Source organism: Geodermatophilus sp. SYSU D01045, from assembly GCF_054050295.1.
In genome coordinates this window covers 1-56,790 of the sequence record NZ_JBJGZB010000023.1, presented here as the reverse complement: position 1 = coordinate 56,790, position 56,790 = coordinate 1, and the positions used below count along the sequence as shown (strand labels likewise).

Sequence of the window (56,790 nt, the reverse complement as noted above, 5' to 3'; positions counted from 1 at the left end):
GGGCCGGCGTCGGCCAGCAGCGCGAGCAGGCCGTAGGCGGCGCCGTCGAGGTCGGGGTGCAGCTCGCGGGCGAGCCGGGCCGAGATGGCCCGCGACCGGCGCAGCAGCAGGCCGATCTCGCGCTCCAGCCGCACGAAGGACTCGTGCTGCCGCTCCGGGCGCGTGCTCGTCACGTCTCCCTGGACGACGCCGCCGCCGCCGGGGTTCCCGCTCACCGCTGCGCCTCCCTCGGGCGCCAGACGACCAGCGCGGAGGTGCTCTGCCGCCGCACCGGCACGAGGTCGGTGCCGACCAGGTCCCGGCCGTAGCCGCTGCGGATCGCCGTCTCCGCGGCGATCCGCCGGTGCTCGGACTCCTCGAGCTCGGCGACCAGCTCGTGCACCCGCTGCTGCAGGGCCTCGACCTGGGACTCCAGGTCGATGATCCGCTTGATGCCGGCCAGGTTGACGCCGTCCTCCTGGGACAGCCGCTGGACCTCGCGCAGCAGCGCGACGTCCCGCGGGCTGTAGCGCCGGCCGCCGCCCGCCGTGCGGCCCGGGGTGACCAGGCCGAGCCGGTCGTACTGGCGGAGCGTCTGGGCGTGCATGCCGGCCAGCTGCGCGGCCACCGAGATGACGAACACCGGAGCGTCGTCGGCGACGGCGCGGCTCGCCTCGGCGCGGTCGCGGTCCTCCGTGCCCGCGGCGCTCACCGGGTGCTCCCGCGGTCGGCGTTGCGCTGCGTGGCCGCGGTGATCTGCGGCCGCGGGTCACCCAGTTCGGCGTCGAGGGTCTTCACCGCCCGCTCGGCCTCGGCCGAGAGCCGCTGCGGGACGGCGACCTCGACGGTCACCAGCAGGTCGCCGGTGCGGCCGCGGCCGGGCACGCCCCGCCCCCGGACCCGCAGCGTGCGGCCGCTCGCCGTGCCGGCGGGCACCTTGAGCGTCACGTTGCCGTCCAGGGTCGGCACGGTCAGCGTCGTGCCGAGGACCGCCTCGGGGAAGGTGACCGGCACGGTGAGCGTGACGTCGTCGCCCTTGCGGCCGAACAGCTCGTGGTCGCTGACGTGCACGACCACGAACAGGTCGCCGGCGGGGCCGCCCCGCCGTCCCGGTGCGCCCTTGCCGGCCAGCCGGATCCGCTGCCCGTCCTTGACGCCGGCCGGGATCCGCACGGTGATCGTGCGGGTCTGGGTGGTGACGCCGTCGCCCTGGCAGGTCGGGCACGGGTCGTCGACCACCTGACCGGTGCCGCGGCAGTTGCGGCACGGCTCGGAGAACGCGAACGCGCCCTGGCTGCGGCTGGTGACGCCGGCGCCGCCGCACACCTCGCAGGTGTGCGGCGCGGTGCCCGGGCGGGCGCCGCTGCCGGCGCAGGTCGGGCAGGTGCCCGGGCTCTGCATCCGCAGCGGCACGGTGACGCCGAGGACGGCCTCCTCGAAGGAGAGGGTGGCCTCGGTCTCGACGTCCTGCCCGCGGGCCGGCCCGGACGCCGCCTGGGAGCGGGCCCGGGCCGACCCCGGCGCGGCACCGCCGAAGAGGTTGCCGAACAGGTCGCCGAGCCCGCCGCCCCCGCTGCGCGTCCCGGTGCCCCCGGCGCCGCCGCCGAAGAGGTCGCCCAGGTCGAACGGCTGTCCGCCGCCGGCCCCGCCGGGGAAGCCCCCGGGGAACCCGGCGCGGGCCCCGGCGCCGCCCGAGCCGAACAGCCGGCGGGCGTCGTCGTACTCCGCCCGCCGCTTGGGGTCCGACAGCACGTCGTAGGCCTCGGAGACCTCCTTGAAGCGCGCCTCGGCCTGCGTGTTGCCCGGGTTCTTGTCCGGGTGCAGGTCGCGGGCGAGCTTGCGGTAGGCCTTCTTGATCTCCGCCGCGTCGGCGCCCTGGGAGACGCCCAGCGCGGCGTAGTAGTCCTTCTCGATGAAGTCCCGGGTGCTCATCGGACGCCTCCTCTCTGCGTCTGGTGGCGGCCGGTCAGCCGGCGGCCGGGGTCTCCCCCGGCACGCCGCCGCCGGTCGCCTCCTGCTCGGGAGCGGCCGCCGCGCCGCCCTCCGGGTCGGTCACGGACACCATGGCCGTGCGCAGCACGCGCTCGCCCCGGCGGAAACCCTGCCGCAGGACCGTCGTCGCGGTGGGCACGGTGACCTGGTCGGACGTGTCGTGCAGGACGGCCTCGTGCAGCGCGGGGTCGAACGGGTCGCCCGCGACGCCGAACGCCTCCACGCCCAGGCCGTCGAGCAGCCCGAGCACGCGGTCGGCGACCACCTTGAAGGCGCCGGTCAGGTCGCCGTGGTCCCGGGCCCGCTCGATGTCGTCGACGATCGGGAACAGCTGGGCGGCGAACCGCTCGGCCGCCTGGTCGACGACGAGCTGCCGGTCCCGGTCGACCCGCCGCCGGTAGTTGGCGTACTCGGCGGTGACCCGCTGCAGGTCCTCGGTGCGCTCGGTCAGCTGGCGCGACAGGTCGCCGTCCGCGGCGCTGTCGCCGACCGGCGCGGCCGGGGCCTCCGGGGCGGCGGTCTGGTTCTCGGTCATCTGCTCCCCTGGCGATGGGTGGGCCGGTGGCTGTGCCGGAGCCGGGCGGGGCGGGACGCCGGCCGGCTGCTCGCCGGCCGGCGTCCGCACCTCACCGCTGACGGGGTCGATCCGCCGCTTGTCCCGGATCACGACCCGCGGCTGCTCGTCCCCCTGGCTCATCGGCGGTCGGTGTCCTCGTCGACGATCTCGGCGTCGACGACGTCGTCGTCGCCGGACGGGGCCGACGCGCCGAACCCGTCACCGGAGGCACCCGCGGCACCCGCGGCACCGGCGCCGTCACCGGCGCCCGCCTGGGCCTGCTGGGCGTAGAGCGCGCCGCCGACCTCCTGCGAGACGCGGGCGACCTTCTCCTGCGCCGACTTGATCGCGGCGATGTCCGAGCCGCCGAGGGCGGAGCGCAGCTCGGTCAGGGCCTCGCCGAGCTCCTCCTTCTTGTCGGCCGGGATGCGCTCGCCGTTCTCCGCGAGGAACTTCTCGGTCTGGTACTGCAGCGACTCGGCGAGGTTGCGGGTCTCGGCCTCCTCGCGGCGGCGCTTGTCCTCCTCGGCGTGGGCCTCGGCGTCGCGCATCATCCGCTCGATGTCCTCCTTGGGGAGGGCCGAGCCGCCGGTGATGGTCATCGACTGCTCCTTGCCCGTGCCGAGGTCCTTGGCGGTGACGTGCACGATGCCGTTGGCGTCGATGTCGAAGCCGACCTCGATCTGCGGGACGCCGCGCGGCGCCGGCGGCAGGCCGGTCAGCTCGAACATGCCGAGCTTCTTGTTGTACATCGCCATCTCGCGCTCGCCCTGGAAGACCTGGATCTGCACGGACGGCTGGTTGTCGTCGGCCGTCGTGAAGATCTCGGAGCGCTTGGTCGGGATCGTGGTGTTGCGCTCGATGAGCTTGGTCATGATCCCGCCCTTGGTCTCGATGCCCAGGGACAGCGGGGTGACGTCGAGCAGCAGGACGTCCTTGACCTCGCCCTTGAGGACGCCGGCCTGCAGCGCGGCACCGACGGCGACGACCTCGTCCGGGTTGACGCCCTTGTTGGGCTCCTTGCCGCCGGTCAGCTCGCGGACCAGCTCCGTGACGGCCGGCATGCGGGTGGAGCCACCGACGAGGACGACGTGGTGGATGTCGCCGACCTTGATCCCGGCGTCGCGGATGACCTGGTTGAACGGCGCCCGGGTGCGGTCCAGCAGGTCCTGGGTGAGCCGCTGGAACTCGGCGCGGGTCATCGTGACGTCGAGGTGCAGCGGGCCCTCGGCGCCGGCGGTGATGTAGGGCAGGTTGACGTTGGTCGACTGCGCGCCGGACAGCTCGATCTTGGCCTTCTCGGCGGCCTCGCGGAGGCGCTGCATGGCCAGCTTGTCCTTGGACAGGTCGATGCCGTTCTGGGCGTTGAACGTCTGCACCAGGTGCTTGACGATCCGCTCGTCCCAGTCGTCACCGCCGAGGTGGTTGTCACCGGCGGTGGCCTTCACCTCGATGACGCCCTCGCCGATCTCGAGGAGGCTCACGTCGAACGTGCCGCCGCCGAGGTCGAAGACGAGGATCGTCTGCTCGGTCTCGCCCTTGTCCAGGCCGTAGGCCAGCGCGGCCGCGGTGGGCTCGTTGACGATGCGCAGGACGTTGAGGCCCGCGATCTCGCCGGCCTCCTTGGTGGCCTGGCGCTGCGCGTCCTCGAAGTAGGCCGGGACGGTGATGACGGCGTCGGTCACCGTCTCGCCCAGGTAGGTCTCGGCGTCCCGCTTGAGCTTCTGCAGGATGCGGGCGCTGATCTCCTGCGGCGTGTACTTCTTGCCGTCGATCTCACCGGTCTGCCAGTTGGTGCCCATGTGGCGCTTCACCGACCGGATGGTGCGGTCGACGTTGGTGACGGCCTGGTTCTTGGCCGACTGGCCGACCAGGACCTCGCCGTTCTTGGCGAAGGCGACGACCGAGGGCGTGGTGCGCGAGCCCTCGCTGTTGGCGATGACCGTCGGCTCGCCGCCCTCCAGGACGGTGACGACGGAGTTCGTGGTGCCGAGGTCGATGCCGACCGCTCGTGCCATGGAGCTGGCTCCTCTTCCGTGTGCTCGGGTGGTGCGGGTGTCGTGGGGGTCGGTCGAGGGAGCTCCCTGCCTTGCGCGGGGTCCGCTCAACTTTCCTGCCCACCGTAACGGCAGACCTCCCGGCGGTGTTCCCGAGGGGTCGAGCTACGCATGATCAGGCGGCCTGATCGTGCTGCGTCCTGGCTCAGCGTCGGCGGTGAGCCAGGACGCACGACGGCGAGCTAGGTCGACGACGCCGCGATCGGCCCAGTCCCCGGGGTGGGCTCGACGGTGCGGACGACGCGATACCGGCGCGGCCCGACCGCCGGGGCCGCCAGCAGCCCACCCACCCGGGCCTCGAGCTCACGCCGCCGCCCGGGCACGAGGTCCTCGTAGGCCAGGCGCACGACCCGGATGCCCAGCGCGCGCAGGAGGTCCTCGCGCCGCTTCTCCCGCCAGAGCACGTCCCCGGGATGCCGGCCGTCGACGGGGTCGAGGTACTTCACCCGCCCGTCGAACTCGATCGCGACGCCGGCGTCGTCGTACCAAGCGTCCACCCGCGCGACGAAGCCCCGCGGACCGTGCACCTCGACCTGCAGCTCCGGACGGGGCAGTCCGGCCTCGATCAACGCGAGCCGACCGCGTGACTCGAGCGGGGACTCCGCCCGGCCGTCCGCGAACCCGAGGGCACGCGCCGCGTCGCCGATGCCGACCCAGTGCACGGCACGGAGGACGGCAGCGCGCAGGTCCTCGCGTCCGACGAGCCGCCCGTGCAGTGCGGCGTCCATCGCCACCACCGAATCCACGAGGTCCCACTCCCGGGCGCAGTCGACGAGCGTCCGCGCCGGCGCGGTCACGCCGAAGCCGGCGAGTCGCCCGAGGTCACCGTCAGAGAGCGAAGCCCGGGCGACGACGTAACCCCGACCGCGTCGCCACTGACCCGGATCGGTCAGCCGCACGGCCCCGTCGACGTCCTCGGGGAGCACGAGGCGGTGCACCCGGGCGGCGGAGGTGTGGCTCAGGGCCGGACCGGGAGCTAGGGCGAGCAGGACGGCGACGCAGTCGAGGAGGTGTCGGAGCCGGTCGTCCGACTCGGCGGCGGCGAGGTCCCGGGCGCGGACGTAGACGCCTCGCCGCAGCCAGCGCCAGTGGCCAGCGCTCAGCTCCGAGCGGATCTCGTCGGGTCGGTAGCCGACGCGCACGGCCTCCCGCGCGGTGAAGACGCCGAGTCGGGCAGCCGCGAGGCGGGCGAGTTCCGGGTGCACGTCGACAGTCTTCGAGGTCGCGGCGACTGCGCCGAGGTCCTCGCGGAACCTGTGGACGACGTCGCGCCGCCGTCCCGGCTCGCTGTGCAGCGTCCTGGCTCACCGTCGGCGCTGCGCCAGGACGCGGCACGATCAGGCGGCCTGATCGCGCGTCGCCCGCGACGCGGTGACCGCAGCGTGACCAGGAGACGTGAGCCCGGTCACCTCCCGCCCGGACGACGCCCGCGCGGAAACACCCAGTCGCGGTGTTCCAGCAGCCTCGGACGCTGGCGAAGCCGCACGTCAACGCGGCGTCGAGTGGGCGGCGGGCACCGTCGGACCGGCCCGGATCGGGGCGCCGCGCCTCGGGTTACTGCCGAGTAACCTGAGCGCAGCCCGGCTATCGTGCTGGGCTGCGCGGGCACCGCCGCCCGCGCGTGATCCGCCCCCCGGTCCCACGGGCCGGAGACGGCGGCGGGACCCTTCTCGTCGTCCGGTGCGGACGGAGTCAACCGACGCCGCGTGGCGTGGGGAGAGGGAATCATGACGGGCCCCCTGCAGATCGTGCTCGGCACGATCAGCGTGCTGTTCCTCATCGTCTCGGTCGTCTTCGCCTACCGGGCCGTCCGCGCCATGGTGCGGATCATCCGCACCGGCCAGCCGGACTCGACCCGCAACGGGCCGGTCGGCCCGCGGCTGAAGACGCTCGTGGTCGAGTCGCTCGGCCACACCCGGATGCTCAAGTGGTCGGCCATCGGCGCCGCCCACTGGTTCGTCTTCGTCGGCTTCTACGGCCTGTTCCTCACGCTGGTCGAGGCCTTCGGTGAGGTGTGGAACCCGGCCTTCCACCTGCCGCTCATCGGCGAGTGGAGCCTGTGGAACCTCTTCGCCGACGTCATCGGCACCGGCACGATCGTCGGGATCCTGTACCTGATCTACCGGCGCCAGAAGGACCACCCGCGCCGACAGGGCCGCACCAGCCGCTTCTCCGGCTCCAACGAGGGCCGCGGCTACTTCGTCGAGGCCGTCGTCCTCACCGTCGGCGTCTGCATCCTGCTGATCCGCGCGCTGAAGATCTCCTCCGACCTCACCGACGCGCCGGCCTGGTCGCACCCGGTCTCCGGCCTGCTGGCCACCGTGCTGCCCGACAGCCCCGACCTGCTCAGCGTCGTCGCCTTCGTGAAGATCGTCGTCTCGCTGACCTGGCTGGTCGTCATCAGCCGGATCCTCAACATGGGCGTCGCGTGGCACCGGTTCAGCGCCTTCTTCAACATCTACTTCAAGCGGAACGACGACGGCTCCGTCGCCCTCGGCCCGCTGCAGCCCATGACCTCGAACGGCAAGCCGATCGACTTCGAGGACCCGGGCGAGGACGACGTCTTCGGTCGCGGCAAGATCGAGGACTTCACCTGGAAGGGGATGCTCGACTTCACCACCTGCACCGAGTGCGGGCGGTGCCAGAGCCAGTGCCCTGCCTGGAACACGGGCAAGCCGCTGTCTCCCAAGATGGTGATCATGGACCTGCGGGACCACCTGTACGCCAAGGCCCCGTACCTCCTGGGTGAGAAGACCGCGTCCGAGACCGCCCCGGACTACGACGTCCTCAAGCCCAGCGACGAGCAGGTCTGGGCCTCGGGCTACGCCCGCATCGAGGGCACCAACGACGCCCAGGCGCACCGCCCGCTGGTCGGCACGCTCGAGGAGGGCGGGGTCATCGACCCCGACGTCCTGTGGAGCTGCACCAACTGCGGCGCCTGCGTCGAGCAGTGCCCGGTGGACATCGAGCACGTCGACCACATCGACGACATGCGCCGCTACCAGGTGCTCATCGAGTCGAACTTCCCGTCCGAGGCCGGCGTGATGCTGCGCAACCTCGAGAACCGCGGCAACCCCTGGGGCGTCAGCCCGAGCACCCGCGAGGACTGGATCAAGGAGGTCGACTTCGAGGTCCGCATGGCCGACGGCCCGCTGCCCTACGACGTCGAGTACCTGTTCTGGGTCGGCTGCGCCGGCGCCATCGACGACCGCGCCAAGCGGGTCACCAAGGCCGTCGCCGAACTGCTGCACACCGCCGGTGTCGAGTTCGCCGTCCTGGGCTCCGGGGAGACCTGCTCGGGCGACCCGGCCCGCCGCATGGGCAACGAGTTCGTGTTCCAGATGATGGCCCAGGAGAACGTCGAGACCCTCAACGGCGTCTTCGAGGGCCGCGTGCCGGGCACCCGCAAGATCGTCACGACCTGCCCGCACTGCTTCAACTCGCTGGGCCGGGAGTACCCGCAGGTCGGCGGCGAGTACGAGGTCGTCCACCACACGCAGCTGCTCAACCAGCTGGTGGAGGAGGGTCGGCTCACGCCGGTCACCCCGGTCGACCGCAAGGTCACCTACCACGACCCGTGCTTCCTCGGCCGGCACAACAAGGTCTACACGCCGCCGCGGGAGATCCTCGACAGCGTGCAGGGCCTCTCCACCCAGGAGATGCACCGCTGCAAGGACCGCGGCTTCTGCTGCGGCGCCGGCGGCGCGCGCATGTGGATGGAGGAGAAGATCGGCAAGCGGATCAACGTGGAGCGCACCGAGGAGGCCCTCGGCCTCGACCCGGACGTCATCTCCACCGCCTGCCCGTTCTGCATCACGATGCTGTCGGACGCCCTGACGGCGAAGAAGCAGAACGGCGAGGCCGCCGAGCACGTCGAGGTCCTCGACGTCAGCCAGATCCTGCTGCGCTCGATGGCGCCGGTCGGCGCCCCGGGCACCGAGCACGGCACCGAGGTCGGCACCGCCGACGACGACGTGGCGGGCACCGGCTCGGCCGCCACCGGCCACGGCCAGGCCTGACGAAGAACCCCGCACCACCCCGACGGACGCCGTCGGCGAGGCATCCCCTCGCCGGCGGCGTCCGTCGTCTCCGGGGGCGGGTCCTCCGGTAGAACACCGCGCGTGCTGCTGCAGCTGCGGGTGACCGTCCCGCCCGACCGGACCGACGCCGTCCGGGACCTGTTCACCCGCTGCCCCGGGACCGCGCACCTGGCCGTGCTGCCCGGCGCCTCGGTCGAACCGCCAGGCGACCTGGTCCTCGCCGACGTCGCCCGGGAGTCCGCCGACGCCCTCGTCGGGGGGCTGCGCGAGCTGCACGTCGACCGCGACGGCGGCATCGCGATCGAGGCCGTGGACACCGCCGTCTCCGCCGTCGCCGAGCGGGCGGAGGAGGCCGCGCCGGGCGACGGCTCGGACGCCGTCGTCTGGGAGCAGGTGGTGCGGACGACGGCCGCGGACTCGTCGCTGTCGGTCTCCTACCTGTCGTTCCTGACCATCGCGACGCTGCTGGCCGGCATCGCGATCGTCAACGACTCGGCGGTCCTGGTGATCGGCGCGATGGTGCTCGGCCCGGAGTTCGCCCCGCTGGCCGGGCTCGCCGTCGCGCTCGTGCACCGGCGGCGCGGGGTCGCCCGTGCGGCGGCCCGCGCGCTGCTCGTCGGCTTCGCGCTGGCCATCGCGGTCACCGCGCTGGCCACGCTCGCCGCCCGCGGGCTGGGCTGGGTCGGCCCCGAGGTCCTGACGGCGGACCGCCCGCAGACCGGGTTCATCACCGCGCCGGACCACTGGTCGCTGGTGGTGGCGGTGCTGGCGGGGATCGCCGGCGTGCTGTCGCTGACGGCGGCGAAGAGCGGGGCGCTGGTCGGCGTCTTCATCTCCGTGACGACGGTGCCCGCCGCCGCGGACATGGCCGTGTCGCTGGCCCTGGGCGGCGGCGCCGAGTTCTGGCGCGCGGCCCTGCAACTGGGGATCAACCTCGCCGGCATCCTGCTGGCCGCCGTGGTCACGCTCCTGCTGCAGCGGGTGCTGTGGCGGCGGGTCCCGCAGGTGCTGCCGCGCTTCGAGGCCATGCCGCGCACGGGTCTGCGCACCTAGACGGTTGGCCTGTGCACCCGCCTCCGGGCGGGCCGGCCGCGCGGGGGACCATCGACGGGTGACCCGCACGGCCGACGACGCTCCCCCGATCCCGACGGCCGGCGAGCGGCGGCGCGGCCTCGCGCTCGTCGCGGTCGCCATCGTGCTGACCGCGGCCAACCTGCGGACGGCGGTGACCACCGTCGGGCCGGTGCTCGAGGAGCTCGAGCGCGGCCTCGGCGTCTCCAGCGCCGCGGCCGGCGTGGTGACGACGCTGCCCGTGCTGTGCTTCGCCGCCATCGGCTTCGCCGGGCCGCCGCTGGCCGCGCGGTTCCGGGACGCCCACGTGCTGGCCGGCGCGCTGCTCACCATGGCCGCCGGGCTGGTGCTGCGGGCGGTCGTCGACTCGTTCCCGCTGTTCGTCGCCGGCACCGTGCTCGCGATGGTCGGCGGCGCGCTGGGCAACGTGCTGCTGCCCGGCCTGGTCAAGCGCTGGTTCCCCGAGCGCACCGGCCTGCTGGTGGGCGCCTACAGCGCGTCCATGGCCATCGGCGGCGCCGTCGCGGCGATCTCCACCGCGCCGATCGCCGCCGCCGTCGGCCCCGGCGGCTGGCGGTGGGCCCTCGGCGTGTGGGCGGTGCTCGCGCTGGTCGCCGCGGTGCCGTGGTTCCTCGCCCCGCGCTCCCCCGGCGCGAGCCGGGGCACCCACCGCGCGGTGCGGATGGCCCCGCTGGCGCGCAGCCCGCTGGCCCTCACCCTGGCCGCCTTCTTCGGCCTGCAGGCGACGCAGGCCTACGTCGTCATGGGCTGGTCGGCGCAGTACCTGCGCGACGCCGGCCTCAGCGCCGCCACCGCCGGGCTGCTGCTGGGGATCAACTCGGTCGTCGTCATCCCGGTCAACGCGGTCACCCCCTCGCTCACCGTCCGCCAGCGCTGGCAGCGGCCGCTGCTGCTGGGCTTCATGGCCTGCTACGTCGTCGGCTGGGGCGGGCTGTGGCTGGCCCCGCGCACGCTGCCGTGGCTGTGGATGAGCGTGCTCGCCGTCGGCATGGGCACCTTCAGCATGGTGCTGGCGCTGATCGGGCTGCGCGCCCGGACGCCGGAGACGACGGCCGCGCTGTCCACGGTGACCCAGGGCTGGGGCTACGTGCTGGCCGGCGCCGGGCCGCTGCTGGTCGGCGTGCTGCGCGGCGCGACCGGCGGCTACACCGGCATGTTCGTGCTCATCGCCGTCGCCACCGCCGGGCTCACGGTCACCGGGTGGCTGGTCACCCGGGACCGGTTCGTCGACGACGAGGTGCCCGGCTGGTCGCCGGCCGAGGTCAGCCCTGCGCCCGCCGGGTCTCGGCGCGGGTGAAGTTGCGGAACGAGCGCGACGGCGTCGGCCCGCGCTGGTCCTGGTAGCGGGAGCCGTACACCGCCGAGCCGTACGGGTGCTCGGCCGGGCCGGTGAGCCGGAACAGGCACAGCTGGCCGATCTTCATGCCCGGCCACAGCGTGATCGGCAGGTTGGCCACGTTGGACAGCTCCAGCGTGATGTGGCCGGAGAAGCCGGGGTCGACGAAGCCCGCCGTCGAGTGGGTGAGCAGGCCCAGGCGCCCGAGCGAGCTCTTGCCCTCCAGCCGGGCGGCGAGGTCGTCGGGGATGGTGACGACCTCGAGGGTGGAGCCGAGGACGAACTCGCCGGGGTGCAGGACGAACGGCTCGTCGCCGTCGGGCTCGACCAGGGTGGTCAGGTCGTCCTGCTGCTGGGCGGGGTCGATGTGGGTGTAGCGGGCGTTGTTGAACACCCGGAAGTAGCGGTCGAGCCGGACGTCGATGCTCGAGGGCTGCACCAGCCCCGCGTCGTGCGGCTCGATGCCGAGACGCCCCTCGGCGATCGCGGCGCGGATGTCGCGGTCGGACAGCAGCATGGCGCGGAGTCTAGGGAGGCCGCCGGGCGCGCCCTCCGCTTCCCGCGGGACCGAGGTCCCGTCGTCCCCGTTTCGGGTCGCGTCCGGACGGATCCTGCCGATACCTGCCGGGACGACCCGCCGGACGCAGGAGGACACCGCGTGCTGGACACCCACCCCCGGACCGCCCCGCGCGCCGGCCGCACCGCCGTGCGGCCGACGGGCGAGGAGCGGACCTTCGCGGCCGAGGAGCTCATCGTCTCCAAGACCGACCCGCGCGGGGTGATCACGTACGCCAACGACGTGTTCCTGCGGGTGGGCGCCTACTCCCTCGACGAGGTCATCGGGCGGCCGCACAACCTCATCCGGCACCCCGAGATGCCGCGCGCGGTGTTCAAGCTGCTGTGGGACACCCTCGCCGCCCGCCAGGAGCTGTTCGCCTACATCAACAACCTGGCCGCCGACGGCGCGCACTACTGGGTGCTGGCGCACGTCACGCCGTCCTACGGCGCCGACGGGTCGGTCGTGGGCTACCACTCCAACCGGCGCCGGCCCTCCCGCCGGGCGGTGGACCGCGTCCGCCCGATCTACGAGCGCCTCCTGGCCGAGGAGCGGCGGCACCCCGACGCCCGCGCGGCCGTCGCGGCGTCGTCCGAGCTGTTCGACCGGCTGATCGCCGAGCACGCGGCGTCCTACGAGGACTTCGTGTGGTCGGTCGTCGCCCAGGAGGAGGACTGAGATGGCCCGCTCCCGCACCCGCTCCGACGCCGCGGAGCTCGAGGTCCACCGCGCGTTCGTGCGCCGGCTGACCGAGACCTGCGAGGCGGCCGCGCGCGGCGACCTGGAGGCCCGAGCCGTGCCGGTCGACGGCTCGGACGCCGTGCCGGAACTGGTCGCGCTGCGGCACGGCGTCAACCGCGCGCTCGACGTCAGCGACGCCTTCGTGCGCGAGTCCCGGGCGGCGCTGGCCGCCGCCGCCGAGGGCCGCTTCCACCGCAGCGTGGTGCGCACCGGGCTGCACGGCGCCTACCGGCACGCGGCCACCGGCATCAACACCGCCCGGGACGCCATGCGCGAGACCGCCGGGCGGGTCACGGAGGCGCAGACCTCACGGCTGCGGCTGGCCGACGCGTTCGAGTCGGTGGTGCTGGCGATGAGCGAGCAGGTCGCGACGGCGGCCACCGAGATGAGCGCGTCCGCCGCGGGGCTGACCAGCGCGGCGTCGGCGGCGTCGGCCGAGGTGGGCAACGCGACCGGCACGCTCGGCTCCCTGACCCGCACCTCGGCCGAGATCCGCGAGGTCATCGCGCTCATCGAGTCGGTGGCCGCGCAGACCCGCCTGCTGGCGCTCAACGCCACGATCGAGGCCGCTCGCGCCGGGGAGGCCGGCAAGGGCTTCGCCGTCGTCGCCTCGGAGGTCAAGGACCTCGCCGACCAGACCGCGCGGGCCACCGAGCGGGTGACCGCGCAGGTCGAGGCGATCCGCGCGGCCTGCGACGACGTCACCGCCGTCATCGGGACGGTCGGCGCCACGGTCACCGAGATGAACGGCCTGGTCGACGGGATCGCCGCGGCCGTCGACGGCACCGCGTCGCTGGGCACCGCGGACACCGACGTCACCGGCCTGTCGCAGATGGCCGAGCGGCTGCGCTCGGAGGCGACCGGTTTCCTGGCCGAGATGCGGCGCTGACCACCGGCACGGCCGGTGGTGTCCCAGGTCGCGGATGTACCGTGCGAGCAGCGGGGAGCAGGTCCGCTCCCGAGGTCCTGACGCGGTGGCGGCGGTCCCGCCCGCGTCCGCACGGCTGTGCCGGGAGGTGTGCGTGGCTGCGGATCCGGTCGTGGGCGGCGGTGTCCGCGACGTCGCCCCGGGTCCCGGCACCGAGGACGTCTTCGCCGGCGGCAGCGAGAACGGGCGGCTGATGGCCGCCTTCGACTGGGCGACGACGCCGGTCGGCCCGGTGGAGACCTGGCCGGCGAGCCTGCGCTACGCCGTCCGCACGGTGCTGGCCTCGCGGTTCCCCATGATCCTGACCTGGGGCCCGGAGTACACGCAGTTCTACAACGACGCCTACGCCACGCTCATCGGTGCGAAGCACCCCGGCGCCATCGGCGACGACCTGCGGATCACCCTCGCCGAGGGCTGGGCCGCACTGCAGGACCCGGTCGAGCGGGCGATGGCCACCCGCGAGGCCTCGTGGATCCCCCAGCTCCTCCTGCTGCTCGAGCGCGCCGGCTACCGCGAGGAGACCTACTTCACGGTCTCGCACGCCCCCGCCTTCGGGGACGACGGCGAGGTGGCCGGGATGCACGCGGTCTGCACGGAGGTGACCCGGCAGGTCGTGGCCGAGCGGCGGCAGCGGCTGCTGCACGAGGTGGCCACCGCGGCGGGCCGGCGCGAGGACGAGCGCGACCTCGCCGTCCAGGTGTGCGGGGCGCTGGAGGCCGACCCGCTCGACGTGCCCTTCGCCGCCGTCTACCTGGGCGACGACGAGGGCCGGCTGCACCGCGTGGCCACCGCGGGCGTCGGCGCCGCGGCGCTGCCCGCGACGGTGGGGGCGGCGGCCGAGCTCGGCGCCGTCGACGTCGCGGCCCTGCGCGTGCCCGGCGGGCCGTTCGGCGACGAGGTGGAGCGGGCGGTCGCGCTGCCGCTGTCGGGCGGGGCGGGCCGCGAGACGGTGGGCGCACTGCTGGTCGGCGTGAGCCCCAACCGGGCGCTGGACGAGGAGTACCGGACCTTCCACCAGCTGCTGGCCGCACAGGTCGCCGGTGCGGTCACCGACGCGCGGGCCTACGCCGCCGAGCGCGCCCGCGCGGAGGCGCTGGCCGAGCTGGACCGGGCCAAGACGACGTTCTTCTCCGACGTCAGCCACGAGCTGCGCACCCCGCTGACCCTGCTGCTGGCCCCCATCTCCGACGTGCTCGCCGAGTCCGGTGGGGAGCTGCCCGAGCCGGTGCGCGAGCAGCTCGCCCTCGCCCTGAGCAACGGCCGGCGGCTCAAGCGCCTGGTCGACGACCTGCTGGAGTTCGTCAGCATCGAGGCCGGGCGCACCGCCGCGGTGCGGGTGTCCACGGACCTGGCCGCCTGCACCGCCGAGCTGGCCGGCGTGCTGCGCGCCGCGGCCGAGCGGGCCGGCCTGACCCTCGACGTCGACTGCCCGCCGCTGCCCCGCTCCGCCGCGGTGGACCCGGGGATGTGGGAGAAGGTCGTCCTCAACCTGGTCGCCAACGCGGTCAAGTACACCTTCGTCGGCGGCATCACCGTCTCCCTGCGCGCCGAGGACGACGAGGTGGTCCTGCGGGTGGCCGACACCGGCGTGGGCATCCCCGCCGCCGAGCTGCCGGCGCTGTTCGAGCGGTTCCACCGGGTGACCGACTCCCCGGCGCGCAGCCGGGAGGGCACCGGCCTGGGCCTGGCGATGGTGCGCGAGCTGGTCGCGCTGCACGGCGGCACCGTGTCGGTGGAGAGCGAGCCCGGCACCGGGAGCACCTTCACCGTGCGGCTGCCGTTCGGCGAGCCCGACACCGACACCCCGCCGCCCGTCTCGGCGGCCGCCGTCCGCGCAGCCGCGCTCACCCCGTGGGACGACGACCTGCGCCGGCCCGCCCCGTCCGCCGACCCGCTGGGCACCGTGCTCGTCGTCGACGACAACGCCGACATGCGCGCCTACCTGACCCGGCTGCTGTCGCCGTCGTGGACGGTGCGGACGGCGGCCGACGGCGAGGCGGCCCTGCACGACGTCGCGCGGGTGCTCCCCGACGTCGTCCTGACCGACGTGATGATGCCGGGCCTGGACGGGTTCGGGCTGCTCCGCGCCCTGCGGGCCGACCCCGGCACGCGCGCCGTCCCGGTGGTCATGCTCACCGCGCGGGCCGGCCAGGAGGCCGCCGTCGAGGGCTTCGACGCCGGCGTCGACGACTACCTGCCCAAGCCCTTCGAGTCCGCGGAGCTGCTCGGCCGGCTGCGCGCGGTCCTCGAGCGCTCGCGGGGACGGCGGGAGCCGGCACCCCCGGCCGCGCCGTCGCCGTCCGCCCCGGCCGCTGCCGCTCCCCCGCCGCCGCGACCCCGCGCCGCCGACGCCGTCCCGGCCGTCCCCGCGGCGCCGGCCCCGGCGCACCTCCCGGGCGCGACGACGACGGCCTGGCGGTTCCCCTCGAGCGCGTCGGCGATCCCGCCGCTGCGCCGCCGGCTGCGGGCGCTGCTCGCCGACGCCGGCCTGGACGAGGACCGCGTCTACGACCTGGTGCTGGCCGCCTGCGAGGCCGCCACCAACGCGGTGGAGCACGCGCAGGACCCGCTCGAGCCGTACGTGGACGTCCGGGTGGCCGTCGACGACGGCGCGGTGGAGATCGCGGTGCGCGACCACGGGCAGTGGAAGGAGCGGACGTCGAGCATGGACCGCGGCCGCGGGTCGATGCTCATGAGCGCGTTCGCCGACATCACCGCGGTGCCGGGCCCGGAGGGGACCACGGTGACCATCCGCAGCCCCCGGCCCACCGATTGACCCGGCCCACCGATTGACCCGGCCCACCGATTGACCCGGCCCGCCGGCTGACCCCGGCCTGCCGACCCGTCCCGCCGTCCTTGCTACGCTGGCGTCCGGCCGTCAGGCCGCCGCGGGTGTAGTTCAATGGCAGAACATCAGCTTCCCAAGCTGACAGTGCGGGTTCGATTCCCGTCACCCGCTCTCCTCGCCTCCGTCCAGGAAGCCGGTGGCCTGCCCGTCCCCCGCGTGGGACCGTCCGCCCGTGCCGCTCCCGCCCGTCCTCCGCGCCGTGGTGCTCGTCGAGGGGGTCAGTGACCGCGAGGCCGTGCTGGCCGCCGCGCGGGGACTGGGCCGGGACCTGGCCGCCGAGGGCGTGGACGTCGTCGCGATGGGCGGCGCGCACGCCGTCCGTCGCCACCTCGCCGCGACCGGTCCCGGCGTCCGCGTGGCCGGCCTCTACGACCTCGCCGAGCGGGACGTCGTCCGCCGGGCGCTCGGCGTGCCCGACCCGGCGACGGCGGGGTTCTTCGCCTGCGTGGCCGACCTCGAGGACGAGCTGATCCGGGCGGTGGGGACGGCCGGGGTCGAGGCGGCCGTCGCCGAGCACCGCGAGGCCTCCGCCCTGGCCACCTTCCGGCGGCAGCCGGCGCAGCGCGGGCGCCCGGCCGAGGCGCAGCTGCGCCGCTTCCTGGGCACGACCAGCGGGCGCAAGGCCCGCTACGCGCGCGCCCTCGTCGAGCGGCTGGAGCCCGCGGCGGTCCCGTCACCGCTGCGCTCGCTGCTGGACCGCGTCTGAGCTCCCCGGCGCCGCCACGGGCGGCAGCGGACGACCAGCGTCCGCCGCGCGGGCAGCCGCAGCACCAGGCACACGGTCAGGCCCCCAGCAGGACCGGCGTCCGCGCGTCGCCGGGCAGGTACTCGCCCCGCTCGTCGACGCGGTAGCGGGCGCTCTCCTCCGGCGTCGCCGCCACGGCGCGCAGCGCGGCCCCGAGCGCCGCGACGTCGTCCAGGGTCGTCCCGCGGTTGGCGCTGGCGCGCACGGCGCCGGGCAGCTGGACCTCGCCGGCCCGGGCCGCGTCGTGGAAGGCGCGGACCTGCTCCTCGCTCAGCTCCAGCAGGCGGGCCATGTACGGGTGGGCGCAGAAGCAGCCGCTGCGCACGCCGATCCCGAACTCCGCGGACAGCCGGGCGGCCACCAGACCGTGCGGGAGGTCGTCGAGGAGGAAGGCCGCCACCGGCAGCCGGTCCCCCGTCGCCGGGCCCAGGCGGCGCAGCCCCGGGACCGTCGCGAGCTCGGCGTCCAGGGCCGCGGTGAGGGCGCGCTCGTGGGCGAGCAGGCCGGGCCAGTCCTCGGCCAGCTCCTCGGCCGCGGCGGCCAGGGCGACCGCGCCGACGACGTTCGGCGAGCCGGCCTCGTCCCGGTCGGGGGCGCCGGCCCAGACGACGTCGTCGAAGGAGACCGCCCGGACCGCGCCGCCGCCGACCAGCAGCGGCTCGCCGCGGCCGAGCAGGCTCCGCGGGGCGACGAGCGCGCCGGCGCCGAAGGGCGCGTACGCCTTGTGCCCCGACAGGACGAGGGCGTCGACGCCGAGGGCGGTCACGTCGATCGGCCGGTGCGGCGCCAGCTGGGCGGCGTCCACCACCACGAACACGCCGCGATCCCGCGCGGCGGCGGTGATCGCGGCCAGGTCGGGCAGCCACCCGGTGACGTTGGAGGCGCCGGTGAGGGCCAGGACGCGCGGGGTCGGGCGCTGGTCCAGCGCGGCGACGACGTCCTCGGCCGTGAAGGCCCCCCCGGCGCCGACCTCGACCACCCGCAGCCGCGCGGCGCGCCGCCACGGCAGGAGGTTGGCGTGGTGCTCGACCGCGGTGGTGAGCACGACGTCGTCCGGCTCGAGCGCGAGCCGGAACGCCAGCGCGTTCAGCGCCTCGGTGGTGTTGCGGACGAAGACGGCCTCGTGCGTGGCGGGGTCCGCCCCGACGAAGGAGAGCACGGTCTCGCGGGCGGCCTCGTAGCGGGCGCTGGTGTACCGGGACTTCGCGCCGGCGCCGCGGTGCACGCTCGAGTAGCGGGGCAGGAACTCCTGCACCGCCCGGGCCACCCGGACCGACGACGAGCTGGTGGCCGCGGCGTCGAGGTCGACGTAGCGGGTGAGCCCCCCGCCGGCCGTCGGGACGCGGACGTCCTCGCCGACGAGCCGGCCCGGGGAGGTGGCGGGAACCAGTCGCATGGGATCCCCATCGGCAGCGCCCGGCCGAAATCGAGCCCGGCGCTGCGCCTCCTGCCTGCGCACACCCCTGGGGGTGATCTGCGGCCACCGGCCTCAAGCGCCCGGGCACGGTGACGACGTCCTGGGCATGCATGCCTTCCAGCTCCGGGTCGACGGCGACCGGCGACGGCCGCGGGGCTTCCGTCTCACCTCACGGGTGTTCTGGGACCTCGCGGTGTGGATGGTCGGCCTCGGCATCGCGGTCGGGCTGGTGTTCCCGCCCTTCGCCACGGGCCTCGGGGTACCGGCCCAGTACGCCGACCGCCCGGTGTTCCGGGCGGCCTGCCTCGGTGCCGGCTTCCTGGTCGGCGGGCTGAGCTACGCGCTGTGCCGGTGCCTGGTCGGTGGGCGGCTGGCCGTCCTCAGCACCCACCTGCACTCGGTGGCGCAGACCATCTCGCACGCCAGCCGGACCGGGGACTGGTCGCACTCGACGTCGCAGCGGATCACCGTGGACTCCGACGACCAGCTCGGCGAGACCGCCCGCGCCTTCAACAGCCTCCTCGACGCCCTCGAGGCGGGGGAGCACTTCCGGTCGCTGGTCCGCAACGCCTCGGACGTCATCACCGTCGTCGATCCCGCGGGCACCGTCACGTACCAGACGCCGTCGGTGGGCTGGGTCCTCGGCTACCCGCCGGGGACGCTGATCGGCACCGACGTCCACGACCTGGTCCACCCCGAGGACGTGCAGGTCTTCCGCGAGCACCTCGCCCGCGTGGTCGCCGGGGAACCGCCGGCGACCTGGCCGGCCGCCCGCATGCGGCACCGCAACGGCTCCTGGCGCTGGACCGACACCGCCGCCCGCAACCTGCTCGACGACCCCGCCGTCAGCGGCATCGTGCTCACCACGCGCGACACCAGCGACCGCAAGGAGCTCGAGGACCAGCTGCGCGTGCAGGCCTTCCACGACCCCCTGACCGGCCTGCCCAACCGGGCGCTGTTCATGGAGCGCCTGCGCGCCGCGGAGGCGCGCGAGCGGGTCACCGGCACTCCCGCGGCGGTGCTGTTCCTGGACCTGGACAACCTCAAGACCGTCAACGACAACCTCGGCCACGACGGCGGTGACGCCCTGCTGCGGGTGGTGGCCCAGCGGGTCGGCGGCTGCCTGCGCCCCGAGGACACGCTCGCCCGCCTGGCCGGCGACGAGTTCGCCGTGTTGATGAGCGGCGCGCGCAGCGGCGAGCTCGCGCCCCTGGTCGCCGAGCGGGTGCTGGCCGCCCTCGCCCAGCCGGTCCACGTCGCCGACCGCGCCGTCCGCGCGAGCGTGAGCATGGGCATCGCCACCTCGGCCACCTGCGCCGCCAGCGGCCTGGGGCTGCTGCGCGCGGCGGACATCGCCATGTACGTGGCCAAGTCCAGCGGGAAGGGGCGCTACGAGACCTTCCAGCCCAGCCACCACGCCGCCCACCTCGAGCGCGAGCGCCTGCTCGCCGACCTCTACCAGGCGCTGGACCGGCAGGAGCTCGTCCTCCACTACCAGCCGATCGTCGACCTGGCCTCGGCCACCACCAGCGGCTACGAGGCCCTGGTGCGCTGGCAGCACCCCACGCACGGGCTGGTGCCGCCGGCGCGGTTCATCGCGCTGGCCGAGGACAGCGGCCTGATCGTCCCGATCGGCCGCTGGGTGCTCCGGGAGGCCACCCGCCAGGCCGCCGCGTGGCAGCAACCGGACGGCAGCGGCCCGCGGATGAGCGTCAACGTGTCGGTGCGCCAGTTCCAGCACCCCAGCCTGGTCGGCGACGTCGCCGAGGCGCTGGACCGCTCCGGCCTGGACCCCCGGCGGCTGACCCTCGAGATCACCGAGTCGCTGCTCGTGCAGGACGCCGCCGCCACCACCGGCAAGCTGGAGGAGGTCAAGGACCTCGGCGTCCGGCTGGCCCTCGACGACTTCGGCACCGGCTACTCGTCGCTGGGCTACCTGCGCCGGTTCCCCATCGACGTCCTCAAGATCGACAAGTCCTTCGTCGACGGCGTGGCCACGAGCCCGGAGGACCACGCGGTCATCGGCGCGATCGTGCAACTGGGCCAGACGCTCGGCCTGGACCTCGTGGCCGAGGGCATCGAGACCGCCGACGAGCTGGCCGCGCTCCGCGGTCTCGGCGTCGGGTACGGGCAGGGCTACCACCTCGGCCGTCCCCTGCCCGCTGCGGCGCACGAGGAGGAGGCGGCGGCTCCCGGGGTCGAGCGCCGCCGGCCGGACTCCCCGGGCGCCGCCCTGCGGGCCGCCCCGGCGCCCCGCGCCGCCGGGGAGGACGTCCCGGCCGCGTCCCCGCGCTGACCGCCCCGGCACGGCCGGACACCGGCGGCCGTGCCAGGGTCTGCCCGTGGACCCGTCCGCGGAGGCCGGGGGGTGAGCGCGGAGCCCTCCCCCGCGGCTGTCGACGACCTCGTCGCGCGGCTGCGCGCCGCCGGGTGCGTCTTCGCCGAGGACGAGGCCCGCCTGCTCACCGCCGCCGCGGCCACGCCGGAGGAGCTCGACGCCCTCGCCGGGCGGCGCGTCGCCGGGGAGCCGCTGGAGCACGTGCTCGGCGAGGTCGAGTTCTGCGGCCTGCGGGTCTCCGTCGGCCCCGGCGTCTTCGTCCCGCGCCGGCGCACCGCGGCCCTGGTCGGCCGGGCGGTGGCGGTGGCGCGGGCGGCGTGGGCACGGGAGGGGCGGGCGCCGGTCGCGGTGGACCTGTGCTGCGGCTGCGGCGCGGCGGGCCTCGCGCTGGCCACCGCCGTCGAGGTGGCCGAGCTGCACGCCGCCGACGTCGACCCCGCCGCGCTGCACCACGCCCGGCGCAACCTCGCACCGGTGGGCGGGCACGTGCACGGCGGCGACCTCTTCGACGCGCTGCCGGGGCGGCTGCGCGGGCGGGTCGACGTCCTGGTGGTCAACGCGCCCTACGTGCCCACCGCGGCGCTGCCCCTGCTGCCGCCCGAGGCCCGCCTGCACGAGCCGCGGGCGGCGCTCGACGGGGGCGCGGACGGCCTCGACGTGCACCGCCGCGTGGCCGCGGGCGCCCCGGCCTGGCTCGCCGCCGGCGGGGTCCTGCTGGCCGAGGCCGGGGAGGACCAGGCGCCCGTGCTGGCCGCGGTGCTCGCCGCCGCTGGTCTGCGGGCGGACGTCCACGGCCCCGGGGAGGACGGCACGGCGGTCGTCACGGGGACCCGAGGGGGCTGACCGGGTCCTTGGTCCCTGTCCGAACGCGCCGCGTGTCGCGAGGATCACTGCATGGCAGATCCGACCGCCTCCGTTCCGTCCGAGGACCGGTCCGTTCCGCCCGTCGAGCCCGTCCGGCTCGTCCCGCAGCTCTCCCGCCGTCCGGCGCCCTCGATCGTCGTCCACGTCGACGGCTCGTCCTCCGGCTACGGCGCCCTGGTGTGGGCGCTGCGCGAGGCGGCCCGCCGCGAGGGGACCGTGCTCGCCGTCGACGTCGTCGACGGCGGGGAGGGGGCGCTGAACGGACAGCGCCCGGCCGGGGAGCACGTCCGTGCTCTCGCACTCGAGCGGGTCGAGGCCCAGGTCGTGCGGGCCATCGCCGAGACCGGCGTGACCGGCCGCGTCCGCATCACCACCCTGGAGCGACCCCTGCTGGAGGCCCTGGTCGGGGCCGGCCGCGGCGGTGACCTGGTGCTGGTGAACGGTGCGGGACGCGCCCTCCTGCGGCAGGTCACGCCCCGCACCCCGACACGCCGCATCGCGCACGGCGCGTGAGCCCCCCGGCGCGCGACCAGCCCGGTGCGCACCAGGAACCCTCCGGACGGGCCGTGACCCCGCCCGGCCCGGAGGGCGTGCCCCCGGCGTTCGCCGCCGGCGTGCGGGCGGCCGCCGCCGGTGAGCACCTCGAGGCGACGCTGCACTCGATCGTCGAGGCGGCGGTCGCGCACGCCGACGCCACCTACGGCGCACTCGGCGTCCTCACCCGCGACGGACGGCGCCTGGACCGGTTCGTCATCGTCGGCATGGACGAGGAGACCCGCGGCGGCATCGGCCGCCTCCCGGCCGGCGCGGGCATCCTCGGCCTGCTGGTCGACCACCCGGAGGCGCTGAGACTCGACGACCTCGGCGCCCACCCGGCGTCGGTCGGCTTCCCCGCCGGCCACCCGCCGATGCAGTCCTTCCTCGGCGTGCCGGTGTGCGTCCGCGACTCCGTCTTCGGCCACCTCTACCTGACCGAGAAGCGCGCCGGCGGCCCGTTCACCGAGGCCGACGAGGAGGCGGTGCAGGCGCTGGCCGCGGCCGCCGGCCTGGCCATCGAGAACGCGCGGCTGGCCGAGGCCGCCGAGCGCCGCCGGGCGTGGGTGCAGGCCGGCACCGAGGTGGCGACCGAGCTGCTCTCGGGGGAGGACCCGGCCGAGGTGCTGCTCACGGTGGCCGAACGGGCCGTCGCGCTGAGCGACGCCGAGGCCGGGGCGCTGCTCATCGCGCAGGAGGGCGACCCCGAGGCGCTGACCATCGTGGCCTCGGCCGGCTACATGGCCGGCGAGCTCGACGGGGTGCGGGTCCCGCTGGAGGACACCCACGTCGGCCGGGTGCACCGCACCGGGCTGGGGGAGCTGGTGGAGGACGTCGCGGCGGACCCCGTGCTGGGCCGGCACGCCGAGGTCGCCGTCGAGCTCGTCCGCGGCGCCCGCTCCGCGGTCATCGCCCCGCTCGGCCCGGCCCTGGGGACCCTGGTCTGCCTGCGCCGCGCCGACCGCGAGCCGTTCGACGCCGAGGTCCTCGAGGCGCTGTCCGCGTTCGCCGGTCAGGCCGGGCTGGCCCTGGAGCTGGCGCGCAGCCAGCGGCGCGAGCGCCGGCTGCAGGTGCAGGCCGACCGCGACCGGATCGCCCGCGACCTGCACGACCACGTCGTCCAGCGGATCTACGCGACGGCGCTGACGCTGGACCGCATCGGCCGGACGCTGGAGGACGTCGACCCCTACGCCGCCCGCCGCATCGGGCGCAGCGTCGACGAGCTGGACGGGACGCTGGCGCAGATCCGCTCGGCGATCTTCGGCCTCCACGACGACGTCGTCCCCGAGGGCCTGGCCGCGGGGGTGGCCGACACCGTGCGGCAGGCCACCGAGGGTTCCCCGGTGCAGCCGGGGCTGCGGCTGCGCGGGGACCTCGACGGCCTGCCCGCGGGCCTGGCCGCCGACCTGCTGGCGGTGGTGCGGGAGCTCGTGACCAACGTGGTCCGGCACGCCGGCGCCGGCCGGGTCGAGGTCTCGGTCGAGGTCGGGGAGGACGGGCCGGGCGCGCCGGTGTCCGTCCGGGTCACCGACGACGGCTGCGGGCTGCCCGCGGTCACCCGCCGCAGCGGGCTGGCCAACCTGGCCGAGCGGGCCGAGCGCCGCGGCGGGCGGCTGACCGCGACCGGAGGTCCGGCGGGCACCGAGGTGAGCTGGACGGTGCCGGGGCCGGCGCGGCGGTCCTGAGCGCCCGGCCCGCCGGTCAGGAGCGGCGTCCGCGCAGCTCGGTGGCCAGGATCGCGGCCTGGGTGCGCCGCTCCAGCCCCAGCTTGGCCAGCAGGTGGCTGGTGTAGTTCTTGACCGTCTTCTCGGCCAGGCCCATCCGCTCGCCGATCTGCCGGTTGGTCAGCCCCTCCCCGATGAGCATGAGCACCGAGCGCTCCTGCTCGGTGAGCGCGGACAGCCGCCGGTCGCCGTCGGGCCCGGCGCCCGGCCGCCGCCCCGGCCAGCCGGCCAGCGTGCTGCCCCCCGCGACCGTGTGCACCGCGGAGACCAGGTCCGCGCCCCGCACCTGCTTGACCACGTAGCCGGCCGCTCCCGCCGCCGCGGCCGACGCGACCGCCGCCTCGTCGGCGTAGCTGGACAGCACCAGGCAGCGGACGCCGGGCAGCCGCTCCCCCAGCCGGCGGATGAGCTCGGCGCCGTCGCCGTCGGGCAGCCGCATGTCCACGAGGACGACGTCGGGCCGGACCGCCGGGCAGCGGGCCAGGGCCTCCGCGACGCTCCCGGCCTCGCCGACGACCGCCAGCCCGGGATCGTCCTCGAGCACCTCGGCCACCCCCCGGCGGACCACCTCGTGGTCGTCGACCAGGAACACGCGGACGGACGTACCGGTGACCACGACCGACCCCCCTCCACGACCGAGATCGGGATCACAGAGGGTAGTGCCGGGACGGCCCGTTCCGCGAGGTCAGATCGGCAGGAGTAGCGCTGCGTACAGGGTCAACCCCGGACCGAAGGCCGTCACGACCACGGGGCCGTCGACGTCGGCGAGCTCCTGGAGCACCAGCAGCACGGTGGCCGACGAGCAGTTGCCGTGCTCGGCCAGCACCCGGCGCGACACGGCGACCTGCGCCTCGGCGAGGCCCAGCTCGTCGCGGACCACGTCGATGATCCGCGGGCCCCCGGGGTGCACCGCCCACCCGGCGACGTCCTCGACCCGCAGGCCCGCGCCGCCGAGCAGCTCGGTGACCACGTCGCCCACGTGCCGGGACAGGACGTCGGGGACCCGCGGGGACAGGCCCATGCGGAAGCCGAGGTCGGTGACGTCCCAGGTCATGTGGTCGGCCGTCGAGGGGTCGGTGCGCGCGACCACCCCGGCCAGCCGCCGCCCGCGGCCGGCGCCGGGCTCGACGACGACGGCGGCCGCGGCGTCGGAGAACAGCGCGTGGGCGACCACCTGGTCCAGGTCCCGCTGCGCCGGCTGCACGTGCAGGCTGGTCAGCTCGCAGCACAGCAGCACCGCCGGGCGCGAGCGTGCGGCGACGAAGTCGCCGACGGCGGCCAGCCCGGGCAGCGCGGCGTAGCAGCCCATGTGCCCGACCAGCAGCCGCTGCAGGCCCGCGGGCATGCCCAGGTCGCTGGCCAGCCGGATGTCCAGCCCGGGGGTGGCGTACCCGGTGCAGGTGGCGACGGCGAACAGGCCGACGTCGCCCGGCGCGAGGCCGGCGTCGTCGAGCGCCCCGGCGACCGCCTGCTTCCCCAGCGGGAGCGCCTCCTCCACGTAGCGGGCCATGCGGGCCCCGGTGCTCCACCGGCTGAGGTCCTCGTCGACCGGGTTCGCGACCGCGTGCCGGGTGCGCACGCCGGCGCTCGCCCAGATCCGGCGGGCGGCGCGGACGCCCTCGTAGTGGCGGGCGAAGAACCCCTCCCACGCCGCGTCCTGGTCGAGGGGTGCCGGGAGGGCGGCCCCGGCGCCGGTCAGCACGGCGGCGCTCACCCGCGGGGCTCCCGGGGGAACGCGCTGCTCAGCGAGGTGATCACGCCCCGACCGTACGGGCGGGGGCGGTGCGGCGCTCCTCGGGTGGCGCGCCGTCACCCGGCGGACGCGTCGCGTCGCGCCTGCGTCCGTGGCCGGCGAACAGCACCGCCGTCGTGGGCAGCTCCCGCATCCGGACGACGTCGCGCCGGCCGAGCCGCCAGGCGACCAGGTCGCGCACCGACGGGCGCAGCCCCACGAGCCGCAGGTCCAGGCCGAGGTCGTCGGCGGCGGCGAGCAGCCGGCGCCGGTCGACGAACAGGGCGGGGTCGTGGATCCCCGGCGGCGGCCCGCCGGGGACCCGCTCCATGAGCCGGACGGCGATCAGCTCCGCCAGCCGGGTGGCGGCGATCGCGTCGACGACCAGCGTGCCGCCCGGGCGCAGCAGCCGCGCGGCCTCGGCGAGCACCGCGACGTCGTCGGCGACGTGCTCGAGGATCTCCCCGGCCACGACGACGTCGGCGCAGCCGTCCCGCAGCGGCACCGCCAGCACCGAGCCGCGCACCGCGGCGACGCCGTGATCCGCCGCGACGGACAGACCCGCGGCGTTCAGGTCCACGCCGACGTGCCGGTAGCCCAGGCGGGCCGCGTGCGGCGCCATGAGCCCGCCGCCGCACGCGAGGTCGACCAGCAGGGCGCCGGGATCCGGCGCCGGGGGGATGTAGCGGGCCCGGTGCGCGGCCAGCCAGTGCAGCATCGCGAAGCCGCCCGAGGCCTCCCACCACTGGTCGGCCAGGTCGTCGTACATGGCCGGGTCGTTGCGGCGGGGGTCGTCGATGCGCACGGGGCGGGGCTATCCCTTCTTCAGCGGGTCGTGGCCCCAGTTCATCAGCGAGTACCGCCACTTGGAGTCCTCGACGTCCTCCTTCTTCGGCTCCTGGGCCAGGTGCCGCTGGACGTAGCCGTGGACCTTCTCCATGTGGGCGTAGTCGTCGTCGGTGAGGTCGCCCCTCTTCTTGTGCAGCAGCTCGACGATGCGCCGGCCGGACTCGTGCCCGGTGGACTCCCCGGAGCCGCCGCTCTTCTGCCCCACCGACCGCGACTCGTCGGTGTCGAGCCACCTCTCCAGCTCCGAGGCGCTCATGTTGACCGCCTCGTCGAAGTCCTTCCTGACGGCGTCCCGGTCGTCGTCGGCCACGGCCCCTCCTCGGTCGGTCCTCCCCCGGCGGTACCGCGGCGCCGACCTCGGGAAACGGCGACCGGGCGCGTCCCCGGGTAGGCGGGCCCCGTCCCGGGTACCCGGACGTCGTGGTGCCGGCCGGGAACGGCAACGGGAGGACGACGACGCGCGGGCGCGCCGGCGGCTTCGACGTCTCCGCCGCGACCCAGAACGCGGAGGCCCGCGGCGAGAGCCTCGACCAGGTGCTCGACCGCAACCTCGCCGAGCTGCTGCAGGAGCTGCGGGTCGCCATCACCGGCGTGCAGGTGCTGTTCGCCTTCCTGCTCGGCCTGGCCTTCACCCAGCGCTTCACCGAGCTCGACGGCTTCCAGGTCACCGTCTACACCGTCACGCTGCTCGCCACGGCCCTGGCGACGGTGGCCCTCATCGCGCCCGTCGCCTTCCACCGGCTGGTGTTCCGCCGGCGGCGCAAGGCGGTGCTCATCGCGGTGGGCGACCGGCTGCTCCTGGTGGGTCTCGCGCTGCTGGTGCTGGCGATCAGCTCCGGCGTGCTGCTCGTCCTCGACGTCGTCCTGGGCCGGGGTCCGGGGATCGTCGCGGGGGCGGGCGTCCTGCTCCTCGGGACGGCGACCTGGTACGGGCTGCCCCTGTGGGCGCGGCGCGCGGACACCGCCCACCCGACCGACGCGCAGTGGGACGGGGGGCGGCCCGCAGACTGAGCGCCGTCGTCGCCGCGCTCCCGGAGGTCGCCCGTGTCCGTCACCGTCGTCGGCAGCCTGAACGAGGACGTGCTGGTCGCGGTCGGGCGGCTGCCCGGCAGGGGCGAGACCGTCGTCGGGCGGGAGGCGGTGCTCGCCCCCGGCGGCAAGGGCGCCAACCAGGCCGCGGCCGCCGGGCGGCTGGCCGGGTCCGGGGTCGCGATGGTCGGCCGGGTCGGCGACGACCCGGCCGGCGAGCGGCAGCGGGCGGCGCTGGCAGCCGCCGGGGTGGACACCGCGCTGGTCCTCCCGACGCGGGGGCAGCCGACCGGGTCGGCGACCATCCCGGTCGAGGACGGCAGCGGGGAGAACCTCATCGTCGTCGTCCCGGGGGCCAACGGGGAGCTGACGCCGGACGACGTCGACGTCCCGGCCGTGCGGCGGGCCGCGGTGGTGCTGCTGCAGCTCGAGGTGCCCCTGGCCACCGTGCGGGCGGCCGCGGACGCGGCGTCGGGCCTCGTCGTGCTCACCCCCGCGCCGCCGCAGCCGCTGCCGCCGGAGCTGCTGCGGCGGGTGGCGGTGCTGGTGCCCAACGAGCACGAGCTGGTGCAGCTGGCCGGCGCGGACCCGGCGCCGCGGACGCCGGCGGAGCTGGCGGCCCTCGCCCGCACCCTCGGCGCCGCGGCCACCGTGGTGACCGTGGGCGCCCGGGGGGCGCTCGTGGTGCCGGAGGACGGCCCGGTGCTGCTGCAGGCGCCGCCGCCGGTCGAGCCCGTGGACACCACCGGCGCGGGCGACTGCCTCTGCGGCGCGCTGGGCGCTGCTCTGGCGCGGGGCGCGGACCTGGCCGGCGCGGTGCGCGAGGCGGTCGCGGCCGCGGCGCTGTCGACGACCGGGCCGGGCGCGCGGGGCGCCCTGCCCGACGCCGCCGCCGTCCGGGCGGTGCTGCCGCGGGTGCCCGCCGCCACCCGCGTGGACTGAGCCGGTGTCGGCGGGCGCGCAGGTGGGCAAGGCCTCCCCGACCGCACCGCCGCATCCCGAGGAGGACGCCGTGACCGAGCCCGAACGGCCGCCGCGCACGCCCGAGCGCGCGGAGGGCGACCCGCCCGGCGAGGAGGACGACGCCGGGCGCACCCCGCGACCCGAGGAGCCCGCCGAGGGGCAGCCCCTGGGCGACGGCCCCGCCGAGAGCCCCGGCGTCTGACCCGGACGGACCCGTCCCGCCCGGCGCGCGGCACGGCCCGACACCCGGACGTGCCGCGCGCCGGGTGACGCACGTCTCACCGCCCGGGAGGGTGTGGCGTCCGGCCGGGACTGTTCCCGTCGGCCGGGGACGGGCAGGGTGGCCGCGTGGACGAGGTGCAGCGCGAGGACCGGACGACCGACGACGCCACCGGCACCCCGCCGGCCCCGGCAACCGGAGCCGCCGAGGAGGCCGTCGAGCGCGTCGTCCGGCTGCTGGCCAACCCGCGCCGCACCCGCCGGGCCTGACGTCGCCGCCGCGTCGTCACAGCGGTCCCACGCTTCACCACCGCCCCGACCTGCGCGTTCGCCCCTCGGCACCCACGAGCGCGCAGCCGTGCCGGGTGCCCGGCGTGCCGCGAACTGATCCGTCACGGCAGGCGGCACGATCCCCCGTGTGACCGCCGCCGCCCTCTCCTTCGCCGACGCCGACAGCTCCGCCCCGGTCCGCCGCAGCCGCGCCGAGCGGGAGGCCATCGTCCTCGACACCGCGGAGCGGCTGTTCTCCGCCCGCAGCTCGCGCAGCGTCGGCATGGACGAGCTCGTCCGCGAGACGGGCCTGGGCAAGATGACGGTCTACCGGCTCTTCAAGAGCAAGGACGAGCTGGTCGGCGCCTACCTGGCCCGCAAGGCCGCCACGGTCCTCGGTCACATCGACGAGATCCTGCTGGCGCACCGGGACGACCCGCGCGGCGCGCTGCTCGCCGTCGTCGAGTACGTCGACGCCGACGTCACCCGCGCCGGCTTCCGCGGCTGCCCGTTCACCAACGTGAGCAGCGAGTACGACGACCCGGCGCACCCGGCCCGCAGCGCGGCCGCCGACTACAAGTTCGAGCTGCACGCCCGGCTCGAGCGGCTGGCCGAGCAGGTCGCGCCCGGTGTCGGCGAGGACCTCGCCGCCCAGGTCCACCTGATCATCGACGGCATGTACCTCTCCGGCGGCCTGCTCGGCCCGGACGGCCCGGCCGCCCACGGCCGCGCGCTGGCCGAGCAGCTGACCGACGTCGCGGTCGCCACCTCCGCCGCGGTCGCCGCCGCGCCGGTCGCCGTCCCCGCCTGACCCCCGCCGCCCGGCGGGTAGCCCCCCCCGTTCGCCGGGCGGGCCCGGCGCGGGGCCCGCAGGATGGGCCGGTGACCGTGGACCGCAGCCGCCCCGACCTCGACGACACGACCGTCGAGGGCCTGGGCAGGCTCTCCGAGGCCCTGGAGACGATCGAGCAGGCCCGCGGCCAGCTCTACGGCTTCCACCAGCACTCCGGCAAGGCCGACCTGCTCCTGCAGGAGGCGGTGGAGCTGTTCCGGAAGGCCGGGCACACCGGGCTCGCCGACGACCTGGACCGCGACCTGGTCGGCCGCAACGTCATCGCCGACCGGTGGACCTTCCAGATCGTCGAGGACTACGACGCGAACTACTGGTCGGTCTTCCGCGCCTTCGACGAGCGGGCCCGCGAGGAGCTGGCCGACGGCGACCGGCACGTGTTCGAGGCGCGCATGAAGCAGCGCGAGCGCACCGCGGGGCACCCCGCGCACGAGGCCGGCCCCGCGCTCGACGACTGACGCCGTCCGGTCGCCGCCCGCCCGCCGGGGCCGCAGACTCGGGCGGGTGAGCACCCGCGAGCAGAAGATGCCCGAGCCGGACGAGCCGCGCTCCGTCGGCCCGCTCGGCAGCAGCACCTCCGGCCCGCCGGCGCCGGACTCCGACGGCCCCGAGAGGACCGGCCCGGCCGACGGCGCCGCCGGACCCTCCTGGCCGCCGGTGGAGACCGAGCCGGCGGCACACCGGGACTGACCCCCCGCTCGCCGGGCGGAACCCCGGGGTCCGCGGTTTGAGGGGGCCCTCCCGCGGACAGTCCGCGATCATGACTGCTCCCGGTTCGCCCGCCGACCCCCGGTACCCCACCTCCGGCACGTCCGCGCCCGGCAGCGACCCGCTCGCCGGCGGCTACGGCACCCCCTCGACGTCCGCCGGCACCTCCCCCGCGGGCACCTCCTCTCCCGGCACCTCCCCCGCGACGACGCGGCCCTCCGGGCCGTCGCGCGCCGGGGCCGCCGGCCGCACCGTCGGCCGCGGCCTCGCCCTCGGCCTGCTGCTGTTCGTCACCGTCCTGCTCGTGCTGTTCGTCGTCTTCAACGGCCAGACGGTGCAGATCAGCCTCGTCTTCGGGGACGTGCAGGCGCCGCTGGTGGTGGCGCTGCTCATCGCCGCGGCGCTCGGGGCGCTGATCGCGGCGTTCGCCGGCCTCGTCCTGCGCGCCCGCCGCCGCAACCGCTGACCCTCCCGGCCCGGGACGCGCCCGACCCCTGCGGGCGTGTCCCGGCCCGCGGCCTTGCTCCTGGTTACCCGCCGGTAATAACGTTCGTTACCGGCGAGTAGGTAGCTGCTCGCCGTCCCGACGGCACGGAGCAACGGAGCCTGACCGCATGAGCCACTACACCGCGAACCTGCGGGACCTCGAGTTCAACCTCTTCGAGTTCCTCGACACCAAGGACCGGTTCGGCACCGGCCCGTTCGCGCAGATGGACGCCGAGACCGCGCGCGGCGTGCTCGCCGAGATCCGGCGCCTGGCCGAGGGCCCGATCGCCGAGAGCTTCACCGACGCCGACCGCAACCCGCCGGTGTTCGACCCCGCCACGCACTCGGTGACGCTGCCCGAGTCGTTCAAGCGCTCCGTGCGCGCCCTCGAGGACGGCGAGTGGTACCGCCTGGACCTGCCCGAGGAGCTCGGCGGCTTCGGCGCTCCGCACGCACTGACCTGGGGCGCCTTCGAGATGGTCCTCGGCGCCAACCCCGCCGTCTTCATGTACGGCGCGTGGGCCGCCTTCGCCGCCGTCCTGCACGAGCTGGGCACCGCCGACCAGAAGCGGCTCGCCGAGCTCATGATCGAGCACAGGTGGGGCGCCACGATGGTGCTCACCGAGCCCGACGCCGGCTCCGACGTCGGCGCCGGCCGCACGAAGGCCGTGCAGCAGGAGGACGGGTCCTGGCACATCACCGGCGTGAAGCGGTTCATCACCTCCGCCGAGCACGACCTGTCCGACAACATCGTCCACCTGGTGCTGGCCCGCCCCGAGGGCGCGAAGCCGGGCACCAAGGGCCTGTCGCTGTTCGTCGTCCCCAAGTTCCACGTCGACCTCGGGACCGGCGCGCTCGGCGAGCGCAACGGCGTCCACGTGACCAACGTCGAGAAGAAGATGGGCCTCAAGGTCTCCACGACCTGCGAGCTCACCTTCGGCGACGGCCCGGTGCCGGCCAAGGGCTGGCTGGTCGGCGAGGTGCACGACGGCATCGCCCAGATGTTCAAGGTCATCGAGCACGCCCGCATGTTCGTGGGCACCAAGGCGATCGCGACCCTCTCCGCGGGCTACCAGCAGGCGCTGGCGTTCGCCAAGGAGCGGGTGCAGGGCGCCGACCTCACCGCCACGTCGAAGGACGCCCCGCGGGTGACCATCACCCACCACCCCGACGTGCGCCGCTCGCTCATGCTGCAGAAGTCCTACGCCGAGGGCATGCGGGCGCTGTACCTCTACGCGGCGAGCTTCCGCGACCAGGTCACCGAGGCCGAGGCCGCCGGCACCGCCGACAGCGAGGAGGCCGAGCTGGCCGCCCGCGTCAACGACCTGCTGCTGCCGGTGGTCAAGGGCTTCGGCTCCGAGCGGGCCACGCAGCTGCTCACGAGCGAGTCGCTGCAGACCCTGGGCGGGTCGGGCTACCTGCAGGACTACCCGATCGAGCAGTACATCCGGGACTCCAAGATCGACACCCTCTACGAGGGCACCACGGCGATCCAGGGCCAGGACTTCTTCTTCCGCAAGGTCGTCAAGGACGGCGGCGTCGCGCTGACCTGGCTGGCCTCGCAGATCCAGGCCACCATCGCCGCCGAGGCCGGCAACGGCCGGCTCAAGGAGGAGCGGGCGCACCTCGCGACCGCCCTCGGCGAGGTCCAGGCGATGCTCGCCGCGATGTTCGGGCAGCTCACCGGCGCCCAGCAGGACGTGACCAAGCTGTACGAGGTGGGCCAGAACACCACCCGGCTGCTGCTGGCCGTCGGCGACCTGGTCACCGCGTGGCTGCTGGTCCGCCAGTCCGAGGTGGCGCTGGCCGCCCTGGCCGGCGCGGTGAGCGAGAAGGACCGGCTGTTCTACGAGGGCAAGCTGGCCGCCACCCGCTTCTTCACCACCCAGGTGCTGCCGCGGCTGGCCGGCGAGCGGGCGATCGTCGAGGCCACCGACAACGCGCTGATGGAGGTCCCCGAGGGCGCCTTCTGACGGAGGACCTCGTCCTCCCGGCGGCCGCCGTCCCCTCGCGGGACGGCGGCCGCCGTCGTCTGTGGCGCCGGGAGCGGCGGACCCCACCGCGCGGTGCCCGTCCTCGCGCCGCAGGGTGAGGCCGGGCACCACGCGGCGCGGGCGGTGGCCGACCCGCCGCCGGCCGTTTCGCCGGGACGACGGCGGGCATGCCTCCCGCGGCAGCGCCGTCGGACAGGAGGCACCATGACCGACCCGCAGGGCAGCGACCGCATCCAGCAGGACGTCCCGACCGCGTCGGGCTCGGGCGACAACAGCAGCACCGGGACCGGCTTCGACGACGTCCCCCTCACCCGCGACGAGGCCCTCGAGCGGGACGCCGCCTCCGGCGACGACCTGCCCGCCACGGCCGACGGCGACGTCGCCCGCGCCCGGGGCGGCGCGGCGTCCGGCGAGGTCCCCGGCCCCACCCCACGATCCGGAGGAGGCACCGACTGATGACCGAGCCCGAGAGCAGCGGCTACCACGACTCCCCCGCCACCTCGGACCCCGACGGGGACCTGGTGGACGGGACGCCCGGCCACGACCGCGGTGACGGTGGCGAGGCGGACACGACCCTGACCACCGACGCCGAGGCCCAGCGCGACGACTCCCTCGTCCGCGGCGGCAACGAGGCCGGCTGACCGGCACACGCCACGGGGCGCCCCCGATCCGGATCGGAGGCGCCCCGTGGCGTGTGCGCTGCGGTCAGACCCGGGTGGCCGCCCGGTCCGCCGTCGTCCCGACGGCGTCGTCCGCGGCGAGGTCGCGGACGCGGGTCTCGCCGTAGGCGAGGACCGCCACCAGCGTGACGACGGAGCAGACGGCCAGGTAGACGGCCACGCGCGTCGGGCTGGGCTCCTCGAAGCTGCCGAGCAGGGCGACCGCGATCAGCGGCGCGGGCGCACCGGCCACCACGGACGCCAGCTGCGCGCCGATGGAGACACCGGTGTAGCGGGCCTTGGTGCCGAACAGCTCGGCGAAGAACGCCGCCTGCGGGCCGTACATGGCGCCGTGGAAGAGCAGGCCGACGATCAGCGCCAGGACGACGAGGGCGAAGCTGCCGGTGTCGAACAGGCCGAACAGGGCGAAGCCCCAGATCCCGGTGCCGGCGGCGCCGAGCAGGTAGACCGGCCGGCGGCCGACGCGGTCGGACAGCGCGCCCCACAGCGGGATGGTCACCAGGTGCACCGCGGACGCGACGAGCAGCGCGTTCAGGGCGAACGAGGCGTCCAGGCCGAGCGCCTTGGTGAGGTAGGCCGTGGTGAACGCCGTGAGGATGTAGAAGGCGACGTTCTCGGCGATGCGCGCGCCCATGGCGACGAGCACCTCGCGCTTGTAGCGCTTGAGCACGACGGCGATCGGCGCCTGCTCGGCCGCGCCGGTCTCCCGGGCCTTCGCCTCGGCGACGCGCTGCGCCTCGAGGAACACCGGCGACTCGCTGACCGCCAGCCGCACCCACAGGCCGACCAGGATGAGCACGGCCGACAGCAGGAACGGGATGCGCCAGCCCCAGGCCTCGAAGGCGGCGTCGGACTGGAACGCGGCCAGCAGCGCGAGCACGGCGGTGGAGAGGAGCTGGCCGGCGGGCGCCCCGGCCTGGGGCCAGGAGGCCCAGAAGCCGCGGTTCTCGGGCCGGCCGTGCTCGGAGACGATGAGGACGGCGCCGCCCCACTCGCCGCCGAGGGCGAAGCCCTGCACCAGGCGGAGGAACACCAGCAGCAGCGGGGCGAGCGCGCCGACGGTCGCGTAGGTCGGCAGCAGGCCGATGGCGAAGGTGGCGCCGCCCATCATGAGCAGCGAGACGACCAGCAGCTTCTTGCGCCCGACCCGGTCGCCGAAGTGGCCGAAGACCAGCGCGCCGATCGGGCGGGCCGCGAAGCCGATCGCGTAGGTGCCGAAGGCCAGCAGGACGCCGGCGAAGTCGGAGGAGTCGGGGAAGAAGAGCGGGCCGAAGACCAGCGCGGCGGCCGAGCCGTAGAGGAAGAAGTCGTACCACTCGACGGTGGTGCCGATGATGCTCGCACCGACGACGCGGCCGAAGCTCCGTCTCTGGTGGGTCTGGGCGGGTGCGGACACGCGGTTCTCCTCGGTGGACGGATCCGGACCCGCCTGACGCTAGGAACGGCGCGGGGGCCTGCCCATGTGGCGGAGGCCAGTTCTGTGAACCAGGTCATGTGGTCCGCACCCATGTCCGGGCGCGGACCCGTGCGCCGACCGGCCGGGACGGGCGGTGTGGTCGGCACCCATCCCCGGCCCCGGAGGTGTGTGCGCCGCCGCCGTGTGAGCCACCCCGCTCGCGGCCTAGCGTCGCCGCCATGAGCGCGAAGGACCTCGAGGGACGGCGGGCGATGGTGACCGGCGGGGGGTCGGGCATCGGGCGTGCGGTCGCCGCCCGGCTGGCCGAGGCCGGCGCCGCGGTGGTCGTCGTCGACCGGGACGGCGCGGCGGCCGAGGAGGTGGCCCGCACCGTGGGCGGCAGCGCGGTCGCCGTCGACCTGTCCGACCTGGCCGCCGTCGACGCGCTCGACCTCGACGTCGACGTGCTGGTCAACAACGCCGGCTTCCAGCACGTCGCGTCGCTGCACGAGTTCCCCGTCGAGGTCTTCTCCACCATCCAGCGGCTCATGGTCGAGGCGCCGTTCCGCCTGGTCCGCGGCGCGCTGCCGCACATGTACCGGCGCGGCTGGGGCCGGGTGGTCAACGTCAGCTCGGTGCACGGGCACCGGGCGTCGCCGTTCAAGTCCGCCTACGTCACCGCCAAGCACGCGCTCGAGGGCCTGTCGAAGGTGGTGGCGCTCGAGGGCGCCCCGCACGGGGTCACCTCCAACTGCGTGGCCCCGGCCTACGTGCGGACGCCGCTGGTGGAGGGGCAGATCGCCGACCAGGCCCGCACCCACGGGATCTCCGAGGACGAGGTCGTCGAGCAGGTCATGCTCGCCCCGGCGGCGCTCAAGCGGCTGATCGAGCCGGCCGAGGTCGCCGACGCCGTCGCCTGGCTGTGCTCCCCCGCCGCGGCCTCGGTCACCGGCACCTCGCTGCTCATGGACGGCGGGTGGACCGCCCACTGATGGCGCGACCGGGGAGGATGCCGGTCGTGGCCCGCACCGCAGCGCTGCCCGCCGACGGCCCCGGCCGCACACCCCGGGTGCCCTCGGCGGCCGCCGAGTACCTGCAGATGGTCCTCGACGACGCTGCGGCCATCGAGTACGAGGGCCCGCTGGTGCGCGCCCGGACCGCCGGCGCCGACCCCGCCACGCTGGCCGAGCTGGAGCGGGTCCGGCTGCTGGCCCTGCAGGTGCGCGCCGCCTTCGCCGCCCGCCGCCGGCGGGAGTCGGAGCTGTCGGCGCTGTTCGACACCGCGAGCGACCTCGCCACGCTGCGCGGCGTCGACTCGGTGCTCGTCGCGATCGTCCGCCGCGCCCGCCAGCTGCTGGGCACCGACGTCTCCTACCTGACGCTCAACGACGACGCCCACGGCGACACCTACATGCGGGTGACCGACGGCTCGGTGTCGGCCCGCTTCCAGGCGCTGCGGCTGCCGATGGGCGAGGGGCTGGGCGGGCTGGTGGCCCAGACGGCCGCGCCCTACGCGACGGCGAGCTACTTCACCGACGCCCGGTTCCACCACACCGACGACATCAACGGCGGCGTCCGCGAGGAGGGCCTGGTCGCCATCCTCGGCGTGCCGCTGATCCGCGGCTCGCAGGTCATCGGGGTGCTCTACGCCGCCGACCGGTCGGAGCGGACCTTCGACCGGTCCGAGGTGGCGCTGCTCGGCTCGCTGGCCGCGCACGCGGCGATCGCGCTGGACAACGCGCGGCTGCTGGAGGAGACCCGGGCCGCCCTGGAGGAGCTGTCGGCGGCCACCCGGGAGCTGCGGGAGCACACCGAGTCGGTGGAGCGGGCCGCGGGCGCGCACGACCGGTTCATCGACGTCGTGCTCCGCGGGGGCGGCGTCGAGGGCGTGGCCGCGGCGGTGACCGACGCCCTGGGCGGGCGGATCACCGTGATCGACGAGGAGGGCCGCCCGTCCCCCGCGGCCGACGGCGGCGGCGCGCTGCCGCCCGACCCGGCCGGCGCGCTGGCGCTGGCCCGCTCCACCGGCCGCACCGTGCGCGACGGCGACTGGTGGACCGCGGCGGTGACCGTGGGGAGCGACCTGCTCGGCGGGCTGGTGCTGCAGCGCGAGGGCGACCTGTCCGACGCCGACCAGCGCATCCTCGAGCGCGCCGCGCTGGTCACCGCGCTGCTGCTGCTCATCCGGCGCACCGCCGGCGAGGCCGAGGGCCGGGTGCGCGGCGAGCTGCTCGACGAGCTGCTGACCGTGCCGCTGCGCGACCCCGACGGCCTGCGCGAGCGCGCCCGCCGGCTGGGCACCGACCTGGACCGGCCGGCGTCGGTCGTCGTCGTCCGGGTGGAGGAGCGCTGCCGCGGCCGGGCGCTGGCCGCCGCCGCGCACCTGGCCGCGACCCGCGGGGGGCTCGCCGGGGTCCGCGACGGCCGCGTCGTGCTGTGCCTGCCCGACCTCGCGCCGGGAGCGGCGGCCGCGCTGGTGCGCCGCGAGGTCGCCGCGGCGGTCGGGCGGCCGGTCACCGCCGGCGGCGCCGGGCCCGCGCCCGGCCCGGCCGCGGTGGCCGGCGCGTGGGCCGAGGCCGCGCGGTGCGCCTCGACGCTGGAGGCGCTGGGCCGCACCGGGGAGTCGGCGAGCGCGGACGAGCTGGGCTTCGTCGGCCTGCTGGTGGGCGAGGGCCGCGACGTGCCCGGCTTCGTGCAGGCCACGCTGGCGCCGGTGCTCGACTACGACGCCCGCCGGGGCACCGACCTGGTGGCCACGCTGCGGGCCTGGTTCGACACCGGCGGCTCCCCCGCGCGGGCGGCCGAGGTGCTCAACGTGCACGTCAACACGGTCACCCAGCGGCTGGACCGGGTCGGCCGGCTGCTGGGCCGCGACTGGTCGGCGCCGGAACGGGCGCTGGAGGTGCAGCTGGCGCTGCGGCTGCACCGGCTGACCGCTGCCGAGGGCGCCGCCGGCTAACCGGGCGCCCCTCCGGGCGGGAAGACCGTGTTCAAGGCGTCGTGGCGCTTCCCGCAGCGCCGGCAGACCTTCTCGTCCGGGCCGCGCAGCCGCTCGTCGTCGGGGTGCCGCTGGACGTAGGCGTGCAGCCCCAGGCGGCAGAGCAGCGGCTTCGGGGTGGTCCGCGCGTCGCCGGCCATGGCGATCGCCTCCCTCGTCGCAGACCCCCAGGCTGGCACCGTCCCGTCCCCGGCCGGTGGGTCGGAGGACCCTCCTACCCTGGTCCGGTGACCGCCGTCCTCCCCCGCCTGCCGGCGGCCGAGTGGACGGCGCGGGCGGCCGCGCACCACGCGCGGGTGGAGCGGTGGACCGCGCCGCACCGCGACCGCCGCCGCCGGGGTGAGAAGCACCCGGTGCTGGACTTCCTGTTCACCTACTACTCCGAGACGCCGTCCCGGCTGCGCCGGTGGCACCCGGGGCCGGGCGTCGCGCTGGCGCCGTCGGCGCAGGGGCCGGCGCCGCACGCGGCCTGGCGCTGGTACGCGACCGGCGACGACGGCGCGGTGCGGCTCGACGTCGCGGCCTTCCTGGCCGACCGGGCGCCGACCGTCCGCTTCGTCCGGGACCTGCTCGCCGCCACCGCGTCGCGGCCGGCGCAGACCGGCTGCTTCGGGCTGCACGAGTGGGCGATGGTGCACCGCGCCGGCGAGCGGCGGCACGTGGTCCCGCTGCGGCTGGGGCAGGCGGGCACCGACGCCGTCGTGGAGGCGCACGCGATCCGGTGCAGCCACTTCGACGCGTTCCGGTTCTTCACGCCCTCCGCCGTCGGGCTCAACCGGCTGCAGCCGACGCGGGAGACGCAGGTCGCGATGGAGCAGCCGGGCTGCCTGCACGCGACGATGGACCTCTACAAGTGGGCCTACAAGCTCTCCCCTGCGGTGCCCGGCGAGCTGGTGGCCGACTGCTTCGAGCTCGCCGTCGAGGTGCGCGAGCTGGACATGCGGGCCTCGCCCTACGACCTGACCGACCGCGGCTACGCGCCGGTGCGGATCGAGACGGCCGAGGGCAAGGCGGAGTACGTGGCCGCGCAGCGGGGCTTCGCCGAGCGCGCGGCCCCGCTGCGGCGGCGGCTGGTCGAGGTCTGCGACGCCCTGCTGGGCTAGACGCCGTCGCGGGGGCCGGCCGCGCCGACGCCCACCCCGCGGGACGCCGTCTCCCGCAGCTGCTCGACCACCCGGCCCGGCGGCGGCGTCGCCCCGCCCGACGGCGCGGCGGGACGGCGGCCCGAGCGGCGCTCGCGCAGCCGGGCGACCAGGCCCGCGATGCCGCCCGGCACGAAGAAGACGACCACCACGAACAGCGCGCCGAGCAGGAACAGCGGCTCCGACAGCGGCACCCGCAGCCAGGCCGGCAGGTCCTGCACGGCGGTCGAGGAGGCGAGGTCGGTGAGCCGACTGTCGAGATAGGTGTAGAGGACGCCGCCGAGCACCGCGCCCCACCGGCTGCCCGCGCCGCCGAGCACCACCATGACCAGCAGGCCGAGGGTGAAGTCGGCGGTCGTCGTCCGCGGCGTGGAGCCGCCGAGCAGCAGCAGGTGCACCACCCCGCCGAGCGCGGCCAGCAGGCCGGCGAGGACGAAGACGACCAGCTTGAACGAGTAGGGCCGCAGGCCCAGCACCTCGACGCGGCGCTCGTTCTCCCGGATCGCCTGCCACACCCGCCCGGCCCGCGAGCCGGTCACCCACGCCACGACGACGTAGACGACGGCGAGGTAGGCCAGCGCCAGCCAGTACAGGTTGACGGTGTTGAGGACGCCGACGAACGCGTCGGGCACGGCCGAGCGGTCCAGCGCCAGGCCCTCCTCGCCACCGGTCAGGCCGCCGGGGTCGCGCAGGACGACGATCGACCCGACCTGCGCCATGGCCAGCGTGACCATGGAGAAGGCGATGCCCGAGACCCGCAGCGCCACCCCGCCGACCAGCAGCGGCAGGGCGGTGCCGACCACGGTGGTCAGCGCGAGCGCCGCGCCCAGGCCCCAGCCGAGCTCGGTGAGCGCCAGGTTGGCCACGTACGTGCCGGCCGCGAAGTAGAGCGCGTGCCCGAACGACAGCAGCCCGGTGAACCCGAACAGCAGGTCGTAGGACAGCGCCACCCCGCCGAAGACCAGGCACAGCGCCAGCAGTTGCAAGGTGCCGGGGCTGTTGAGGACGCCGTCGAACAGACCGGGGACCTGCAGCGTGGAGTACGGCAGGACGGCCAGGACGACGAGGACGACCAGCGGCGCCAGCCGCGTCAGCTTCGGGCTCATGCCACCCTCGCGGTCAGCCCGCCGGGGCGGGTCAGCAGGACGACGGCGAGCAGCAGGACGACCGACAGGTCCCCCACCCCGCTGGCCGCGTAGTAGTTGGCGAACTGCTGCACGAGCCCGACGAGGACCGCGGCCACCGCGGCGCCGGTGATCGAGCTCATCCCGCCGATGACGACGACGATGAAGGCGAAGATCAGCAGCGAGGTGCCCTGGCCCGGCGAGATCGAGCCGAGGTAGACCCCGCCGAGCGCGCCGGCCAGCGCCGCGAACGCGCCGCCGATGGCGAAGACCAGCGTGAACGCCCGCCGCACGTCGATGCCGAGCGCGGTGACCATCGACCGGTTCTCCACGCCGGCGCGGATGACCAGGCCGAAGCGGGTGTAGCGGAGGAAGGCCAGCACGGCGAGCAGCACGACGACGGCGCTGCCGATGAGCAGGAAGCGGTCGTTGGGCACGCTGGCGCCGAGCACCGACGTCGTGTCCTCGGCCCACGCCGGCGCCGGGAACGGCCGCGGGTCCGCGCCCCAGATCGCCCGCACCAGCGCGACCAGCGCCAGGCTCAGCCCCACGGTGACCAGCACCTGCTCGATGTGCCGCTCGTACAGCGGGCGGATGAGCAGCAGCTCGATCAGCGCGGCCACGACCGTGCCGACGGCGACCCCGAAGGCGACGGCGAGGGCGAAGCCCCACCCGCCGGACCCGGCGCCGGGCAGGTTCTCCGAGGCCCACCAGGTGCCGTAGGCGCCGATGGTGAGGAAGGCGCCGTGGGCGAAGTTGAGCACGCCCATCAGCCCGAAGATCAGCGAGAGCCCCGAGGCGACGAGGAAGTACAGCGCCGCGAGCCCGAGGCCCGTGACCGTCAGCAGGACGACCGTGCTCATGCGCCGGCCTCGCCGGCGCTCGTCCGGTGCATGGGCACCCGTGGCTCCGTCTCCGGTGGGCTCGCGAGCTCGCCCGCTGCGTGCGCACCCCCGCTCGTGGCGACGCCGAGCAGCTCGCGGGTGCGGTCGGCGTCGGCCAGCAGCTCCGGCGCCGGCCCGCTCCACACCGCGCGCCCCTGGTCGACGACGACGGCGTCGGTGGCCATGCGGCGCACCACGGACAGGTTCTGCTCGACGAGCAGCACCGTCACCTCCTCGGCGGCGCGGGCGAGCACGTCGGCGACCTCGGCGACCAGCAGCGGCGCCAGGCCCTTGGTCGGCTCGTCGACGAGCAGCAACTGGTTGTCGTTGAGCAGCAGCCGGGCGATGGCCACCATCTGCTGCTGGCCGCCCGAGAGGGTCCCGGCCAGCTGCCGGCTGCGCTTCTCCAGCTCGGGGAAGAGCTCGTACACGCGGTCGGGGTGGTGCGCGGAGTCGCGCCGCTCGGCCAGCGTGAGGTTCTCGGCGACGGTCAGCCCGCCGAAGACCTCGCGGTCCTCGGGGGCGTAGCCGACGCCGAGCCGGACGACGTCGTGGGTGCGCCGGCCCGACAGCCGGTGCACGCGGCCGGCGGCGTCGGTGAGCTCGATGCGGCCGGTCGAGGGCACCAGGCCGAGCACCGACTTGACCGTCGTCGTCTTGCCCGCGCCGTTGCGGCCGAGCAGCGCGGTGACGCCGCCGCGGCGGACGGTGAGGTCGACGCCCTGCAGGACGTGCGACCCGGACAGCCGGACGTGCACGTCGGAGAGCCGGAGCAGCACCGGCCGGTCGGCGGCGGTCACAGCTGGTCCCCCAGGTAGGCCTCCTGGACGACGGGGTCGGCGGTGACCCGCGCCGGGGTGTCGAGTGCGAGCAGCGCGCCGTGGTGCATGACGGCGACCCGGTCGGCGAGGCCGAGCAGGACGTCCATGTGGTGCTCGACCATGAGCACCGTCCGGCCCTCCTCGCGGTGCACGTCGGCGATGACCTGCGTGAGGCCGGCGACCTCCCCGGTGCTCACGCCGGCCATCGGCTCGTCGAGCAGCACGACGGCGGGGTCGGTGGCCAGCAGGATCGCCAGCTCCAGCTTGCGCTTGTCGCCGTGGGAGAGGGACCCGGCCAGCGCGTCGCCGCGGGCGGCGAGGCCCACCCGGGTCAGCGCCCGCTCGGCCACCTCGAACGCCCGGTCCGAGGCGCGCACCCGCTGCCAGGGCCGCAGGCTGCCGCCGAGCCGGGCCTGCGCCGCCAGGCGCACGTTCTCCCGGACGCCGAGGCCCGCGAACACCGACGAGGACTGGAAGGTCCGGCCCAGCCCCAGGCGGGCCCGCGCGGCCGGGCTCGAGCGGGTGATGTCGGCGCCGTCCAGCGTGATCGTCCCGGCGGTGACCGGCAGCAGGCCCGAGAGCAGGTTGAACAGGGAGGTCTTGCCCGCCCCGTTGGGTCCGATGACGGCGACGAACTCGCCGGGCGCGACGTCGAACGAGACGTCGGAGACGATGACCGCGCCGCCGATCGCGCAGGTCAGGCCGGCCACCCGGAGCACCGGCCCGCCCGCGGGGCGGGCGGCCGCTGCCGGGGCGGGGAGGGAGCTGGTCACTGCCCGGTCCTCGGGAGGAGCGCCCGGGTCAGGAGGTGGCGACCGGCGGCGCGGTGGCCTCCGGGTCGAGGGTCTCGACCAGCACCGGGACGAGCTGGTCGCCCTGCTGCTCCAGGCGGGCCTGGAACATCGGCTGCAGGAGCGCGTGGTCCTCCTCGCGGATGGTCAGCTCGCCCTTGACGCCGTCGAACTGCCAGCCCTCGAGCGCGTCGACCATGGCGCCGACGTCGTCGCCGCCCTCCTGGAGCGCGTGCACCACCATCTGCGCGGCGGTGAAGCCGTCCGGGGTGAACAGGTCGACCGTGCCGCCGGCCTCCTCGACCCGCTCGGTCATCGCCTGGCTGACCTCGTTGTCCACGGCCTCGGCGAAGAAGTGCGACAGGTAGTCGATCTGCGTGGCCTGCGCGCCGTAGGTGGCGTAGCTGGCGCGGATGTCCAGGCCGGTGACGACGGTGGTGGAGTCGAGCACGCCCTGCTGGCCCATCGCCTGCCACATGGCCGGCGCGGTCTCCCCGGCCCAGGCGACGAAGACTAGGTCGGCGCCGGCGTCGCGGGCCTGCGAGGCGAACGGCGTGAAGTCGGTGGCGCTGGCCGGCACCAGCAGCGGGGTGACGGTGGCCCCGGCCTCGCCGAGGACGGCGGTCACGGCGCCGACGTTGGCCTGGCCGAAGGCGCTGTCCTGGGCGAAGACCAGCACGTCCTTGCCCTGCGCGTCCCCGATGAACGACTGCGCGGTGAGGATGTCCTGGTAGGTCTGCCGGCCCGACCGGAAGGTGTTGTCGTTGACGCCGGTGACCGCGTCGGTGGCGGCCGGCCCGGAGATGAACAGGACGTCGTTCTGCTCGGCCAGCGGCGCGACCTGGGTCGCCACGCCCGAGGCGGTGGACCCGGCCAGCACCCGCACGCCCTGGCCGATGAGGTCGGTGGCCTCGGCGACGGCCTTGGCCGGGTCGCCGGCGTCGTCGCGCTCGACGACCTCGATCGGCCGGCCGTCGACCTCGCCGGTGCCGTCGGTGGCGTAGTCCAGGCCGGCCTCGAAGCCCTGCAGGTACTGCTCGCCGTAGGTGGCCAGCGGCCCGGTGGAGGAGAACACGAGCCCGACCCGGATCGGCTCGCCCTCGCCGCCGCCGTCCCCGCCGCTCCCGCCCGAGGAGGCGGCGGTGGGGCTGCCGCAGGCGGCGACCGAGAGGGCAAGCGCGGCGCCCGTGGCGAGGACGGCGGTCCGGGACCGGTGGCGGGGACGCGACATGGCGAACTCCTCGGGGGTGTGCGACGGTGCACGGTTGCTGCTCCGGACGGTCCCGTCCGGCGTGGTCTGGACCACACCGTAGGGAGCCGCTCACGGGCTGCCCATGTCGGTGACCTCCACAGCCACACCCGCCCCTGTGGTGAGCGAGCACACGTCCCCGGCCGGCACGGGCCGTTCACCAGGGGGCCGTACCGTCGGACGGGTGACCTCGACCTCCGGTGACGTGCGCACCGACCGCTGGCTGCGGCTCGACGGGACGACCAACACGCGCGACCTGGGCGGCCTGCCCACCACCGACGGCGGCACCACCGCGTTCGGCCGCGTGCTGCGCAGCGACAACCTGCAGACCCTCAGCGACGACGACGTCCGGCGGCTGGTGGAGGACCTGGGCGTGCGCGAGGTGATCGACCTGCGCACCACGGCCGAGGTGCTGCTCGAGGGTCGCGGCCCGCTGCGCGCGGTCGCGGAGGTCACGCACCGGCACTTCAGCCTGCTGCCCGAGCGGGGCCACCACACCGACGTGTTCGCCGTCGAGGAGGACGAGGTCCCCGACCTGCCGGCCGACTGGGCCGAGACGGTGCTGCCGCGGCAGACCACCGAGGCCGACGAGGTCGAGCCGCCCGCGGTGCGCTCCTACCTCGGCTACCTGCACCACCGCCCCGAGAACGTGCTGGCGGCGCTGCGGGCGATCATCGCGAGCGACGGCGCGGCGGTCGTGCACTGCGCCGCGGGCAAGGACCGCACCGGCGTCGTCGCGATGTTCTCCCTGGCCGCGGCCGGGGTGCCCGACGAGGAGATCGTCGCCGACTACGCGCTGACCGCCGAGGTCATCGAGGCCCTGGTGGCGAAGCTGCGGCGGTCGCCGACGTACGCCGACGACATGACCCGCCGCGACGTCGCCAGCCACACGCCGCGGGCGGCGACCATGCAACGGCTGCTGGAGATCCTGGGCGAGCGGCACGGCGGGCCGCTGGGCTGGCTCGACGAGCACGGCTTCGGCGCCGCCGAGCAGGCCGCGCTGCGCGCGAGGCTCCGCGACTGACGCCGTTCCCGAGATCCTGAGCGGGCAGCGCGGGGTGTGTTCCAGCTCCGGATCGACCACTCAGGGGACACCGGCGACAGGCGTGAGCCCGTCCGACCGAGGGGCCAGAGACCAGATCCTGTCCTGCGGATCAGGCGGGCCGTCGCTACTGCAGGTGTCTCTGAGCGGCCCACTCAGGGACAGACCCTGGACGGTCAAGCAGAGCGCGGTGTGGCCACGAATTCATCCGGGGTCGCTCTTGCGCGCGAGCAGGACCAGGCCGGCCACCCCGAGCCCGATCGCGATGCCGGAGCACGCGATGACGATGAGCCCGATGGCCATACGCCCTTCCTCGAACCCGGGAACGCCGAGGCCGAGCATGACGACGAATCCGACCACGTCCGACAGCACACAACTGGCGTAGCCGATCCTGGTCACCACGGCAGGCACGTTCCCGGATCACCACCCCTGGACCGGCAACCTCGTTCCTCCAGGTCAGCGACCTGGAGGCGGACTGGCACGGAGGCACGGGCTGTCGACGAAGCTGCCTTCAGGGGGACCTCTAGCGGACGTTGTCGAGGCTGCTCGTCGGCCGGTGTGTCCCGAGCGGCCCACACATCTACTTCGGCGAGTCCGGGAGCGGCGGCGTGGATGCTACGGAGCAGCGGGCGAGGGGCCTCCGACTCTGGAGGCGGGAGGTCCCGAGACGTAGCGTCCCTCATGGCCAAGAAGCCCGTGGTGTGCCGACTCGGGGTCCATTCTTCCGTGTACGCGCATCCTCGCGACGAGCACCAGGGGCCGGATCAATACCGAGAGCAGGTGTGCCGTCGCTGCGGCAAGGGTCGCGACGATCACATCCTCGCCCTTCCGCGAAACTCTCCGCCAGGCCTTGGGCCAACCATCTTCGGCTGATCGTGCTGAGGCTTTCAGACAGCAGTGAGCCCCGCCGTCGTGATGAACTGGCGGGGTGCCGCCCACGGGGAGGGCGATGACCTGGCCGGGCAAGAGACACCCCGGATCCGCCTCCCCGGAACGCACCGGTCCAACTGACGTTCACCGATCCGTCGGTCACCGGGTGTGTCCCCAAGCGGCCCATCAAGGGACACGCCTACGCGACGATCTAGGGCCCACTTCGCTGCCGGCAGTGTGTGTGCATGAGCGAGCGGCACCGCCACACGCGGCCTGACTGGCCGCTGCTGATCGGCTCCCTCCCGCTCGTGTGCTTCTTGACCACCCTTGGCAGCTTCGGTGCCTGGTTCGGGCTGATGACCCAGTGCACCAACACCTACGACTGCACCACAACCAGTTGCGTCCCATGCCGCGAGACCAGTACCTGGCTGAACATCGGCTGGGCTGTACAGAGCGTGCTACTGCTGATCGGCACGGCCCTGGCTGTCCTCGGTGCACGCCGGCTCCACCTGCGCGCGGTCCGGCTGGCTGCCCTGCTCCTCGGCCGGGGGAGCATCCTGCTGTTCGCCGTCACCACCTCACTCGCCGGCCTCAGCTTCTAAGCCCGTGTCCCCAAGCGGCCCACTCAAGGACACCTGGCCGAGGACACCTGGCCGCCCTCAGCGAGAGCGTGCCGACAGGCCGGGATGGGCAATTCGTCTCTACTGCCACCGCGATGGCCAGGGCCAGAGTGGTCACGTCCTGGAAGCCCGAATCTCCGCCGGTGCTGCTGTGCGCTCGCGGCTCCGTCTCGGTCTGCGACTTCCCCCGCATCCGCATCGAGGACAGGCCATGACCACAGTCGAACAACGAGCCGGCATCCGTCCGTTCCACGTGGAGGTCCCGGAGGAGGCGCTGGCCGACCTGCGCCGCCGCCTCGCGGCGACGCGCTGGCCGTCCCGGGAGCTGGTCGAGGACCGCTCCCAGGGCGTGCAGTTGGCGACGATGCAGGCGCTGGCCCGCTACTGGGCGACCGACTACGACCTGCGCCGGGTCGAGGCCAGGCTGAACGCGGTGCCGCAGTTCACCACCGAGATCGACGGAGTGGACATCCACTTCATCCACGTCAGGTCACGGCACGAGAACGCGTTGCCACTGATCATGACGCACGGCTGGCCCGGCTCGGTCATCGAGCTGCTGGAGACCGTCGGCCCGCTGACCGACCCCACCGCGCACGGCGGCGCCCCCGAGGACGCCTTCCACCTGGTGCTGCCGTCGCTGCCCGGCTACGGCTTCTCGGGCGAGCCGACCGAGCTCGGCTGGGATGCCGGCCGCACCGCGCTCGCCTGGGCGGAGCTGATGCGTCGCCTCGGCTACACCCGCTACGTCGCGCAGGGCGGCGATCTGGGCGCCATCGTCACTGATGTGATGGCCCGCCAGGCACCCGAGGGGCTGGTAGGCATCCACACGAACTTCCTCGTGACGGTGCTGGCCGACCCCCCGCCGGAGGAGTCCGAGCAAGAACGCGCGGCTGCGGCTGCACTCGCCGAGTTCCAGGCCACCGGCTTCGCCTACTTCCTGGAGATGACCAATCGGCCGCAGACGATTGGCTACGCCCTGCTGGATTCACCCGTCGCCCTGGCGGCCTGGATGCTCGACCACGACACCGACAGCTACTACAAGATCTCCCGCGCCTTCCTCGACGGGCAGCCCGTGGGCAACCTCACGCGCGAGCACATCGTCGACAACATCACGCTGTACTGGCTGACGGGCACCGGGGCCTCGGCCGCCCGGTGGTACTGGGAGTTCGGACGGTTCGTGGCCGCAGCCCAGGCGTCCGGCCAGGCTCCTCCTGAGGTCTCGGTTCCGGTCGGCTTCACCACCTTCCCTGGTGAGATCTGGCGTACTTCGCGCAGCTGGGCCGAGAGGAGCTACCCCAACCTCACCTACTTCAACGAGGTCGACAGGGGCGGCCACTTCGCCGCCTGGGAGGAGCCGGCGCTCTTCACCTCCGAGGTGCGGGCCGCGTTCCGCCCGCTGCACACATCGGCGATCCCCGAGCCGCGTCGCTGATCATCGCCCGGCTTCAGGGCCACGACCTGTCCCTGAGGCCGCCTCCAGAGACAGCGGCCAGCCCGCAAGATCCGCAGGACAGGCCCTAGTCCGCCGTCCGCGGGGCCGGGGCCGGCGGGCGGTCGCGGTGCTTGTGCCGGTACATGGCCGCGTCCGCCTCGCGCAGCAGCCGCTCGGCGTCGCCGCCGGGGCCGGTGTGCACGGCGACGCCGGTGCTCGTGCCGACCGCCGCGGGCACGCCGTCGAGCCGGAACGGCTCGGTGAAGGCCGCCGCCACCCGGCCGACGACCGCCTCGGCGTCGGCCGGTGCGGCCAGCCGGGGCAGCAGGACCGCGAACTCGTCGCCGCTGAGCCGGCCGACGGTGTCACCGGGGCGCACCGCGGCCCGCAGCCGGGCCGACACCTGGCGCAGCAGCTCGTCGCCGGCCGCGTGGCCGAGGGTGTCGTTGACCGCCTTGAACCGGTCGAGGTCGCAGAACAGCACGCCGACGGAGCCGGTGGGGGCGACGGCGGCGAGCGCGGCGGCCAGCCGGTCGCGGAACAGCACCCGGTTGGGCAGGCCGGTGAGCGCGTCGTGGGTGGCCTGGTGCCGGACGGTCTCCAGCAGCCGGGCCTTCTGCAGCGCGGTGGAGGCCTGGTCGCCGACACCGCGCAGCCGGGCGAGGACGTCGGCGTCGAGGGCCTGGCTGACCTCGCCGTCGGCCCAGCTGGCGGTGACCACGCCGAGGAACGTGGTGCCGGCGAGCAGCGGGACGGCGACGACGTCGGTGAGGTGCATGGCGGCGAGCAGGTCGCGCATCGGGGCGCTGGCGCCGGTCGCGCTGACCACGCGGGGCTCGCGGTCGGTGAGGATGCCGAAGACCTCGGGCACGTCCCCGGCCCGCAGGGTCGCCGACCGCAGGACCTCCTCCTGCCCCGGGGACAGCCCGGCACAGGACTCCGCCCGCAGGACGCCGCCGGCCGGGTCCCACAGCAGGACGCCGGAGCTGCCGCAGCCCACGATCCCGGGCAGCGCCCGGGCGACCACGGCGCAGACCTCCGCCGCCCCGCCCGCCTGGGCCAGGCCGTGGGCCAGCTCCAGGAGGGCGCCGGCCCGGCGGGCCTCGAGCCGGCTGTCCTCGAGGGCCAGCACGAGGTCGAGGGCGGCCGCGGCGTGGCCGGCGTAGGCGGCGAGCATGGACCGCTCGTCGCCGAGGCCGCCGTCGCCGGGGCGGTGGAGCGCGGCCAGCCGGCCGTGGGTCCGGCGGGCGGAGGCGACGTCGACGGTGACCGCGCCGGGGCCCAGGTCGTCGCCGGCGAGCAGCCGCGCGACCAGCGGCGGCACCTCGTCGGGGGCCAGGCCCGAGCTGTGCACGAGCGGGGCGCCGCCGCGCGGGGAGGAGACGGCGAGCAGGTAGGCGGGGGCGAGGACGGCGGCGGCCGCGCGGTCGACGATCCGCCGCAGGACGGTCTCGAGGTCCCCGCCCTCGACCAGGTCGGTGGCCGCCGACTGCAGGCTGCGGACCTGCTGGCGCAGCGCGACGAGCTCGGGGTCGGCGGCGTCCGGGCCGCGGCGCCGGCGCGGCCACCGGCCGCGGCGCTCCCAGGTCAGGTGGTAGACGCAGGCCGCAGCACCGGAGGACTCGCACTCCTCGTGGACGACGGCGGCCGGGGCCAGGCCGAAGATGGTCGGCACCATGCTGATCAGCCCGCGCGCGTAGTCGCAGTCCAGCCGCGAGTGCACGTACCCCTCGTGCAGCCGGTAGCGCAGCGTCGCGGACGTGGCGTCGGACCGGAGCACCTCCATCGTGGAGGTGGTGGAGAAGTTGGCGACCGCGCGCGGCAGCCGGGCGAACACCTGCCGCGGTGAGCCCATGGCCCGCACGAGGACGACCAGGCTGGGGTTCATCCCGGTGCGCAGGGACTCCGCGCCGAGGCGGTACATGGCGCCGGGGTCGCCGAGGACCTCGGTGGCCGCGGCGAACAGGCGGATCCGGGTGTCGTAGCTGGTCCACGTCGCGGGCCGGGACAGCTCGGCGGCCGTGAACGGCACGCCCGCGCGGCGCAGGACCTCCTCGACCGCCTCGTCGCCGGCCTGCTGGCGGACGAAGGCGAGGACCAGCCCGGTGGTGGCACCCGACGTCTCACGGGCCTCCACCGGTGGGACGGTCCCGTCCGCGGGTCCTGCTGCGCTCACGCCGGGACGATCGGCAGGCGGGGCCGCCGGGTTGAGCGGGGCGGTGAGGTCCGGGGCGCCGCTCCCCCGTGCGGGGGAGCCCCCCCCCGGACAGCAGTCGGCCCCGGGCTGCGGAGGCAGACCGGGGCCGTGCAGGTACGCCGCCCAGGAGGCGGCCCGCCGTCAGAACCCGCGCGTGTAGAACGAGTTGCTGTTGGCCATGGTGAGCAGCTCGTCGCGCATCGCCGGGCTGCTGCTGCGGGCGAGGGCCCGGTCGATGGCCCGCCGCGTGCGAGCCGCCTGCCGACGCTGCCGCCAGGTGGTCCCGATGGACATGTCCGTGTCTCCTCTTCGGTGCTCTTCGTCGTCGTGCACCTGTAGTAAAGCAGGTGAGGCCGCGAGTATTCCGAAGGATCACAGGGCGTGTCAGCAGATGTCCGACGATCGTTCACCCCAGAGGGTGGGATCGGTCACGATGCGACGGCGTCCGGCCGCCGGCACCGGCGTCAGGCGCGGGCGAGCACCGCCCGGGCGGCGGCCCGGCCGGTCCGCGGGTCGTCGGCGGCCAGCGCGGCGGCCGCGGCCTCCCGGCAGGCGGCGAGGTCGACCGTGGCCAGCCGCGCGCCGACCCCGGCGACGGCGGAGCCGGCGCAGGACAGCGAGGTGACGCCGAGGCCGACGAGGACGCAGGCGAGCAGCGGGTCGGCGGCGGCCTCGCCGCAGACGCCGACCGGCTTGCCGGCCCGCCGGCCCGCGGCCGCGGTCAGCTCCACCAGCGCCAGCAGCGCCGGCTGCCACGGGTCGGTGAGGTCGGCCAGGTCGGCGGAGAGCCGGTCGGCGGCCAGCGCGTACTGCGACAGGTCGTTGGTGCCGATGGACAGGAAGTCGACGTGCCGGAGCACCCGGTCGGCCAGCAGCGCCGCCGAGGGCACCTCGACCATGACGCCGGGTACCAGCCCCCGCTCGCGCACCCGGGCGGCGAAGTCCGCGGCCTCGCCCTCGGTGGCCACCATGGGCGCCATCACCCAGGGCGTGGCACCGGTGCGGCGGGCGGCCTCGGCGACGGCGTCGAGTTGGCGGTCGAGCAGGCCGGGGTCGCGGCGGGCCACCCGCAGACCGCGGACGCCGAGCGCGGGGTTGGCCTCCTCGGGCGGCGTCGCGAACTCCAGCGGCTTGTCCGAGCCGGCGTCGAGGGTGCGCAGGACGACCCGGCGGCCGGCCGCGGCCTCGAGGACGTCGGCGTAGCCGCGCGCCTGCTCCTCGACGGTCGGCTCGGCGGCCCGGCCGAGGAAGGCGAGCTCGGTGCGGAACAGACCGACACCCTCGGCGTGCGCGGCCAACGCCGCCCGGGTGCCGTCGCCGTCCTGCACGTTGGCCAGCACGGGCACCGGGACGCCGTCGCGCGTGGCGGCCGGCCCCTGGTAGGCGGCCAGGGCCTCGGCCGCGCGGCGGGCGGCGTCGAGCTGGCCGGCGGCCACCGCCGGGTCCGGGTCGACGGTGACGGTGCCCTCCTCGGCGTCGAGCAGGACGGTCGCGCCGGCGGGGACGGCGTCCAGGCCCTCGACCGCGACGACGAGGGGCAGGCCCAGCTGGCGGGCGATGATCGCGGTGTGGCTGGTGGTCCCGCCCAGGCGGGTGGCCAGCCCGACGATGCGGGCGGGGTCGAGGCCGGCGGTGTCGGCCGGGGCGAGGTCGTCGGCGAGCAGGACCGAGGGCTGCGCGGGCGCGGGGACGCCGGGCTCGCCCTGGCCGGTCAGCTCGGCGACGACGCGGTCGCGGACGTCGCGCACGTCGGTCACCCGCTCGGCCATGACGCCGCCGAGCGAGGTGAAGACGTCGACGAACTGTTGTGCGGCCTGCACCGTCGCCACCGCGGCGGGGACGCCGGTGCCGATCCGCTGCTCCACCGCGCCGAGCAGCCCGCGGTCGCGCGCCATCCCGGCGGTCGCCGACAGCACCTCGGCCGTCATCCCGGTCGCCGCGGCGGCCCGGTCGGCCAGGCGGCCCGCGACCGTCTCGGCGGCCGCGGTGAAGCGCGCCCGCTCCTCCTCCCGTGCCGGCTCCGGCAGCTCGTCGAACGCCTCGGCGGGCAGCCGGACGGCGCCGGAGGGGCGGACGACGGGGCCGAGGACCACGCCGGGGACGACCGGGGTCCCGGTGAGGACGGTGCTGGCGGCGGTGGTGGACATGCGGACCTCGCGTGGGTCGGAGGGATGTCGGTCGGGGACCTCGTCGTCCGTCGGTGACCACAATCACGAAAACGTGTTGACTTGTCAACGTAACCAACGTACAACCACAAAGACACAAGCCCGTTCCCACACGTTCGGGCACTGCCGCCGGTCTTCTCAGGATGCCGGTGACCACCGAGGGGGGTCGACGGGTGTACGCCGAGGAGCGCCAGCAGGCCATCGCCACGCTGGTCGCCGAGCAGGGGCGGATCGCGGTCACCGCGGTGGCCGAGCAGTTCGGGGTCACCACCGAGACGGTGCGCCGGGACCTCGCCGTCCTCGAGCGGGCCGGCGTCCTGCGGCGCGTGCACGGCGGCGCCGTGCCCGCCGGGTCGCTCACGCTCATGGAGACGGCGCTGGCCGAGCGCAACGCCACCCGTGCCGAGGCCAAGCGCAAGATCGCCTCGGCGGCGCTGGACCTGCTGCCCGGCCGCGGCGGCAGCCTGCTGCTCGACGGCGGCAGCACCACCGCCGCGCTGGCCGAGGTCCTGCCGGTCGACCGGTCGCTGTTCGTGGCCACCAACGCGGTGCCGATCGCCGCCCGGCTGGCCAACGCGCCGGGTGTGACGCTGCACCTGCTCGGCGGCCGGGTCCGCGGGCTCACCCAGTGCGCGGTCGGCGAGACGCCGGTGCGGGCGCTGGCCGAGCTGCGGGTCGACGTCGCGTTCCTCGGCACCAACGGCATCACCCCCGGCCACGGCCTGACCACCCCGGACGAGGCCGAGGCCTCGGTGAAGCGGGCGATGGTGCGCTCCGGGCAGCGGGTGGTCGTGCTGGCCGACAGCAGCAAGCTCGGCCGCGAGCACCTGGTCCGCTTCGCCTCCCTCGACGACGTCGACGTCGTGGTCACCGACGACGGCGCCGACCCCGCGGTCCTCGACGAGCTGGACGCCGCGGGCGTCGAGGTCGTGGTCGCGTGAGCGGGGGACGCGTCGTCACGCTGACGGCCAACCCGAGCCTGGACCGGACGCTGGCCCTCCCCGGCGCGCTGGCCCGCGGCGAGGTCGCCCGCCTGGGTGCGAGCTCCACCGAGCCCGGCGGCAAGGGGGTCAACGTCGCCCGCGCGCTGGCCGCCGCCGGCGCCGACGTCCTCGCCGTCGTGCCCGCCGACCCCACCGACCCGCTGGTCGCCGCGCTGCACGCGCTGGACCTGCCGCTGGTCACCGTGCCCACCGGAGCCCCGGTGCGCACCAACTACTCGCTCACCGAGCCCGACGGCACCACCACCAAGCTGAACGAGCCGGGCACCCCGCTCGACGCCGGCCTGCGCGCCGCGCTCGCCGCCGCCGTGGCCGCGGCCGCCGCGGGCGCGCGCTGGGTGGTGCTGTCCGGCTCGCTGCCGCCCGGCACGCCGGAGGACTGGTACGCCGAGCTGGTCCGCGCCGTCCGGGGCACCGGCGCCCGGGTCGCCGTCGACACCTCCGAGGCGCCGCTGCGGGCGCTGCTCGCCGCCGGTCCGGCGTCCGCGCCGGATCTCCTCAAGCCCAACGCCGAGGAGCTGGCCCAGGTCGCCGGCACGACCGAGGCCGCGCTGCTCGCCGACCCCGCCGTCCTCCTCGCGGCGGTGCGGGCGCTGCACGCCGGCGGCGTCGGCGAGGTGCTACTGACCCTGGGCGGTGCCGGCGCGGTGCTGTCCACCGCCGACGGCGTGTGGTCGGCGCGCGCGCCGCGGATCGCCGTCCGCAGCACCGTCGGGGCCGGCGACTCGAGCCTGGCCGGCCACCTGCTGGCCGACCTGGCCGGCGCCCCGCCCGCCGAGCGGCTGCGCCGCGCGGTCGCCACCGGCTCGGCCGCCGCCGCGCTGCCGGGTTCCGCCGTCCCCACGCCGCAGCAGGTCCACCCGGACGCCGTCGAGGTGTCCCCTGGCCTGCCCGGCACCCCTCCCCACCCCGAGCCCGTCCCGGCCGCCGGCCGCGACGTCCCCTGACGCCCCGGAAGGTCCGTCATGTCCGCACTCATCACGCCCGAGCTGGTCGTCCTCGACGCCGACCTCGGCTCCGACAAGGCCGCGGTCGTCCGCCGGCTGGCCGGCCTGGTGGCCGACGCCGGCCGGGCCACCGGCGCCGAGGCGCTCGCCGGCGACGCGCTCGCCCGCGAGGCGCAGGCCGCCACGGGCCTGCCCGGCGGCATCGCCATCCCGCACTGCCGGTCGGCCGCGGTCACCCAGGCCTCGCTGGCCTTCGCCCGGCTCGCCCCGGGGGTCGACTTCGGCGCCGCGGACGGCCCGGCCGACCTGGTCTTCCTCATCGCCGCGCCCGCCGCCGGGGACGCCGACCACCTCACCCTGCTCTCCGCGCTCGCCCGCGCGCTGGTCCGGCCGGACTTCGTGGCCTCCCTGCGGGCCGCGGGCTCGGCGGAGGACGTCGTCCGGCTGGTCGAGGAGGTCGTCTCCCCGCAGCCCGCGGCCGGCGCGACCGCCGCCCCCTCGGTCCCGGCCCCCGCCACCGCCCCGGCCGCCGCGGCGCCGTCGGCCGCCCCCGCCGACGCTCCTGCCGCCGCCCCGGCCGTGCGGCGGAGGCTGGTCGCCGTCAGCGCCTGCCCGACCGGCATCGCGCACACCTACATGGCCGCCGACAAGCTCACCGCCGCGGCGCAGGCCGCCGGCGTCGACCTGGTGGTCGAGACCCAGGGCTCCTCGGGCGCCACCCCGCTGGACCCGGCGGTCATCCGCGACGCCGAGGCGGTGGTCTTCGCCGTCGACGTCGGCGTCCGGGACCGCGACCGGTTCGCCGGCAAGCCGGTCGTCCAGGCCGGCACCAAGCGCGCCATCAACGACCCCGACGGCATGATCCGCGAGGCGCTGGCCGCCGCCGACGACCCGAACGCCCGCCGCGTGCCCGGTGGCACCGGCGGTGAGGCCGCCGCGGCCGCCCCGGCCGGCCGGCCGAGCACCGGCGCGGAGATCCGCCGCTGGCTGCTCACCGGCGTCAGCTACATGATCCCGTTCGTCGCGGCCGGCGGCCTGCTCATCGCGCTGGGCTACGCCTTCGGCGGATACCAGATCCAGCTCACCGACCCCGATTCCGCGGCAGGGCAGAGCTACGCTCTGAACTGGGTGCTCAACAACAGCTTCCTCGACCTCCCGAGCGCCTCGGGCGTCGAGGGCCTCAACGACGGCTTCCTCGGCTACCTCGGCGCGATCTGCTTCGTGCTGGGAGGGGCGGCCTTCGGCTTCCTGGTGCCGGCGCTGGCCGGCTACATCGCCTACGCGATCGCCGACCGACCCGGCATCGCCCCGGGCTTCATCATCGGGGCGGTCTCGGTGACCATGAGCGCCGGCTTCCTGGGCGGCCTCGTCGGCGGCATCCTCGCCGGCCTGGTAGCCCGGTGGATCGCCTCCTGGCGGCTGCCCGCCGGTGTCCGTGGCCTCCAGCCGGTCGTGATCATCCCGCTGCTGGCCACGCTGATCTCCAGCGGCATCATGGTCGCGCTGCTCGGCCGCCCGCTGGCCGCCGCGCTCGAGGGCCTCGGCAACTGGCTCAACGGCCTGAGCGGCACCTCGGCGGTCCTGCTCGGGATCATCCTCGGCCTGATGATGTGCTTCGACCTCGGCGGCCCGGTCAACAAGGCGGCCTACCTGTTCGCGACGGCCGGCCTGGCCTCGCAGACCAGCGGCTCGCTGGTGATCATGGCCACGGTCATGGCCGCGGGCATGGTCCCGCCGCTGGCGATGGCGCTGTCCACCGCCGTCCGGCCCCGCCTGTACACCCCGGCCGAGCGCGACAACGGCAAGGCCGCCTGGCTGCTGGGCGCCTCGTTCATCTCCGAGGGCGCCATCCCGTTCGCCGCGGCCGACCCGCTGCGGGTCATCCCGTCGATGATGCTCGGCGGGGCCACCACCGGCGCGATCGTCGCCTCCAGCGGCGTGGAGCTGCGGGCGCCCCACGGCGGCATCTTCGTGTTCTTCGCGATGAACAACGTGCTGGTGTTCGTGCTCGCGCTGGTCGCCGGCACTGTGGTCGGCGCCCTGGCGGTCACCATCGCCAAGAGCATCGGCCGACCGAAGGTCGAGGACGTCCCCGAGGACGCCGTCGACCTGGCCCACGCGCACACCGCGACGACCGTCAGCGCGCCCGCACGCGCCTGACACGGCAGGCTCGACCCCACCCACCCACCCCGAGCAGCGAGGACACCCACCCCATGCCCAGTCAGACCGTCACCGTCGGCTCCCGGGTCGGCCTGCACGCCCGCCCCGCCGCGCTCATCGCGGAGGCCGTGGGCAAGGCCGGCGTCCCGGTCACCCTGGCCACTCCTGGAGGCAACCCCATCGACGCCGGCTCACCGCTGATGATCATGACGCTCGGCGCCCAGAAGGGCGCCGAGGTCACCGTGACCAGCGACGACGCCTCCGTGGTCGAGCACATCGCCGGCCTGGTGGCCCAGGACCTCGACGCCGAGTGACCCGACCGGCGGAGTGGGCCGTCTCCGCCGGACGCACCACGGCGGCCGCTCGCTCGGGCGTGGGGGGGGGGGGGGTGCTCCGTGGGGTTCTTGTGGTGCGGGGGGGGGTG

Annotated in this window: 55 protein-coding genes and 1 tRNA gene (1 of these 56 only partly in view); 33 read left to right on the top strand and 23 right to left on the bottom strand. The window is 75.5% G+C overall.

Going from position 1 to position 56,790, the window contains the following annotated elements; genetic code table 11:
- The 6 genes from ACI798_RS18165 to ACI798_RS18140 all read right to left on the bottom strand — a co-directional run.
- On the bottom strand, positions 1–173 hold the beginning of the coding sequence (locus ACI798_RS18165) for a MarR family winged helix-turn-helix transcriptional regulator (RefSeq protein WP_456942393.1). Its footprint begins 316 nt before the window's first position; 173 of the gene's 489 nt are visible here — the first part of the coding sequence; the start codon lies at positions 171–173; its stop codon lies beyond the left edge, outside the window.
- 38 nt (positions 174–211) lie between these two features.
- Complete coding sequence (locus ACI798_RS18160) at positions 212–691, bottom strand: heat shock protein transcriptional repressor HspR (RefSeq protein ID WP_457048581.1); 480 nt, start codon at positions 689–691, stop codon at positions 212–214.
- On the bottom strand, positions 688–1,911 hold the full coding sequence (gene dnaJ / locus ACI798_RS18155; protein ID WP_456942391.1) for a molecular chaperone DnaJ: 1,224 nt from the start codon (positions 1,909–1,911) through the stop codon (positions 688–690). The genes ACI798_RS18160 and dnaJ overlap by 4 nt, the downstream gene beginning before the upstream one ends.
- A 34-nt stretch (positions 1,912–1,945) precedes the next feature.
- Positions 1,946–2,668 (bottom strand): nucleotide exchange factor GrpE, encoded by a 723-nt coding sequence (gene grpE / locus ACI798_RS18150; protein ID WP_456942390.1) that lies wholly within the window; start codon positions 2,666–2,668, stop codon positions 1,946–1,948.
- Positions 2,665–4,545: a molecular chaperone DnaK gene (gene dnaK / locus ACI798_RS18145; protein ID WP_456942389.1), complete on the bottom strand. Its 1,881-nt coding sequence runs from the start codon at positions 4,543–4,545 to the stop codon at positions 2,665–2,667. Before dnaK ends, grpE begins: the two co-directional genes overlap by 4 nt.
- 221 nt (positions 4,546–4,766) lie before the next feature.
- The gene (locus tag ACI798_RS18140; protein ID WP_456942388.1) at positions 4,767–5,789 is read right to left on the bottom strand and encodes a hypothetical protein; all 1,023 of its coding nucleotides are present in this window, start codon (positions 5,787–5,789) and stop codon (positions 4,767–4,769) included.
- Between the two features lie 522 nt (positions 5,790–6,311).
- On the opposite strand from ACI798_RS18140, the gene ACI798_RS18135 reads away from it, so the two are divergent.
- From ACI798_RS18135 to ACI798_RS18125, 3 genes are all read left to right on the top strand, one after another.
- On the top strand, positions 6,312–8,603 hold the full coding sequence (locus ACI798_RS18135) for a heterodisulfide reductase-related iron-sulfur binding cluster (RefSeq protein ID WP_456942387.1): 2,292 nt from the start codon (positions 6,312–6,314) through the stop codon (positions 8,601–8,603).
- A 102-nt stretch (positions 8,604–8,705) separates the two neighbouring features.
- Complete coding sequence (locus ACI798_RS18130; RefSeq protein WP_456942386.1) at positions 8,706–9,677, top strand: DUF389 domain-containing protein; 972 nt, start codon at positions 8,706–8,708, stop codon at positions 9,675–9,677.
- 58 nt (positions 9,678–9,735) lie between these two features.
- Complete coding sequence (locus tag ACI798_RS18125; RefSeq protein ID WP_456942385.1) at positions 9,736–11,013, top strand: CynX/NimT family MFS transporter; 1,278 nt, start codon at positions 9,736–9,738, stop codon at positions 11,011–11,013.
- On the opposite strand, the gene dcd is transcribed toward ACI798_RS18125, so the two are convergent.
- Positions 10,979–11,569: a dCTP deaminase gene (gene dcd / locus ACI798_RS18120; RefSeq protein WP_387992035.1), complete on the bottom strand. Its 591-nt coding sequence runs from the start codon at positions 11,567–11,569 to the stop codon at positions 10,979–10,981. The two genes, ACI798_RS18125 and dcd, sit on opposite strands and share 35 nt — an antisense overlap.
- A gap of 141 nt (positions 11,570–11,710) precedes the next feature.
- Here dcd and ACI798_RS18115 point away from each other — a divergent pair, with 141 nt between their 5' ends.
- The 5 genes from ACI798_RS18115 (at position 11,711) to ACI798_RS18095 (ending at position 16,831) form a co-directional block, all read left to right on the top strand.
- On the top strand, positions 11,711–12,286 hold the full coding sequence (locus ACI798_RS18115) for a PAS domain-containing protein (RefSeq protein ID WP_456942384.1): 576 nt from the start codon (positions 11,711–11,713) through the stop codon (positions 12,284–12,286).
- A gap of 1 nt (position 12,287) precedes the next feature.
- A complete protein-coding gene (locus ACI798_RS18110) occupies positions 12,288–13,238 on the top strand; it encodes a methyl-accepting chemotaxis protein (RefSeq protein WP_457048580.1) in 951 nt (316 codons plus the stop codon).
- 133 nt (positions 13,239–13,371) lie between these two features.
- Positions 13,372–16,053 (top strand): ATP-binding protein, encoded by a 2,682-nt coding sequence (locus tag ACI798_RS18105; RefSeq protein WP_457048579.1) that lies wholly within the window; start codon positions 13,372–13,374, stop codon positions 16,051–16,053.
- A gap of 112 nt (positions 16,054–16,165) precedes the next feature.
- A tRNA-Gly gene (locus tag ACI798_RS18100) sits at positions 16,166–16,236 on the top strand.
- A 61-nt stretch (positions 16,237–16,297) separates the two neighbouring features.
- Positions 16,298–16,831, top strand: coding sequence for a TOPRIM nucleotidyl transferase/hydrolase domain-containing protein (locus ACI798_RS18095; protein WP_456942381.1), 534 nt, complete (start codon positions 16,298–16,300; stop codon positions 16,829–16,831).
- Between the two features lie 76 nt (positions 16,832–16,907).
- Here the strand turns inward: ACI798_RS18095 and ACI798_RS18090 are convergent, their stop codons facing one another.
- Positions 16,908–18,266: an aminotransferase class V-fold PLP-dependent enzyme gene (locus ACI798_RS18090; protein ID WP_457048578.1), complete on the bottom strand. Its 1,359-nt coding sequence runs from the start codon at positions 18,264–18,266 to the stop codon at positions 16,908–16,910.
- Between the two features lie 127 nt (positions 18,267–18,393).
- Here ACI798_RS18090 and ACI798_RS18085 point away from each other — a divergent pair, with 127 nt between their 5' ends.
- The 4 genes from ACI798_RS18085 to ACI798_RS18070 all read left to right on the top strand — a co-directional run bounded on the left by ACI798_RS18085 (position 18,394) and on the right by ACI798_RS18070 (position 23,708).
- Positions 18,394–20,583 (top strand): putative bifunctional diguanylate cyclase/phosphodiesterase, encoded by a 2,190-nt coding sequence (locus ACI798_RS18085; RefSeq protein ID WP_456942379.1) that lies wholly within the window; start codon positions 18,394–18,396, stop codon positions 20,581–20,583.
- Between the two features lie 72 nt (positions 20,584–20,655).
- Complete coding sequence (locus ACI798_RS18080; protein WP_456942378.1) at positions 20,656–21,468, top strand: putative protein N(5)-glutamine methyltransferase; 813 nt, start codon at positions 20,656–20,658, stop codon at positions 21,466–21,468.
- Between the two features lie 51 nt (positions 21,469–21,519).
- Positions 21,520–22,002 (top strand): universal stress protein, encoded by a 483-nt coding sequence (locus ACI798_RS18075; protein WP_456942377.1) that lies wholly within the window; start codon positions 21,520–21,522, stop codon positions 22,000–22,002.
- 53 nt (positions 22,003–22,055) lie between these two features.
- A complete protein-coding gene (locus ACI798_RS18070; RefSeq protein ID WP_456942376.1) occupies positions 22,056–23,708 on the top strand; it encodes a GAF domain-containing protein in 1,653 nt (550 codons plus the stop codon).
- Between the two features lie 16 nt (positions 23,709–23,724).
- Here ACI798_RS18070 and ACI798_RS18065 read toward each other — a convergent pair whose 3' ends face one another.
- The 4 genes from ACI798_RS18065 to ACI798_RS18050 form a co-directional block, all read right to left on the bottom strand.
- Complete coding sequence (locus ACI798_RS18065; RefSeq protein ID WP_456942375.1) at positions 23,725–24,363, bottom strand: response regulator transcription factor; 639 nt, start codon at positions 24,361–24,363, stop codon at positions 23,725–23,727.
- 69 nt (positions 24,364–24,432) lie between these two features.
- Complete coding sequence (locus ACI798_RS18060; RefSeq protein WP_457048577.1) at positions 24,433–25,461, bottom strand: type III polyketide synthase; 1,029 nt, start codon at positions 25,459–25,461, stop codon at positions 24,433–24,435.
- Between the two features lie 40 nt (positions 25,462–25,501).
- Positions 25,502–26,284 (bottom strand): methyltransferase domain-containing protein, encoded by a 783-nt coding sequence (locus ACI798_RS18055; protein ID WP_457048576.1) that lies wholly within the window; start codon positions 26,282–26,284, stop codon positions 25,502–25,504.
- Positions 26,285–26,293: 9 nt separating this feature from the next.
- Entirely contained in the window at positions 26,294–26,638 is a 345-nt protein-coding gene (locus ACI798_RS18050; protein WP_457048575.1) for a DUF3140 domain-containing protein, read from the bottom strand.
- Between the two features lie 110 nt (positions 26,639–26,748).
- On the opposite strand from ACI798_RS18050, the gene ACI798_RS18045 reads away from it, so the two are divergent.
- The 11 genes from ACI798_RS18045 (at position 26,749) to ACI798_RS17995 (ending at position 33,488) form a co-directional block, all read left to right on the top strand.
- Positions 26,749–27,339 (top strand): DUF6328 family protein, encoded by a 591-nt coding sequence (locus tag ACI798_RS18045; RefSeq protein WP_456942371.1) that lies wholly within the window; start codon positions 26,749–26,751, stop codon positions 27,337–27,339.
- Positions 27,340–27,372: 33 nt separating this feature from the next.
- Positions 27,373–28,299 (top strand): PfkB family carbohydrate kinase, encoded by a 927-nt coding sequence (locus ACI798_RS18040; RefSeq protein ID WP_456942370.1) that lies wholly within the window; start codon positions 27,373–27,375, stop codon positions 28,297–28,299.
- A 70-nt stretch (positions 28,300–28,369) separates the two neighbouring features.
- Positions 28,370–28,522 carry a hypothetical protein gene (locus ACI798_RS18035; protein WP_456942369.1) on the top strand — a complete coding sequence of 51 codons (153 nt, stop codon included), beginning with the start codon at positions 28,370–28,372 and terminating at the stop codon, positions 28,520–28,522.
- A 146-nt stretch (positions 28,523–28,668) separates the two neighbouring features.
- Positions 28,669–28,809, top strand: a complete 141-nt coding sequence (locus tag ACI798_RS18030; protein WP_457048574.1) for a hypothetical protein — start codon at positions 28,669–28,671, stop codon at positions 28,807–28,809.
- Between the two features lie 148 nt (positions 28,810–28,957).
- Positions 28,958–29,620 (top strand): TetR/AcrR family transcriptional regulator, encoded by a 663-nt coding sequence (locus tag ACI798_RS18025; protein WP_456942367.1) that lies wholly within the window; start codon positions 28,958–28,960, stop codon positions 29,618–29,620.
- A 71-nt stretch (positions 29,621–29,691) separates the two neighbouring features.
- Complete coding sequence (locus ACI798_RS18020; RefSeq protein WP_456942366.1) at positions 29,692–30,117, top strand: hypothetical protein; 426 nt, start codon at positions 29,692–29,694, stop codon at positions 30,115–30,117.
- A gap of 46 nt (positions 30,118–30,163) precedes the next feature.
- Positions 30,164–30,349 carry a hypothetical protein gene (locus ACI798_RS18015; protein WP_457048573.1) on the top strand — a complete coding sequence of 62 codons (186 nt, stop codon included), beginning with the start codon at positions 30,164–30,166 and terminating at the stop codon, positions 30,347–30,349.
- A 70-nt stretch (positions 30,350–30,419) separates the two neighbouring features.
- Positions 30,420–30,833 carry a lipopolysaccharide assembly protein LapA domain-containing protein gene (locus ACI798_RS18010; protein ID WP_457048572.1) on the top strand — a complete coding sequence of 138 codons (414 nt, stop codon included), beginning with the start codon at positions 30,420–30,422 and terminating at the stop codon, positions 30,831–30,833.
- Between the two features lie 148 nt (positions 30,834–30,981).
- Positions 30,982–32,826 (top strand): acyl-CoA dehydrogenase, encoded by a 1,845-nt coding sequence (locus ACI798_RS18005; protein ID WP_457048571.1) that lies wholly within the window; start codon positions 30,982–30,984, stop codon positions 32,824–32,826.
- A gap of 225 nt (positions 32,827–33,051) precedes the next feature.
- Entirely contained in the window at positions 33,052–33,303 is a 252-nt protein-coding gene (locus tag ACI798_RS18000) for a hypothetical protein (protein ID WP_456942362.1), read from the top strand.
- The gene (locus tag ACI798_RS17995; RefSeq protein WP_456942361.1) at positions 33,303–33,488 is read left to right on the top strand and encodes a hypothetical protein; all 186 of its coding nucleotides are present in this window, start codon (positions 33,303–33,305) and stop codon (positions 33,486–33,488) included. The genes ACI798_RS18000 and ACI798_RS17995 overlap by 1 nt, the downstream gene beginning before the upstream one ends.
- Positions 33,489–33,552: 64 nt before the next feature.
- On the opposite strand, the gene ACI798_RS17990 is transcribed toward ACI798_RS17995, so the two are convergent.
- On the bottom strand, positions 33,553–34,923 hold the full coding sequence (locus tag ACI798_RS17990) for an MFS transporter (RefSeq protein ID WP_456942360.1): 1,371 nt from the start codon (positions 34,921–34,923) through the stop codon (positions 33,553–33,555).
- A 239-nt stretch (positions 34,924–35,162) separates the two neighbouring features.
- Between ACI798_RS17990 and ACI798_RS17985 the strand changes: the two genes are divergently transcribed.
- A complete protein-coding gene (locus ACI798_RS17985; RefSeq protein ID WP_457048570.1) occupies positions 35,163–35,915 on the top strand; it encodes a 3-hydroxybutyrate dehydrogenase in 753 nt (250 codons plus the stop codon).
- A gap of 17 nt (positions 35,916–35,932) precedes the next feature.
- Complete coding sequence (locus tag ACI798_RS17980; RefSeq protein WP_457048584.1) at positions 35,933–37,882, top strand: helix-turn-helix domain-containing protein; 1,950 nt, start codon at positions 35,933–35,935, stop codon at positions 37,880–37,882.
- Here ACI798_RS17980 and ACI798_RS17975 read toward each other — a convergent pair.
- Positions 37,879–38,061 carry a hypothetical protein gene (locus tag ACI798_RS17975; protein ID WP_456942358.1) on the bottom strand — a complete coding sequence of 61 codons (183 nt, stop codon included), beginning with the start codon at positions 38,059–38,061 and terminating at the stop codon, positions 37,879–37,881. The genes ACI798_RS17980 and ACI798_RS17975 overlap by 4 nt on opposite strands.
- 87 nt (positions 38,062–38,148) lie before the next feature.
- Between ACI798_RS17975 and ACI798_RS17970 the strand changes: the two genes are divergently transcribed.
- Positions 38,149–39,024: a 3-methyladenine DNA glycosylase gene (locus ACI798_RS17970; protein ID WP_457048569.1), complete on the top strand. Its 876-nt coding sequence runs from the start codon at positions 38,149–38,151 to the stop codon at positions 39,022–39,024.
- Here ACI798_RS17970 and ACI798_RS17965 read toward each other — a convergent pair.
- From ACI798_RS17965 to ACI798_RS17945, 5 genes are read right to left on the bottom strand one after another with little or no spacing between them, the layout of a single operon-like run.
- A complete protein-coding gene (locus ACI798_RS17965; protein WP_456942356.1) occupies positions 39,021–40,169 on the bottom strand; it encodes a branched-chain amino acid ABC transporter permease in 1,149 nt (382 codons plus the stop codon). The genes ACI798_RS17970 and ACI798_RS17965 overlap by 4 nt on opposite strands.
- Positions 40,166–41,050 carry a branched-chain amino acid ABC transporter permease gene (locus ACI798_RS17960; protein ID WP_456942355.1) on the bottom strand — a complete coding sequence of 295 codons (885 nt, stop codon included), beginning with the start codon at positions 41,048–41,050 and terminating at the stop codon, positions 40,166–40,168. The genes ACI798_RS17965 and ACI798_RS17960 overlap by 4 nt, the downstream gene beginning before the upstream one ends.
- Positions 41,047–41,871 (bottom strand): ABC transporter ATP-binding protein, encoded by an 825-nt coding sequence (locus ACI798_RS17955; RefSeq protein ID WP_457048568.1) that lies wholly within the window; start codon positions 41,869–41,871, stop codon positions 41,047–41,049. Before ACI798_RS17955 ends, ACI798_RS17960 begins: the two co-directional genes overlap by 4 nt.
- Positions 41,868–42,665 carry an ABC transporter ATP-binding protein gene (locus ACI798_RS17950; RefSeq protein ID WP_457048567.1) on the bottom strand — a complete coding sequence of 266 codons (798 nt, stop codon included), beginning with the start codon at positions 42,663–42,665 and terminating at the stop codon, positions 41,868–41,870. The genes ACI798_RS17955 and ACI798_RS17950 overlap by 4 nt, the downstream gene beginning before the upstream one ends.
- Positions 42,666–42,693: 28 nt before the next feature.
- Positions 42,694–43,914, bottom strand: coding sequence for a substrate-binding domain-containing protein (locus ACI798_RS17945; RefSeq protein WP_457048566.1), 1,221 nt, complete (start codon positions 43,912–43,914; stop codon positions 42,694–42,696).
- A 202-nt stretch (positions 43,915–44,116) separates the two neighbouring features.
- On the opposite strand from ACI798_RS17945, the gene ACI798_RS17940 reads away from it, so the two are divergent.
- Positions 44,117–44,956, top strand: a complete 840-nt coding sequence (locus ACI798_RS17940) for a tyrosine-protein phosphatase (RefSeq protein ID WP_456942351.1) — start codon at positions 44,117–44,119, stop codon at positions 44,954–44,956.
- A gap of 222 nt (positions 44,957–45,178) precedes the next feature.
- On the opposite strand, the gene ACI798_RS17935 is transcribed toward ACI798_RS17940, so the two are convergent.
- Positions 45,179–45,376: a hypothetical protein gene (locus ACI798_RS17935; protein ID WP_456942350.1), complete on the bottom strand. Its 198-nt coding sequence runs from the start codon at positions 45,374–45,376 to the stop codon at positions 45,179–45,181.
- A gap of 713 nt (positions 45,377–46,089) precedes the next feature.
- On the opposite strand from ACI798_RS17935, the gene ACI798_RS17930 reads away from it, so the two are divergent.
- Positions 46,090–46,446 carry a hypothetical protein gene (locus ACI798_RS17930; RefSeq protein WP_457048565.1) on the top strand — a complete coding sequence of 119 codons (357 nt, stop codon included), beginning with the start codon at positions 46,090–46,092 and terminating at the stop codon, positions 46,444–46,446.
- A gap of 229 nt (positions 46,447–46,675) precedes the next feature.
- Positions 46,676–47,896, top strand: a complete 1,221-nt coding sequence (locus tag ACI798_RS17925) for an epoxide hydrolase family protein (protein WP_456942348.1) — start codon at positions 46,676–46,678, stop codon at positions 47,894–47,896.
- 85 nt (positions 47,897–47,981) lie between these two features.
- Here the strand turns inward: ACI798_RS17925 and ACI798_RS17920 are convergent, their stop codons facing one another.
- The 3 genes from ACI798_RS17920 to ACI798_RS17910 form a co-directional block, all read right to left on the bottom strand.
- Positions 47,982–50,072, bottom strand: coding sequence for a diguanylate cyclase domain-containing protein (locus ACI798_RS17920; RefSeq protein WP_456942347.1), 2,091 nt, complete (start codon positions 50,070–50,072; stop codon positions 47,982–47,984).
- Positions 50,073–50,234: 162 nt separating this feature from the next.
- Positions 50,235–50,387 carry a hypothetical protein gene (locus ACI798_RS17915; RefSeq protein WP_456927398.1) on the bottom strand — a complete coding sequence of 51 codons (153 nt, stop codon included), beginning with the start codon at positions 50,385–50,387 and terminating at the stop codon, positions 50,235–50,237.
- Between the two features lie 170 nt (positions 50,388–50,557).
- A complete protein-coding gene (locus ACI798_RS17910) occupies positions 50,558–52,240 on the bottom strand; it encodes a putative PEP-binding protein (RefSeq protein ID WP_457048564.1) in 1,683 nt (560 codons plus the stop codon).
- A gap of 167 nt (positions 52,241–52,407) precedes the next feature.
- Between ACI798_RS17910 and ACI798_RS17905 the strand changes: the two genes are divergently transcribed.
- The 4 genes from ACI798_RS17905 to ACI798_RS17890 are packed head-to-tail and all read left to right on the top strand — an operon-like array spanning position 52,408 to position 56,680.
- A complete protein-coding gene (locus ACI798_RS17905; protein WP_457048563.1) occupies positions 52,408–53,199 on the top strand; it encodes a DeoR/GlpR family DNA-binding transcription regulator in 792 nt (263 codons plus the stop codon).
- A complete protein-coding gene (locus ACI798_RS17900) occupies positions 53,196–54,206 on the top strand; it encodes a 1-phosphofructokinase family hexose kinase (protein ID WP_456942344.1) in 1,011 nt (336 codons plus the stop codon). The genes ACI798_RS17905 and ACI798_RS17900 overlap by 4 nt, the downstream gene beginning before the upstream one ends.
- A gap of 18 nt (positions 54,207–54,224) precedes the next feature.
- The gene (locus ACI798_RS17895) at positions 54,225–56,366 is read left to right on the top strand and encodes a PTS fructose transporter subunit IIABC (protein ID WP_457048562.1); all 2,142 of its coding nucleotides are present in this window, start codon (positions 54,225–54,227) and stop codon (positions 56,364–56,366) included.
- Between the two features lie 53 nt (positions 56,367–56,419).
- The gene (locus ACI798_RS17890) at positions 56,420–56,680 is read left to right on the top strand and encodes an HPr family phosphocarrier protein (protein WP_457048561.1); all 261 of its coding nucleotides are present in this window, start codon (positions 56,420–56,422) and stop codon (positions 56,678–56,680) included.
- The last annotated feature ends 110 nt before the right edge of the window (positions 56,681–56,790 follow it).

Coding starts and splice junctions, on each gene's coding strand:
- dnaJ (WP_456942391.1), bottom strand. CDS start 1,911: ATGAGCACCCGGGACTTCATCGAGAAGGACTACTACGCCGCGCTGGGC.
- grpE (WP_456942390.1), bottom strand. CDS start 2,668: ATGAGCCAGGGGGACGAGCAGCCGCGGGTCGTGATCCGGGACAAGCGG.
- dnaK (WP_456942389.1), bottom strand. CDS start 4,545: ATGGCACGAGCGGTCGGCATCGACCTCGGCACCACGAACTCCGTCGTC.
- ACI798_RS18135 (WP_456942387.1), top strand. CDS start 6,312: ATGACGGGCCCCCTGCAGATCGTGCTCGGCACGATCAGCGTGCTGTTC.
- dcd (WP_387992035.1), bottom strand. CDS start 11,569: ATGCTGCTGTCCGACCGCGACATCCGCGCCGCGATCGCCGAGGGGCGT.
- ACI798_RS18110 (WP_457048580.1), top strand. CDS start 12,288: ATGGCCCGCTCCCGCACCCGCTCCGACGCCGCGGAGCTCGAGGTCCAC.
- ACI798_RS18090 (WP_457048578.1), bottom strand. CDS start 18,266: ATGCGACTGGTTCCCGCCACCTCCCCGGGCCGGCTCGTCGGCGAGGAC.
- ACI798_RS18085 (WP_456942379.1), top strand. CDS start 18,394: ATGCATGCCTTCCAGCTCCGGGTCGACGGCGACCGGCGACGGCCGCGG.
- ACI798_RS18075 (WP_456942377.1), top strand. CDS start 21,520: ATGGCAGATCCGACCGCCTCCGTTCCGTCCGAGGACCGGTCCGTTCCG.
- ACI798_RS18010 (WP_457048572.1), top strand. CDS start 30,420: ATGACTGCTCCCGGTTCGCCCGCCGACCCCCGGTACCCCACCTCCGGC.
- ACI798_RS18005 (WP_457048571.1), top strand. CDS start 30,982: ATGAGCCACTACACCGCGAACCTGCGGGACCTCGAGTTCAACCTCTTC.
- ACI798_RS18000 (WP_456942362.1), top strand. CDS start 33,052: ATGACCGACCCGCAGGGCAGCGACCGCATCCAGCAGGACGTCCCGACC.
- ACI798_RS17995 (WP_456942361.1), top strand. CDS start 33,303: ATGACCGAGCCCGAGAGCAGCGGCTACCACGACTCCCCCGCCACCTCG.
- ACI798_RS17985 (WP_457048570.1), top strand. CDS start 35,163: ATGAGCGCGAAGGACCTCGAGGGACGGCGGGCGATGGTGACCGGCGGG.
- ACI798_RS17980 (WP_457048584.1), top strand. CDS start 35,933: ATGCCGGTCGTGGCCCGCACCGCAGCGCTGCCCGCCGACGGCCCCGGC.
- ACI798_RS17975 (WP_456942358.1), bottom strand. CDS start 38,061: ATGGCCGGCGACGCGCGGACCACCCCGAAGCCGCTGCTCTGCCGCCTG.
- ACI798_RS17965 (WP_456942356.1), bottom strand. CDS start 40,169: ATGAGCCCGAAGCTGACGCGGCTGGCGCCGCTGGTCGTCCTCGTCGTC.
- ACI798_RS17960 (WP_456942355.1), bottom strand. CDS start 41,050: ATGAGCACGGTCGTCCTGCTGACGGTCACGGGCCTCGGGCTCGCGGCG.
- ACI798_RS17945 (WP_457048566.1), bottom strand. CDS start 43,914: ATGTCGCGTCCCCGCCACCGGTCCCGGACCGCCGTCCTCGCCACGGGC.
- ACI798_RS17930 (WP_457048565.1), top strand. CDS start 46,090: ATGAGCGAGCGGCACCGCCACACGCGGCCTGACTGGCCGCTGCTGATC.
- ACI798_RS17925 (WP_456942348.1), top strand. CDS start 46,676: ATGACCACAGTCGAACAACGAGCCGGCATCCGTCCGTTCCACGTGGAG.
- ACI798_RS17915 (WP_456927398.1), bottom strand. CDS start 50,387: ATGTCCATCGGGACCACCTGGCGGCAGCGTCGGCAGGCGGCTCGCACG.
- ACI798_RS17910 (WP_457048564.1), bottom strand. CDS start 52,240: ATGTCCACCACCGCCGCCAGCACCGTCCTCACCGGGACCCCGGTCGTC.
- ACI798_RS17895 (WP_457048562.1), top strand. CDS start 54,225: ATGTCCGCACTCATCACGCCCGAGCTGGTCGTCCTCGACGCCGACCTC.
- ACI798_RS17890 (WP_457048561.1), top strand. CDS start 56,420: ATGCCCAGTCAGACCGTCACCGTCGGCTCCCGGGTCGGCCTGCACGCC.